Consider the following 57,025-nt stretch of genomic DNA (forward strand, 5'->3'; position numbering starts at 1 on the left):
GGGCGTTCGCCATGGCGCCGGTGGGACGGTAGTCACCAGCTAGCTGCTGCTCCGCAGGGTCCAAGCCTGGCCGCGGAAATGCATCACGGTGCGGCTCATCGGTGCGATATCAATGCGCCAGAAGGACTTTGGTGGAGCATCCAGGGCCACCAGGATGGCCGCCCGGACCACCGCCGGGTGTGTGACCGCGACCAGGCGCCCCCGCACCGGAGCCAGGCTGTCCAGCCAGCGGCGCACCCGATCGATGACATCGATCACGGATTCGCCGCCGTGCGGTGCCCGCCCCGGATCGGTCAGCCACATGGCCAGGTCCGCCGGTGACACCCCGCCCAGCACACCACCGCGCCACCTACCGAAATCGAGATCGGCCAGGAGAGGTTCGACCGCCGCGGGCACGCCCAAGAGCTCCGCGGTCTGGCGGGTCCGTTTCTCCGGCCCGCAATACGCCGCATCGATGACACCCAGTTCGACGGCGGCGTCGGCCTGACGGTGGCCCAACGCATTGAGCGGCTCGTCGGTGGGAAATCGTCCGGCCGCCGTCGCATCGGTCATCGCATGAGACACCAACGTCAGCCGGACGACCTCACTCACGCGGTCAGCTGCTCCTCACGCCTGCCTTCGAGGACCCTGGAGGCCAGGGCACCGAACACCAGCCCGATCGTCGCCCAGATCACCACCTGGGTGCCCAGCGAATAGAGCCTGAACTCGTAGAGGTCATCGGCGGGGAACGTCGACGGTGTCTCGTGGATGCCCGGCAGGATCAGGAACACCACGGCCATCGACACCACGTAGTCCGCGACGCCGGCCAGGCTGGCATTCCACACCCCCAGCTTCGGCGTCAGCCGCCGTGCCAGCAGGACCGAACCGACGAACAACCCCGCCGACAGCACCACCAGCAGCAGGTACAGCAGGGTGCGCTGCTGGATGGTCCCGTCGAGACTCACAGCCGGTGGATTGGGCGGGTACTTGAGCGCCGGGACGATCCACAGGGAGACCAGCATGCCGCCCGCGGTCAGCGCCGCCAATGCCCGCGCCGACAGGTTGGCCCGGCCGTACACCACACAGAACACGACGGCCAGCAGGGCGCCCATCGCCACACTGAAGATCAGGACACCGAGGCCCATGCCGATGTTGGATTGCACGCCGCGGCTGAACACCTCGGCACTCTCGCCGCCGCCGTGGGAATGCCCGCCGGCACCATGGCTGTGTTCCGCCGCCTCATGCGCCGCGCCGCCACTGTTCTCGAAGTCGATCGCCCGGCCGATGACCGGTTCGATCAGCACCTTCGCCCAGATGAAGGCGAGTACGCCGGCCAGGGCGCCGGCAAGCATGCCGCGCCCGATAATCTGCTTTTCCATTGTCTCGGTTGTCTGCCCGGTAGCTCAGTGGCAGGGGAAACCGAGCAGGTGCCGGGCGTCGTGCACGAACTCGTGCACGTAGGTGTTGTTCCCGAGAACCGATGTCGCGCCCTGGTCCATCCCGACGAAGTAAAGGGCCAGCAGCGCGACGAACGCCGTCAGCGTCAGCCACAGCACCGCCTTGGTGGCCGAGAGATCGATCGGCCGGGCGTGGATGGTCCGTGCGTCAGTGGAAGTCATCTACTGGTCCTTTCTGGGAATTCGCGTCCCAGTCCGTGTCGTGACAGGTCAGGGTCTGACTGTTAACAGTGGCGCGGCCGTTCTGGAGTCTCACCAGATTCCGTTGCCTGTCGATTACATCAGCATCCTAACTACAGCGCAGGAGATCTCCCCATCGGCGGGTATGAAAAACGCCCCCACCGAAATGGTGGGGGCGTTTTCTGGACGAACCTATTCGGCTTCGTCGCCGGAGGCGACTATTCCGCTTCGTCGCCGGAGGCGACTATTCCGCAGATGCTGCGGCCTTGGCCAGATCCGGACCATCGGGGGTGGCCGCCTTGGGCGCGCCCGAGAACGTGAACTTCGCGTCCTCACCGCTGCCTTCGCCGTCCCAGCCCTCGACGTCGACCGTCACGAGCTGACCCGGGCCGAGCTCCTCGAACAGGATCTTCTCGGACAGCTGATCCTCGATCTCGCGCTGGATGGTGCGCCGCAGCGGGCGGGCACCCAGCACCGGATCGAAGCCGCGCTTGGCCAGCAGGGACTTGGCCTTGTCGGTCAGCTCCATCGCCATGTCCTTGGCCTTGAGCTGGTTGCCGACCCGGCCGATCATCAGGTCGACCATCTGGATGATCTCGTCCTGCGTCAGCTGGTGGAACACGATGATGTCATCGATACGGTTGAGGAACTCAGGCCGGAAGTGCTTCTTGAGCTCGTCGTTGACCTTCTGCTTCATCCGCTCGTAGTTGTTCTCCCCGCCGCCCTGGCTGAAGCCCAATCCGACCGCCTTGCTGATGTCGGATGTGCCCAGGTTCGAGGTGAAGATCAACACCGTGTTCTTGAAGTCGACCGTGCGGCCCTGACCGTCGGTGAGACGGCCGTCTTCCAGGACCTGCAACAGGCTGTTGTAGATCTCCTGGTGTGCCTTCTCGATCTCGTCGAACAGCACCACCGAGAACGGCTTGCGCCGCACCTTCTCGGTGAGCTGGCCGCCCTCTTCGTAGCCGACGTAGCCCGGAGGGGCACCGAACAGCCGCGACGCGGTGAAGCGGTCGTGGAACTCGCCCATGTCGATCTGGATGAGCGCATCGTCGTCGCCGAACAGGAAGTTGGCCAGCGCCTTGGACAGCTCGGTCTTACCGACACCGGACGGGCCGGCGAAGATGAACGAACCGGACGGGCGCTTGGGGTCCTTCAACCCGGCGCGAGTACGACGGATCGCCTTCGAGACGGCCTTGACGGCGTCCTCCTGGCCGATGATCCGCTTGTGCAGCTCGTCCTCCATGCGCAGCAGGCGCGTGGTCTCGGCCTCGGTCAGCTTGAACACCGGGATACCGGTCCAATTGCCGAGCACCTCGGCGATCTGCTCGTCATCGACCTCGGCAACAACGTCGAGATCACCTGAGCGCCACTGCTTTTCGCGCTCACCGCGCTGGGCCACCAGCTGCTTCTCACGATCCCGCAGGCTCGCCGCCTTCTCGAAGTCCTGCGCGTCGATCGCGGACTCCTTCTCCCGGCGCGCGTCGGCGATCTTCTCGTCGAACTCGCGCAGGTCTGGCGGAGCAGTCATCCGGCGGATGCGCATGCGGGCGCCGGCCTCGTCGATCAGGTCGATCGCCTTGTCCGGCAGGAACCGGTCGTTGATGTAGCGGTCGGCCAGGGTGGCCGCGGCCACCAGGGCGCCGTCGGTGATCGAGACGCGGTGGTGCGCCTCGTAACGGTCGCGCAGACCCTTGAGGATCTCGATGGTGTGCTCGACCGTCGGCTCACCGACCTGGACCGGCTGGAACCGGCGCTCCAGGGCGGCGTCCTTCTCGATGTACTTGCGGTACTCGTCGAGAGTGGTGGCACCGATGGTCTGCAGCTCACCCCGGGCCAGCTTCGGCTTCAGGATGCTGGCGGCGTCGATCGCGCCCTCGGCGGCTCCAGCTCCGACGAGGGTGTGCAGCTCGTCGATGAACAGGATGATGTCGCCGCGGGTGTTGATCTCCTTGAGCACCTTCTTGAGGCGCTCCTCGAAATCACCGCGGTAGCGGCTGCCTGCGACCAGCGAACCCAGGTCCAGGGTGTAGAGCTGCTTGTCCTTCAGCGTCTCGGGAACCTCGCCGTGCACGATGGCCTGCGCCAGGCCCTCGACGACGGCGGTCTTGCCGACGCCGGGCTCGCCGATCAGCACCGGGTTGTTCTTGGTGCGCCGGCTCAGCACCTGCATGACCCGCTCGATCTCTTTTTCACGGCCGATGACCGGATCGAGCTTGCCCTCCATGGCGGCAGCGGTCAGGTTGCGGCCGAACTGGTCGAGGACCAGCGAGGTCGACGGGTTACCCGACTCACCTCCACGGCCACCGGTACCGGCCTCGGCGGCTTCCTTGCCCTGGTAGCCGCTCAGCAGCTGGATGACCTGCTGGCGCACGCGCGTCAGCTCGGCGCCCAGCTTGACCAGCACCTGCGCGGCGACGCCTTCGCCCTCACGGATCAGGCCGAGCAGAATGTGCTCGGTGCCGATGTAGTTGTGGCCGAGCTGCAGCGCCTCACGCAGGGACAGCTCGAGGACCTTCTTGGCACGCGGGGTGAAGGGGATGTGGCCGGACGGAGCCTGCTGGCCCTGGCCGATGATCTCCTCGACCTGGCTGCGCACGCCTTCCAGCGAAATGCCCAACGACTCCAGCGACTTGGCGGCTACGCCCTCGCCCTCGTGAATAAGACCCAACAGGATGTGCTCGGTCCCGATGTAGTTGTGGTTGAGCATCCGGGCTTCTTCTTGCGCCAGGACGACGACCCTGCGGGCACGGTCGGTGAATCTCTCAAACATCGGTGGTTACCTGCTCTCCATCGCTAGCGATACCCGCGTACGGCTGCGTCTATCGGTTTTCCAGTAGCCCGCACGTAGTATCTACCGTCCACTCTAATGGGCGGCTGTCTCGGGTGCGGAGGTTGGCGGTCGGTTCCCCGGGGGATGCACCCAGTACGAGCTGTCCACATCTAGTGCTGCAGATGACCAACGCCGCCGGTAGGCGAATCGTTTCCGAAATCCCCGGCTTTTCGGTTCGCCACTAGCGAAAAACTCCGGACCGGGAATTCTCACCGGTCCGGAGCTGGCAACTGTTGGTTAAGTTGCGGTTGTTTTTATGTTGCGGCGTGGAAAGCGTCGATCACGTCTGCGGGGATGCGGCCACGGGTGGACACGTTGTGCCCGTTGCGACGAGCCCATTCGCGGATGGCGGCACTCTGCTCACGATCGATGGCGCCGCGGCCACGGGCCGGGCCTGCCGCGCGTCCGCGTCGGCGCCCACCGACCCGGCGTCCGGCCTCCACCCACTGCTTCAGGTCGTTACGTAGCTTGGCGGCATTCTTGGAGGAAAGGTCGATCTCATAGGTGACACCGTCGAGGCCGAATTCGACCGTCTCGTCGGCGGTCGCCTCACCGTCGAAATCGTCGACCAGTGTGACGGTCACTTTTTTCGCCATTACCCCGCACCGAACCCTTCTGCACACGCATTGGTGACTACACCTGAGTATCCTGCATCCGCGCCCTAATGTGCCACAAAAACGCACACATTTCCAACGACCCGTCGATCCTGCGAGTTCCGTTGCGACGGCTCAGTTACTGTGACGGCGAACAATCGGGAACAAAACCGTCTCCCGAATAGACAAGCCCGTCAACGCCATCAACAAGCGATCGATACCCATTCCGGTGCCCGTGGTGGGCGGCATCGCATACTCCAATGCGGCCAGGAAATCGTCGTCGAGAACCATTGCCTCGTCATCTCCGGCAGCCGCCGCACGGGCCTGCGCTTCGAATCTCTCGCGCTGGATTACCGGGTCGACGAGTTCGGAATAGCCCGTGGCGAGTTCGAAACGCCGCACGTAGAGGTCCCATTTCTCGGTCACTCCGGGGATGCTGCGGTGCGCGCGGGTCAGGGGCGAGGTCTCGACCGGGAAGTCGCGGACGAACGTGGGTGCCCACAGCTTTTCTCCGACAGTGTGTTCCCAGAGTTCTTCGACCAATTTTCCGTGCCCGTAGCCACGGTCCCGGGGAATCTCGAGCTCGAGCCCCTCGGCAATGCGCCACAAGCGATCCACCGATGTCTCGGGAGTGATCTCCTCGCCGAGAGCTTCCGACAGGGAGGGATACATTTCCAATGTCTCCCATTGTCCGTCGAGGTCGTAGATCGTGCCATCAGGCAATGGGACCTGACGCGTGCCGATGGCCTCGTCGGCAACTTCTTGAATAAGTTCCCGCGTGACAAGCGCCGAATCGTTGTAGTCCCCGTAGGCCTGATATGTCTCCAACATCGAGAATTCCGGTGAGTGCGTGGAATCGACACCTTCGTTGCGAAAGTTCCGATTCAACTCGAAAACCCGGTCAAAACCACCGACGATGCAGCGTTTGAGGAACAGTTCCGGCGCAATCCTCAGGTACAGATCAACGTCGAGCGCATTGGAATGGGTGATGAACGGCCGCGCCGCCGCGCCGCCGGCCAGCGTCTGCAGCATCGGCGTCTCGACTTCGAGGAAGCCGCGCCGTTCCAGCGCGGCACGAACCGCCCGCACCACCGCGACCCGCTGCCGCGCGATACTGCGCGCCTCAGGGCGCACGATCAGATCGACGTAGCGCTGACGGACGCGGGCCTCTTCGCTCATCTCCTTGTGAGCAACGGGAAGCGGCCGTAACGCCTTGGCTGCCATCTGCCACGAATCGGCCAGCACCGACAATTCGCCGCGCTTCGAGCTGATCACCTCGCCGTGGACGAACACGATGTCGCCGAGATCGACATCGGCCTTCCACGCATCGAGGGACTCCTGGCCCACCTGGGCCAGGCTGATCATCGCCTGCAACTGGGTGCCGTCGCCCTCCTGCAGGGTCGCGAAGCACAACTTGCCGGAATTCCGCGCGAACACGACGCGGCCCGAGACACCCACCATCTGGCCGGTCTGGGTGTCGGCGGCAAGATCCGGATAGGCCTCGCGCAGTTCGGCCAGAGAGTGCGTGCGCGGAACGGTCACCGGATAGGGTTCGCGGCCCTCTGCCAGCAGCCGCTCCCGCTTGGCCTGACGAATCCGGAACTGTTCGGGAAGGTCGGCCTGGGACTGGGACGCGTCGTCGCGATCGGCTGGGCTCACAAAATGCCAGCTTAAATGAACACGTGACCGCGCAATTGCACGCCGACAAGGTGGCAGCACTCGACCACGAGCCGCTGGACTGGCGGTTCAAGGGCATCCCCACGTCCTGGTGGGGGCAGACTGCGGCCCAGGTCAGCTCGCTACATCCCGCATTCTTCGGCGACGGGCCGTCGGGCCCATCGGGGCCGGTATGCGTTCTGCGGGAATCCGCGCTTGTGCACAACCTCACAACAATGGCGAATTGGTGTACCGACCGCGGTGTCGAATTGGCGCCGCACGGCAAGACACATATGGCTCCGCGGCTCGTGGCCCGCCAGTTCGGCGCCGGTGCGTGCGCCGTCACCGCCGCGACCATCAGCCAGGTCCGGATCTTCCGGGCCTTCGGCGTGAGCGATGTCGTGCTGGCCAATGAGGTGGTCGACCTCCCTGGCCTGGCCTGGCTGGCGGCCGAACTCGACGCGGATGCGGACTTCCACGCCGTGTGCTGGGTCGATTCGGTGGCCGGGGTCGAGTTGATGACGGCGGCGCTGGCCGGTGCACAGCGGCCCCTCGACGTGTGCGTCGAGGTCGGGATGATCGGGGGACGGACCGGCTGCCGCACCGACGCCGAGATCGACGAGGTGGCGCGCGCCGCGGCGACGAGTCCACGGCTGCGCCTGGTCGGGGTGGCCGGCTACGAGGCGTCCACCGGACAGGACGTGAGCCCGGACGCCGTCGCCGCGGTACGCGCCTACCTGACGCACCTGCGTGCCGCGGCGGTGCGACTGGCCGGCCTGTTCGAATCCGACACCGTCATGGTCACAGCCGGCGGCAGCACCTATCCCGACGCGGTGGCCGATGTGCTGGCCGGAGACTGGCCCGCCCACATGTCGGTGCGCACGATCCTGCGCAGCGGGTGCTACCTCACCCACGACCACGGCCTCTATGCGCGGACCTCGCCGCTGCGGCTACGGCCTGCGCTGCAGGTGTGGGCGCAGGTGGTGTCCCGGCCCGAAGCCGAGCTGGCGCTGGTGACGATGGGCCGTCGTGACGTGTCCTTCGACGCGGGGCTACCGGTGCCGCTGAACCTGCCCGGCAGCTCGGTGGTCAAACTCAACGACCAGCACGCCTTCGTGCAGTTGGCGGATGACGATCAGGCGCCGGTCGGATCGTGGCTGCCGTTCGGAATCTCGCACCCGTGCACCACATTCGACAAGTGGCAGCTGATCCCGGTGCTCGACGACGAGGACCGGGTCAGTGCGCTGGTGCGAACGTTCTTCTGATCCGGCCGTCGTGATCACTTGGCGGGCTTGAGCCGGCCCCTCTGGCTGTCCCGGTTGCGCTCGAAGACCAGCCGCAGGCCGTCGAGAGTGAGGTGGCGGTCGTAGTGCTGGACGGTCCGCAGGTCCGGCAGCACCAAGGGCGCGGTGTAGCCGGTGGCCACCACTGCGACGTCGCTGCCGGAGAACCCGTCGACGTCCTCGCGGATCCGGTTGACCAGTCCGTCCACCAATGCGGCGAATCCGAAAACCGCTCCGGCCTGCATGCATTCCACGGTGTTCTTGCCGATCACCGAACGCGGTCGGGTCAACTCGACCCGGCGCAGCGCGGCCGAGCGGGCGGCCGCGGCATCGGAGGACACCTGCACACCCGGCGCGATCGCCCCACCCAGGAACTCACCCTTGGCCGACACCACGTCGACGCAGATCGACGAACCGAAATCGACGATTATCGCCGCGGTGCGGTATTTGTGGTAGGCCGCAAGGCAATTCACGATCCGGTCGGCGCCGACTTCCTTCGGGTTGTCGACCAACAACGGGATGCCGGTGCGCACACCCGGTTCGATCAGCACATGCGGCACGGACGGCCAGTACTGCTCCAGCATCAGACGCACCTCATGAAGCACCGAGGGCACGGTGGAAAGGGCAGTCGCACCTGTCAGTTCGTCCGTGGCATCACCGATCAGGCCGTCGATGGTGAGCGCCAATTCGTCGGCGGTCACCTCGGATTCGGTGCGGATCCGCCACTGCTGCACCACATTCGCGTGATCGCCCGTACCGGAGACCAGGCCGACGATGGTGTGGGTGTTGCGGACGTCGATGGCGAGCAGCATTATCGTGGCGACATCAGTTCGGAAGCGTCCTGGGGAACATACGCGGGATCGTGGCCATGTTCACCGAGGTCGATCTGCTCGTTGCCGGCGTCCACGAAGACGATCCGCGGCCGGTAGGCGCGGGCCTCGGCGTCCTCCATCACGCCGTAGGCGATCAGGATGACCAGATCGCCCGGATGGATGAGATGTGCTGCCGCACCGTTGATCCCGATCACCCCGGTGCCGCGTTCACCGGTGATGGCGTACGTCACCAGCCGGGCACCGTTGTCGATGTCGACGATCGTCACCTGCTCGCCTTCGAGCAGATCGGCCGCCTCCATCAAGTCGGCGTCGATGGTCACCGAGCCCACGTAATGCAGGTCGGCCTGCGTCACCGTGGCGCGGTGAATCTTGGATTTCAGCATGGTGCGCTGCATCAGTTCCTCCAGGGCAGTTCGTGATTGTCGCCGTCGCCGACGCGAGGGTGCCCGTCGATTCCCGCGGACGCCCCGATATCGACAGAGATGTTGTCCAGCAGCCGGGTTCGACCCAGGCGGGCCGCCACCAGCAACCGGGCCTGACCTTCACCGGGTGCGGGACCCAGCAGCGGGTCGCGCACTTCCAGATAGTCGACATCGATCGCGGGCACTTCGTCGAGCACGGCCCTGGCCGCATCGATGGCCGCCGATGCGCCGCCGGCCGCGGCGTATTTTCCGGCCAGCAGGGCCGCCGACAACGCCCCGGCCTGCTCGCGCTCGTCGGCGTCGAGGTAGCGATTGCGCGATGACATCGCCAGGCCATCGGATTCCCGGACGATCGGAACGCCGACGATCTGTACGTCGACGTTGAGATCGGCGACCATCTGGCGGATCAATGCCAGTTGCTGATAGTCCTTTTCGCCGAAGAAGGCGCGATCGGGCCGGACGATCTGGAGCAGTTTGAGCACGACCGTCAGCACGCCCGCGAAATGGCCTGGCCGCGTGGCACCTTCGAGCTCGCCGCCGACCGGGCCCGGTTGCACACTGGTACGCGGGCCCTCTGGATACATCGCCGAACCTGTTGGAGTGAAAGCAATCTCGACGCCTTCGGCACGCAGCGCGGCCAGATCCTCGTCGAGGGTGCGGGGGTAGGCGTCGAGATCCTCCCCCGCCCCGAACTGCAGCGGGTTGACGAAGATCGATACCACCACGACAGCACCGGGAACTCGTTTGGCCGCACGGATCAGCGTCAGATGGCCCTCGTGCAGCGCGCCCATCGTCGGCACGAGCGTGACCCGCCGCCCACTGGTGCGCAGGGCCCTGGTGACCGCTGCCACATCGGCGGGTGCCGAATAGACGTTCAGCTCACCGGCGACGAACTTCGGAGTCTTGCTGTGGGTCATCCTTGACTCGTTTCAGGGCTGGTTTCCGGGCCTGCTTCCAACACCGCGACCACATCCGCGGGCGCATGGGCACGCTGGGCGGTACGCAACGAATCCGCGCGATATGCCTGTGCCAGTTGAGAATCCAATGTGCGCAGAGCAGCCAGATGCGCTGCCACCGCCGCCGCGTCACCGCGCGCCACGGGCCCCGTCAACGCGGCCTGCCCGCGTTGCAGCGCGTTTTCCAGCGCGGCCCGGGCCAGCGGGCCCACCACCCGCTCGGCCAGGCCGCCGGGCGCATCGCCGACGAGTTCCTGGCCCAACAGCTCCTGCCCGCGCAGGGAGGCTCGCAGTGCGTCGACGGCATCGAGCAGCAAGGTGACCAGATGGTTGCTGGCATGCGCCAGTGCCGCGTGATACTGCGTCCGCGCGTGCTCGGGCACCCGGAACGGCTCGCCGCCGATCTCCAGCACCAGCGATTGTCCGATCGCGTAACCGACCTCGTCGGCCGCGGTGATACCGAAACACGCATCCGGCAGCCGCGCGATGTCCTCGTCGGAACCGGTGAACGTCATCGCCGGATGGATGGCCAGCGGAATGCACCCCAGCTCCGTCAGCGGGGCCAGTACCGCCACCCCGTTGGCACCGGAGGTGTGCACCACGATCGTGCCGGGCCGCACCACGCCGGTGGAGGCCAGACCGGACACCAGAGACGGCAACTCGGCGTCGGGGACCGTCAAGAGCAGCAGTTCAGCCCGTTGCGCCACATCGGGGACGGGCAGGATCGAGGTGTCGGGCAGTCGGCGCTGTGCCCGCGACCGCGACTCCCCGGAGATCGCGCTACAGGCCACCACCACGTGCTCGACACGCTCAAGGGCGTAGCCGAGCGCCGTGCCGACGCGGCCGGCCGAAATGATGCCGACGCTGAGTCTGGCGGGACGCAATCCCTCAGGAGGGGACCACCCGTTTGCAGGGGGCTGCTCCATCGCAGACGACCTCACAGGTTGAATAGGTTCTCGTTCCAGTCCCGCGTTGCGGGTACCGGACGGTCGTCACGAGACTAGCTCACTCCTCGCGACGCCTGCGACGCCCGCCTTCAGCAGGGGCGGAGCGAAACCGTGCGAGCAGCTCATTCACCGATTGCCCGTCGGCGTGGTGCCCATTCGGCGGCTCGGGCTCGTCGTCGCCGCGGTGCCGTGAAGCCCGCCGCGGCGGCTCCGGCGGTTGCGAGGATTCGGTGGCCAATGCCGGGGACGTGGGCGCCGGGAGTGGACCTGCGGCGGCAGCCTCGGCTGCGGCGGAGTGCCGACCACGGGGCGTCTCAGGGGGCTGGCCTGCAGACATCGCGGGGGCCGGTGCCGGAGCCTGCTCAGGCGCGGGTTCAGGCGCCGGTTCGGGCTGGGGTGCGGGCGTTGCCGCGGGAGTCGATTCGGGTGCACGGCGCCTGCCGACATACTCCGTCGCGGAGCCGTTCTGGGCCGGCGGGGCAGACCAGTTGCTGCCGGGGGCACCAGCGGGAATCCACTGCCCCTCGGCGGGCGCCGGTTGCCAACCGGTGGCCGCAGGTTCGGCCTCGTCTGCCTGCGTGCTCGCCGGCTCGGGTTCCGGGGCTTCGATCGTGGGCGACGGCTCCATCGGAGGCATCGCCGGCGGCGGCGGGGGTGGCGCCCACGTCGACGGCGGCTCTGGCTGCGGTTCGGTTTGCGGCTGCGGTTCCGCACGCGACACCGGTTGCGGTTCCGGCTCCGCGCGCGACACCGGTTGCGGTTCCGGTCGGGGCTGCGGTTCGGGGCGAGGTTGCGGTCCCGGTCGGAAGAGGGGTTGCGATTGAGGCTGCTGTTCCGGACGGAATACGGGTTGCGGTTCCGGCCGCGGCTGGGGCTCCTGCCGGCGCGGGGCCTCCGGCTGGCGGCCCGGCTCCTGTTGGCGGCCCGGCTCCTGCTGACGTGCCGATTCCTGTTGGCGCCGGCGGCGACGCGGCTGCTCACCGGCCGGCACGGGGCGCGACGGCAGCCGATGCGCACCACCCGAGTTGACCCAGTCGTTCTCCGGCGGCTGCGGCTCGGCCGGGACATCGATGATCGGGCTTTCCTCGGTACGCGACGATCGGATGTCGGTGACCTCGACCGGCGGCACATCCAGACGACTGGCGGTCACCCGTCCTGCCGTGCGCACGGCGCTCTTGTCTGTCTCCAGAGCCGGGCGGTGCACCAGGTCCGTGTCGAACAAGATCTCCAGATTCGCCCGCAGCGCGGCCAGTTCCGAGCGCAGCGCAGCAACCTCATCGGCGGCCTGGGCGCGCAGCTCGGAGGCGAGCTCCCGGCGCAGCTGGGTCTCGACGGTGAGCTCATACTCGCGCCGCGCCGAGATCTCCCGATCCAGCTGCAGGTCGTAGACGAACTTCAGATCCCGCGCCTTGGCCTGGTCCAGGTCGCTCTGGCGCCGGTAGATCACGGAGACGAACGCGGCCACCACAGCGGCCCACAGGGCCAGGATGACGGCGAGCTTCAGCAACTCGACGCGATCGGTGAACACCAATGCGGAGCTGGCCAGAATCGCGAGCACCAGCAATACCGTCAAAAGCAGCCAGCCCGGCCTTCGGCCGCCGCGCCGTGGCCGACCACCGCGGGGCAGAACGGTCATGCGCCGACTGTACCCGTCAGCACTCGTCTAACCAGGCGACCGCTGCGGCGATTCGGCCAACTACCGAGGGGGAATCGGTCACTCGGTCGCAGTGTCCCCGTTGTCCGGCGGTTCCTCGGGGGACTTGCAGCAGTGCTGCAGCCACACCGCCGCGACAGCCAGCGCCAGAGCGCTGACCGCAGCGACCGCCACGCCGGGGGTGTCCTCACCGGCCACCCGCAGTTCACCGCGCCGCGGCAGCAGGTACACCAGCACACCGATCCACCAGCCGGCGGTGACGGCGCCGACCCAGGCCGAGGCCTTGGCGATGACCACCGACCGCGCCACGGTGAGTGGGTGCAGTCGGCCGGCGCCGACCCCGATCTGCCCGTCTTTGATCTTGGCCCGCACATAGAACGCCCAGCCCGCCTCGGCGAACGCGACCGCCAGCAACGAAAGCCCGGTCCACACGGTCAACGGCGGGAACCACCGGTAGAGCACGCCGATGAGCACGTAGCCGACGATTGCGACGACGACGACCGTGCCGGCCAGGTCACGCTTGCGGGTCGGACCCATCAGTCCGTCACCGGTTCGGTGCGGACGTTCAGCGCCAGATCGGTGCGCCTGACGCCGGCCCGTTCGACGGGGTCGATGTCCTCCAGCAGGTGTGCCACCCGTCGGGACCGGCCGACCACCGTGAGGGTGGCGTCCGGATCCACCGCCAACCACGGGATCAGGACGAACGCACGCAGGTGGGCAAGCGGATGCGGCAACGTCAGTTCCTCGTCGCGGGACAACACCTCGACGTCACCGTCGTGGCAGGTGACCAGGTCGACATCGAGGGTGCGCGGGCCCCACTTCTGTTCGCGGACCCGGTCCGCCTCCTGCTCCAGTTGCCGGCCACGTCGCAGCCAGCCGTGGCAGTCGACGTCCGGGGCATCGGCGATCACCACCGCGTTCAGAAACGACCCCTGCTCAACTCCGCCCCACGCGTCGGTTTCGAACACCGGCGACACCGCGCGCACCGCGGTCCCGAGCCCGTCGACCACCGACTGCAACCGGGCCAACCTGTCGCCGATGTTCGACCCGATGGAGAGAACGGTTGACGTCATTTGGTGCTCCCGCTGGACCTGTCTTGCTCCTCACGCGCGCGGCGGGACCGGCGGGCCACCACTGCGACATCGTCGAACGTCAACGGAATCGGCGCGCTGGGCTTGTGCACGACGACCTCGACGGCATGCAGCCGCTCGTCGACCATGATGGCGTCGGCGATCTCGGCCGAGACCGTCTCGATCAAATTGCGCGGCGGGCCCGCGACGATATCTGCCGCCCGCTGCGCCAGTGCGCCGTAGTCGAGGGTGTCGGCGAGATCATCGGTGGCCGCCGCCCGGCGCAAGTCCACCCACGCCGTGATGTCGACGACGAACTCCTGACCGTCGCGCCGCTCATGGTCGAACACACCGTGATTGCCCCGAACCCGTAAGCCGCGCAACTCGATTCGATCAGCCAACCCGACCTCCAGATTCCCAGGCTTCCAGCACCGCGAGCGCGTCGACGGAGGCCACGACATCATGTACCCGCACACCCCACGCACCGTGCTGGGCCGCCAGCATCGAGATCGCGGCCGTCGCGGTCTCGCGCCCGTCCGGTGGCCGCGGTGTCCCGTCCGCACCGGCCAGCAGCGTACCGAGGAAACGCTTGCGCGACGCGCCGACCAACACTGGGATCCCGGTGGCGACGAATTCGGGCAGTGCGTTCAGCAGCGCCCAATTGTCCTGGCCGGTCTTGGCGAATCCCAGGCCGGGATCGATGATCAGTCGCTCGGGATCGACGCCTGCGGCGACCGCGGCGTCGACCGCGCCGAGCAGTTCCGCACGGACCTCGGCCACCACATCGGCATATCCGGGCGCGTGATGAGGCCGCTCGGCGCTGACCGAACGCCAGTGCATCAGGATCCACGGCACTTTCGCCTCGGCGAGCAGGGGCGCCATGTTCGGGTCGGCCAGGCCGCCGGACACGTCGTTGACGATCTGCGCGCCGTTTTCCAGGGCGACCTTCGCCACATCGGCGTGCATGGTGTCGATGCTCACGGTAATCCCTTGGGAGGCAAGGGCTTCGATGACGGGAGCCACCCGGGCCGCTTCCACTGCCGGGTCCACCCGGACAGCACCGGGACGCGTCGACTCCCCGCCCACGTCGATGATCGCGGCCCCCGCCGCGGCGAGCGCCAGCCCGTGTTCCACCGCGCGATCGCGGTCGATGAACTTGCCACCGTCGGAGAACGAATCGTCGGTCACATTCACCACGCCCATGACCTGCACACGCGTGCCGCGAGGGACAACCGGGGTGGGGGGATTCACTTTCGCAGGATGAGTTCCAGCGCCTCGGCCCGGGATGCCTTGTCGGTCTTGAACTGTCCGCGCACCGCCGACGTGGTGGTGACGGCGCCCGGTTTGCGCACGCCCCGCATGGCCATGCAGAGATGCTCGGCTTCGATCACCACGATGGCCCCACGCGGATCGAGCTTGCGCATGAGCGCATCGGCGATCTGCGCGGTCAGACGTTCCTGCACCTGCGGGCGCTTCGAGTACAGGTCGACCAGGCGCGCGATCTTCGACAGACCGGTCACCCGGCCGTCCACCCCGGGGATGTAGCCGACGTGGGCCACCCCGTGGAACGACACCAGATGGTGCTCGCACGTGGAGTACAGCGGGATCTGCTTGACCAGCACGAGCTCGTCGTGCTCTTCGTCAAAAGTGGTGTTGAGCACCGCGTCCGGATCCGTGTACAGACCGGCCATCAGCTCCTTGTACGCACGCGCCACCCGAGCCGGGGTGTCCAGCAGACCCTGACGATCGGGGTCCTCACCGATGGCGATCAGCAGCTCACGTACGGCCGCCTCGGCCCGCGGTTGGTCGAACACCCGCGTGGCCGGATCGGTGTTGTTGTGATGCTCGCGCAGCGACTGCGACATCGAAGCCTCCGTTCTCGGATCAGCCGTGGGCCGGCGGGTTGGACCGGTCGGCCCGCTCATGACCACCATCCTGGCCGGACTCGTCGTTCGGAGCGTGCTGGCCGGGATGCGGGTAGGGCTGATACGGATACGGCTGGGGCTGTTGCCATCCCGACGGATGCGGCGGCGGGTACCAGTAGCCCTGCTGTTGCTGGGGCGGCTGGTATCCCGGCTGCTGATGTTGCGGCGCGGGCGGCCAGCCCGGCGCATGCCATCCGGCCGGTGCGCCGTAATCCGGCTGGGTCGTACCGTTCTGGTTCGCCCCGTTCGGCGGCGCGCCGTTGGCTCCGGCGCCGTTGGTCTCGTTGGCCCGCTCGGCCTCCCGGCTCGCGGCGGCGATCGCGGCCTTGAACGCGGGTTCGGGAACCGGCGGCGGCCACGGCTCGCCGCGCTCGATGGCGATCTCGCCCGGGGTCTTGATCGGCGGCTTGTCCGACGGCACCCGGCCACCGAAGTCGTCGAACATGGTCAGCCGGGGACGCTTCTTCACGTCGCCGAAGATCGCCTCCAACTCGACGCGGTGCAGTGTCTCCTTCTCCAGGAGCTCACCCGCCAGCGTGTCGAGCACGTCGCGGTACTCGGTGAGGATCTCCCACGCCTCGGTGTGCGCGGCCTCGATCAACTTGCGCACCTCGTCGTCGATGTCGCGCGCCACCTCGTGGCCGAAGTCGGCCTGGGTGCCCATGGTGCGGCCGAGGAACGGGTCGCCGTGCTCGGTGCCGTAGCGCACCGCGCCCAGCTTTGAGCTCATGCCGTACTCGGTGACCATCGCGCGGGCGATCTTGGTGGCCTGCTCGATGTCGGACACCGCACCCGTGGTGGGCTCGCGGAACACCAGCTCCTCTGCGGCGCGGCCACCCATGGCGAACACCAGCCGGGCGATCATCTCCGAGCGGGTCATCAGACCCTTGTCGTCCTCGGGCACCGCGACGGCGTGGCCGCCGGTGCGGCCGCGGGCCAGGATGGTGACCTTGTAGATCGGCTCGATGTCGGGCATCGCCCACGCGGCCAGGGTGTGCCCACCTTCGTGGTAGGCCGTGATCTTCTTTTCCTGCTCGCTGATGATGCGGCCCTTGCGGCGCGGGCCGCCGACGACGCGGTCGACGGCTTCCTCCAGCGCGGCACCGGTGATGACGGTGCCGTTCTCGCGGGCGGTGAGCAGCGCGGCCTCGTTGATGACGTTGGCCAGGTCGGCACCGGACATGCCGACGGTCCGCTTGGCCAGACCGTCCAGATCGGCGTCGGGGGCGATCGGCTTGCCCGCCGAGTGCACCTTGAGCACGGCGCGACGGCCTGCCAGGTCAGGGTTGGAAACCGGGATCTGCCGGTCGAAGCGGCCGGGCCGCAGCAGCGCCGGGTCGAGGATGTCGGGCCGGTTGGTGGCCGCGATCAGGATGACGCCCTGGCGGTCGCCGAAGCCGTCCATCTCGACCAGCAACTGGTTCAGCGTCTGCTCACGCTCGTCGTGGCCGCCGCCCATGCCTGCGCCGCGCTGACGGCCGACGGCATCGATCTCGTCGACGAAGATGATGCACGGGCTGTTTGCCTTGGCCTGCTCGAACATGTCGCGCACGCGGGAGGCGCCGACGCCGACGAACATCTCGACGAAGTCCGACCCGGAGATCGTGAAGAACGGAACCCCGGCCTCACCGGCCACTGCGCGGGCCAGCAGGGTCTTACCGGTTCCGGGCGGGCCGTAAAGCAGAACGCCCTTCGGGATCTTGGCGCCCAGCGCCTGGTAGCGGCTGGGGTTCTGCAGGAAGTCCTTGATCTCGTAGAGCTCTTCGACCGCCTCGTCGACACCGGCGACGTCGGCGAACGTGGTCTTGGGCATGTCCTTGCCCAGCTGCTTGGCCTTCGACTTGCCGAAGCCGAAGCCCATCCGGCCGCCGCCCTGCATGCGGGAGAAGATCACGAAAAGGGCGACCAGCAGCAGCAGCGGCAGCATGTAGATCAGCATCGAGCCGAGGAAGCTGCCCTGGTTGACCGTGGTGCCGAACTTGACGTGCTTGGCGTCGAGCTGGTCGACGAGCTTCACCGCGTAGCCGGTCGGGTATTTGGTGATGACCTTGTCGGAGTTCTCGGTGTCGCCGTTGCCGCTCTTCAGGTCGAGCCGTAGCTGCTGTTCGCGGTCGTCGATCTGGGCGCTCTTGACGTTGTCGGCACCGATCTGCGCCACCGCCACCGAGGTGTCGACGGGTTTGTAGCCGCGGGTGTCGTCGCTGAAATAGAAAAACGACCAGCCCAGCAACAGCACGACCGCGATGACGGTCAGCGTACGGATCACATTTTTGCGGTTCATCGATCACTCGGCCGAGTTCGGCCCGGTCCTTCCAACGTGCGCAGTTGAGACATTCAAGGCTACCGCTAGACCAACGTCCGGCAGTTCCCGACGGTATCTAGCCGACGGCGGCCGGCTGTGTTTGGGTGAGATCGTGCTCACATCCGCCCTATTGCTCCTCACGTCCGCATGACCGAACGGTTAGTCGAGACCAACGGCGTGACGTTGAGGGTCACAGAGGCCGGCGAACGCGGAAATCCGCTGGTGGTGCTGGCCCACGGCTTCCCCGAACTGGCCTATTCGTGGCGCCATCAGATCCCGGTGCTGGCTGCGGCCGGCTACCACGTGCTGGCTCCTGACCAGCGCGGCTACGGCGGATCGTCGCGGCCCGAGGACATCGATGCCTACAACATCACCGAGCTGACCGCCGACATCGCCGGGTTGCTCGATGATGTCGGCGCCGAGCAGGCCGTGATCGTCGGCCACGACTGGGGCTCACCGGTGGCCACCAATTTCCCGTTGTTCTTCCCGGACCGGGTCCGCGCCGTGGTGGCCATGAGCGTGCCCCCGGTACCGCGGGCGCCCGCGCCGCCCACGCAGATCTGGCGCAAGATCGTCGGCGACAACTTCTTCTACATCCTGTACTTCCAGGAACCCGGCGTCGCCGACGCCGCGCTCGGCGCCGATCCGCTGCATTCCCTGCGCCGGTCGCTGGCGATGGAGGGCCTGGCCGAGCCGCCCGAGAACTTGACCGACCGACCGCTGCCACCTTTGCCGGACTGGATGAGCGCCGACGAGTTCGATCACTATGTGCGGGCCTACACCGAGACCGGATTCACCGGGCCGCTGAACTGGTACCGCAACTTCGATCGCAACTGGGAGCTCACCGATCCGGAGGCGGGAAGAATCGCTGCCTCCACCATCACCGTGCCGACGCTGTTCCTGGCCGGCAGCGCCGACCCGGTGCTGAGCTTCACGCCGCGCGACCGGGTGCAGGACGTGGTCACCGGCGACTATCGCGAAGTGCTGCTCGACGGCGCCGGGCACTGGTTACAGCAGGAACGGCCCGATGAGGTCAACAAGGTGTTGCTGGAGTTCCTGGAGGGTCTGCGATGAGCGCTCGCGCGAAGAGCCAACCGGATGCGATGAGTCCGTTGAACTTCGGCGTGTTCATCACACCGTTCCACCCGGTTGGCCAATCCCCCACCACCGCACTGCAATACGACATGGACCGGGTCGAGGCCCTCGACCGGCTCGGCTACGACGAGGCCTGGTTCGGCGAACACCATTCCGGCGGTTACGAACTCATCGCCTGTCCCGAGGTGTTCATCGCCGCCGCGGCCGAACGGACCAGACACATCAGGCTGGGCACCGGCGTGGTGTCGTTGCCGTATCACCATCCGCTCATGGTCGCCGACCGGTGGGTGTTGCTCGACCACATCACCCGCGGCCGGGTGATGTTCGGGACCGGGCCGGGGGCGCTGCCGTCCGATGCCTACATGATGGGCATCGACCCCGTGGACCAGCGGCCCATGATGCAGGAATCCCTCGAGGCGATCCTGGCGTTGTTCCGCGCCGCGCCCGGCGAACGGATCGACCGTAAGACCGACTGGTTCACCCTGCGCGACGCCGCCCTGCACATCCGCCCCTACACCTGGCCATACCCTGAAATTTCCACCGCCGCAATGGTTTCTCCATCAGGGCCACGACTGGCCGGCGCACTCGGCACGTCCCTGCTCTCCCTGTCCATGTCGGTGCCCGGAGGCTTTGCGGCGATCGAGACCACCTGGGACACGGTGCGCGAGCAGGCCGCCAAATCCGACCGGCCCGAGCCGGACCGCAAGAATTGGCGAGTGCTGGGCATCATCCACCTGGCCGACACCCGCGAGCAGGCCATCGAGGACTGCACCTACGGTCTGCAGGACTTCGCCAACTACTTCGGCGCAGTCGGTTTCGTGCCGCTGTCGGAGAAGACCGAGGACACGGGAACCGCGTACGAGTTCGTGGAAAACTATGCCGCCAAAGGCAATTGCTGCATCGGCACTCCAGCCGACGCGATCGGCTACATCCAGGATCTGCTGGACCGCTCAGGCGGATTCGGCACCTTCCTGCTGCTGGGCCACGATTGGGCACCACCGGCCGCCACATTCCATTCCTATGAACTGTTCGCGCGTGAGGTGATCCCGCATTTCAAGGGACAGCTCACCGCGGCGCAGGCGTCTCACGAGTGGGCCAAGGGCATGCGCGATCAACTGCTGGGCCGCGCCGGGCAGGCGATCGTCAACGCCATCACCGAACACACCACCGAGGGCAAGAGTTGATGCGCGCCGCGGTCCTGCGCGACGGCCGGATGGTGGTCCGCGACGACGTACCCGAACCGGTGCCCGGGCCGGGCCAGGTGCTCGTCGAGGTGAAGGCCTGCGGAATCTGTGGCTCGGACCTGCATTTCGCCGCCCATGGCGCTGACATGCTGGCGGCCGGCGCCGCCATGGAAGGCGTGCCCGACATGGACATCGATCTGGCCGGCGACGTCTTCATGGGCCACGAGTTCAGCGCCGAGATCCTCGACGCCGGCCCGGGAACCGAGGCGCCGGCGGCCGGCACCCTGGTCACCTCGGTGCCGGTACTGATCTCGGCCGGCGGGATCGCACCGATCGTGTACAGCAACACCACGCTGGGCGGATACGCCGAGAAGATGCTGCTGTCCGCTCCGCTGCTGCTGCCGGTGCCCAACGGCCTGAGCGCCGAACATGCCGCGCTCACCGAACCGATGGCCGTCGGCCTGCACGCGGTCACCGCGTCGCACATCGAACCCGGAGAGACGGCACTCGTCGTCGGCTGCGGCCCGGTCGGTATCGCGATCATCGCCGCACTGAAGCTGCGGAGCGTGGAAACCATTGTGGCATCGGACTTCTCCCCCGCACGGCGTGAACTCGCCGCCACGATGGGCGCGCACGTCACGCTGGATCCGGCCGAGGACTCACCGTTTCATCAGTGCAAGCCGATGGTGGTGTTCGAGGCGGTCGGCGCGCCGGGGATCATCGACGACGTACTGCGTCGGGCACCTGCGGGCATCCGGCTGGTGGTGGCCGGCGTCTGCATGCAGCCCGACACCGTGCACCCGTTCTACGCGATCACCAAACAGATCAACATCCAGTTCGTCTTCGGTTACGACCCTGGCGAGTTCGCCGGCTCACTGCACTCGATCGCCGAGGGCGACATCGACGTCGGCCCGATGATCACCGGCACTGTGGGACTCGACGGGGTGAGCGCCGCATTCGGCGAACTCACGTCCCCCGACCGGCACTGCAAAGTCCTGGTGACGCCGTGATGTCCCGGTAGGGTGCGGTCATGCTGATGGCTGGGAATGCGAAGTTGCGGGTACTCGGCGTTGCCATGGCGGGTTTGATCGCCGTCGGCGCCACCGCATGCGATACGACCGGCCCCGCCGCGGGCTCGCCGGAGGGTGCCCGGCAGGTGACCGTCGTGGGGTCCGGCCACGTCCAGGGCGTACCCGACACCCTGACCGCCGATGTGGCGATGGAGTTCACCGCCCCGGACGTGTCGGGCGCACTCAACCAGTCCAGCCAACGTCAGCAGGCCGTCATCGATGCGCTGGTCGCGTCGGGCATCGACCGCAAGGACATCAGCACCACCCAGGTCAGCGTGCAACCCCAGTTCAACGACAACACCATCTCGGGTTACCGGGCCAGCAATGCCATCAAGGTCAAGATCCGCGACACCGGCAAGGCCTCCCAGACCCTGGCGTTGATCGCGAGCACCGGAGGCGACGCCACCCGCATCAACTCCGTCGACTATTCGATCGAGGACGATTCGGATCTGGTGCGCGACGCACGCGCCCGGGCGTTCGACGACGCCAAGAATCGCGCGGAACAGTACGCCGGGTTGTCAGGACTGCACCTGGGCAAGGTGATCTCGATATCGGAGCAGTCCGGCGGTCCCACCCCGCCGACACCCACCCCGATGCCGCGCGCGGCGATGCAGGCAGTCCCGCTGGAACCCGGTCAGCAGACGGTCGACTTCTCCGTGACGGTCATCTGGGAGCTCACCTAGGCGGCGCGGTCGGCCCGGTCGGCAGCCGCCGCCCGAAGTGCCGCGACCCGTTCGCGGATCCGGTACTCCGTGGAACGTGGCATCTCGGCGGGACGGTAACGCCCGTGCCTGACCCGGCGCACCCGGCCGTGCGCCATCTCCCAACGCAGGGCATCGGAGATCACCTTCGACGAGCGTCCTGTGGTGGTGAATCCCTGATCCTCGAGAGCATCGACCAGATCGGCCACCGATTGCGCGCCGTACTGGAGCAGCTGCACGGTCAGTACGTAGCGAAGGTTGGTGCCCCGCAGCAGGAGTTTGTCCGTCGTCGCATCCGTTGCATCCATTGCGTCACAGTGCCAAGAGGGCCCGACAAATCACACCGGTCACCAGTTCCGGCGGGATGTCCGATGTGCCCGGCTGTTAGCGACTTTTCAGCGACAATCGCCACATCGGCAACACGGAAATCACCAAACCCATTGTCGCTGATCAGTTTTGCCACATTGGCACCACTGGCCTCCTGACGCTCATCCGTCCAATGTCCGCCTCCTAGCGACTCTGTCGCTCGTAGCCGGGCAACCCGAAAACTGTTACGCACGAGGCATATTGCGTCCGGAGTGACGCGAGTAGAGATCGTATTTGTGACCAGAGTGATCTCAGAGGACCACGAGGCGATTGTCGCTGGAAAGTCGCTCGTAGCCGGGCAGGTCGGACATCGATCTCGCGCGCCGACACGCCGAAGCACCGACACACCGAAACGACGCGAGGCGAGGCCCGACCCCAACGTCGAAACGCCCTATCCGCTCAACCGGCGGGTGCGATGTCGACGGGAATCCCGTTCAGCACGGCAGTACCCGACAGCGGGTCGAGATGAGTGCCGTCGTTGAGCTGATTGACGTTGACCCCGGGCCGGTCGGCCGCGAGTCGCTGACCGGTTCCACCGCGGTCATGCCCCCAACCGTGCGGCAGTGAGACCACGCCGCGCCGCAGACCGTCGTTCACCTCGATCGGGGCCAGCAGTTCACCGCCCGGCCCCTTGACCACGGCGATGTCGGTGAGTCCGAGATCAGCTGCGTCGTCGGGGTGAATCTGCAGCGTGCACCGGTTGGACCCGCCCGACAGCGCAGGCAGGTTGTGCATCCAGCTGTTGTTGGACCGCAGATGGCGGCGGCCGATCAGCAAGAACCCGCCCGCCGTCCGGCCGAGCGCATCACGCAGCCGCGCCACATCGGCCACGATCGGCTCCGGTGCGAGTTCGATTCGCCCACTTGGGGTTCGCAGTATCTCGGGGATCCGTGGCCGCAGCGGTCCGAGGTCGATGCCGTGCGGATTGGCCTTCAGCCGCTCCAACGTGAGCCCGTCGGGTTTGGTACCGAACGCGTCGCCGTAGGGCCCGAGCCGCAGCATCATGTCGAGGCGGCGTTCATAACCGGGCCCCGGATACAGCATCGCGGTGAGCTCCTCGACATTGCGCCCCGCCACCGGCGAATCGGGATCGGCAGTCTCCTTGCCCAGCGTCGTCGCGATCACCTGCGAGTCGACCAGGCCGGGATCGCCGCCGGCGCCGACGCCGTAGAGGATCAGGGCGAGCCGGGACAGGATCTCAGGCTCGTCGGGCCGTCCGTCCAGGGGCAGCGCCGGAGACGAATACCGCACGTTGTTGCGCACCGCCAGGTTGTTCAGCGCGACGTCGAAATGCGCGCTGCGGGCCGGTGGGGGCGGCGGCAGGATGACGTCGGCGTGCCGGGTGGTCTCGTTGAGGTACGGGTCGATGGCCAGCATGAATTCGATGCTGTCCAGCGCCCGGTCCAGGCGATCACCGTCTGGCGCGGAGAGCACCGGGTTTCCGGCAATGGTGATCATCGCCTTGATCTGGCCGTCGCCGTCGGTGTCGATCTCCTCGGCGAGTGCGGCGGCCGGAAGTTCGGAGAGCGCTTCGGGATAGCCCGAGACCCGGCTGGCCCACCGCCCGGTCCTGAATCCGCGCCCGGATTTCGGCGGGCGCGGTGCGGGCGCGGTGGCCCCGAGCGCGAACATCGCGCCGCCGGGGCGGTCGAGGTTGCCGGTGAGGATGTTGATCACGTCGACGAGCCAGCTGCCGATGGTGCCGAACTCGACCGTGGAGGTACCCATCCGGCCGTAGACGGCCGCAGTCGGGGCCGCCGCGAGCTCTCTGGCGAGGCAGCGGATATCGCCGGCCGGCACCCCGCAGGCCTGCTCGACGGCCTCGGGCGAGAACGCGTCGGCCAGTGCGCGAACCTCCTCCAAGCCGGTGGCGTGCTCGGCCAACCGTCCGAGATCGACGAGGTCCTCGTCGAACAGCACGTGCACGACGGCGAACAGCAGCGCCGCATCGGTGCCGGGCCGCGGCGCGATGTGACGGTCGGCCAGCTCCGCGGTGCGAGTGCGCGCCGGGTCGATGACGACGAGCGTGCCGCCACGTCTGCGCAAGGCGCGCAGCTTGCCCGGAAAATCAGCGGCGGTGGCCAGGCTGCCGTTGGACACCAGCGGATTCGCACCGATGATCACCAGATAGTCGGTGCGGTCGAGATCGGGCACGGTGAACGCGACGGGACTGCCGAACATCAGGCCCAGGGAGACGTGCTTGGGCATCTGGTCCAGGGTGCTGGCGCTGAACACCTGCCGGGTGCCCAGACCCTTGACGATCAGCGGCGCGTACAGGCTGCCTGCGATGGTGTGGGCGTTCGGATTGCCCAGATACACCCCGACCGAAGCGCCGCCGTGCGCGCCGATGACGGCACCGAGCCGTTCCGCGACGACGGCATACGCCTCGTCCCAGGTGCCCTCGGTCAGCACGCCGTCGCGCCGGATCAGCGGACGCGTCAGCCGGTCCGGGTCGTTGTCGAGCTCACCGAAGCTGGCGCCCTTCGGACAGATGAACCCCGCACTGAACACGTCATCACGATCGCCGCGGGCAGCGGTCACCCGGTCATCGGAGATGGTGAGTGTCAGGCCGCAGGTGGCCTCGCAGAAGGGGCAGATCCGAAGGGCCGTGCGGGTATCAGCCATGCCTGCGATTGTGCGCCGAGCGGTTCCGTTTCGTAAGCCTTCGGCTTAGCCCTGTTCATACACCTTCGGTTCGAGCGTGCCGATGTAGGGCAGGTCCCGGTAGCGCTCGGCGAAGTCCAGGCCGTAGCCGACGACGAACTCGTTGGGGATGTCGAAGCCGACATAGGCGACATCGAGTTCGGTCTTGACGGCCTCGGGCTTGCGCAGCAGCGTGCACACCTTCAGCGAGCGAGGGTGACGAGTGGCCAGGTTGCGCAGCAACCAGGACAGGGTGAGCCCCGAGTCGATGATGTCCTCGACGATCAGCACGTCGCGGTCATTGATGTCGCGGTCGAGGTCCTTGAGGATGCGCACCACGCCCGAGGACGAGGTGGACGAGCCGTAGGAGCTGACCGCCATGAACTCCAACTGCGTGGGCAGCGGGATGGTCCGGGCCAGATCGGTGACGAACATGACGGCGCCCTTGAGCACCGTCACCAGCAGCAGGTCGTCGTTACCAAGGTTGTCGCGGTACTGCTCTGCGATCATCTCGGCGAGTTCGACGGTGCGGGTCCGGATCTGCTCTTCGGACAACAGCACCGATTTGATGTCTCCCGCGTACAGCTCGGCAGAGTCGACAGCCACTGCAACAGCGTGCCATGCGAGGGGGCCGCTTTCCAACGCGGATCGCTAGACCGCTTCGGTGTGCATACTCAGCACGCCGCCGCGCCGCGCCGCGAACAACCGCTGTTTGCGCAGCCCGGACCCGACGGCCACACCCCCCTGCCCGCGCCAGGCCATCACCAGCCGGTCGACGGCGCGGATCTGGATGTCGGTCAGATCACACGCGCCGCCGTCCAGCAACCATGCCCGGATCGCCCGTCGCCGCAGGGCATCGGGCAAGGAAGCCAGCCGGGCGGTGACCAGACCACCGTCCTCGTCCCGAACCCCCGCCAGGGCCTCGGCGGCGAGAGCGTCGAGCGTCTCGGTGTCCTCGCGCAATGCGGTGGCGGTGCGGGCCAGGGCCTCGGCCACCCCGCCGCCGAGTACGTCCTCCAGCAGCGGCAGCACCTCGCGGCGCAGCCTGACCCGGGTGAACCGCGGCTCGGCATTGTGGGGGTCCTGCCACGGGGTGAGGGCCAGTTCGTCGCAGACCGCGTGGGTCAGGGTTCGCCGTACGCCGAGCAGGGGCCGGTGCCACGGCGGGTCATGCGGGCGCATCCCCGCGATCGAGCGGGCACCCGATCCGCGGCCCAGCCCGAGCAACACCGTCTCGGCCTGGTCGTCGAGAGTGTGGCCGAGCAGTACCGGTGCACCGTCACGGGCCTCGTCCAGCGCGGAGTAACGGGCCTGACGCGCCGCGGCCTCCGGGCCACCAGTGCGGCCGACATCGACCGAAATAACATGCGCGGCAACACAACCCAGATCCAGTGCCTGCCGGCGGGCAGAATCGGCGACGGTGTCCGATCCGGCCTGCAGCCGATGGTCGACGATCAGCGCGGTGGTGGGGCGCAGGGCGGCCGCGACGGCGGTCAGCGCCAGGGAATCCGGGCCGCCCGACAGTGCCACGCACCAGACCGAGCCGTCGACGCCCTGGGCGGCGGCCGCGACCGCTTGCCGCAGCGCGGCTACAGCACCCGTTCGATCCATCGTTGTGGTTCGTCGATCTCTTCGGGTTGCGGCAGGGTGTCGGCACTGGACCAGATGGTGTTGAACCGGGCCATGCCCACGGCTCCCACGACATGGTCGACGAAAGCCTTGCCCCGCGTGTACTGGCTCATCTTCGCGTCGAAACCGAGCAGGGCGCGCACCACCCGCTGCAGTGGCGGCTGCTTGCGTTGCCTGCGCTCGTCGAAGCGACGCCGGATGGTCGAGACCGTGGGCACCACCGCCGGGCCGACCGCATCCATCACGTGATCGGCGTGCCCTTCCAGCAGGGTGCCCAGTACCAGCAGCCGATCGAGCGCTCGGCGCTGCGGCTCGGCCTGCACGGCGCGCATCAGGCCGAGGACACCGCTCGAATTCGGGTCCGGCGCAACGCCTTCAGCGCCATTACGCTGCCGGCGGACGAACTGCGCGAGTCGGCCAACCACCTCGGCGACATCCTCACCGGCGTCCTGGGTGAGCACCGCCAGCGATTGCGACATGTGGTCGGCCAGCCACGGGTTGGCGCGGAACTGTACCCGGTGGGTGACCTCGTGCAGGCACACCCACAGGCGGAAATCAGCTGGGGCGACACGCAATTGGCGTTCGACCGCGATGATGTTCGGATACACCAGCAGCAGCTCGCCGCCGTCGGGACCGAACGGATCGTACTGACCGAGGATGCCCGAGGAGACGAACGCCAAAACCGCACCGGTCTGCGCGCCGGTCACCCGGCCGGTGATGAATCCCGGCTTCTCTTCGGCATTTTCGTCGCCAGGCTTGATGCCGGTGGTCATCACCCGCATCGACCGGGTGGCCGCCCGGATCCATTCGGGACGGTCGACCACGCGTGCCTCGGGCACCTCCGCACCCTCGATCAGACCCGTCACCTCACGCACCGGAAGTTCGGCGGCCTTCGAACTCTCCGAGAGCTGTTCGATCACCTGATTGCGGGTGTAGTCGGTGGCTGCGGGCGCCGGGCGGGCCAGCTTCGCCCCGACCGTCGCGGCGAAGTCCCAGTCGACGGCGCGGCCCGCAGTCATGGTGACCCGATCGTTCACGTGCCACACCCACACGACCGCAGCACAGCGGCCAGCTCGTCGATCGCGGTGCGCCCGGTGGGCCCCGCGTTGTTGGAGATCAGCGCGAACGTCAGCACCCGTCCGTTGTCGTCGGTCACGATCCCGGCCAACGCGTTGGTGCCCGTCAGCGACCCGGTCTTGGCTCGCAGCCAGCCTGCGGCGTCACGCCCGGCGTCGGTGTCCAGATACCGGTTGGACAGCGTGCCGCTGCCGCCGGCGATGGGCAGCAGATCCACCAACGGCCGCATGGCCGGTTCGGTGTTGCCCGCCGCGATGTTGACCACCTCGTCGAGAATCCGGGCCGTCAGCAGGTCCTCCGTCGACAGGCCGCTGGAATCGACGAGCTTGGCCGCCGACATGTCGATACCGACGCCCTCGAGCTGGCTCAGCACCGCGTCGACTCCGCCGTCGAAGCTCTGCGGCCGGTTCAGTTGCGCGGCGATCTCGCGCGCGACCGACTCGGCCATCACGTTGTCTGACTCGTTCATCATCTGGCGCAGCCGCTCTATCAGCGGTGCCGACTGCACCGCGGCGATCTGCCTGCCGCCGCCCGGGAGCCCGCCGTTCAGCACCGTCACCGTCGAGGGGTCCACCTTCAGCGCGGCGGCCAGGGCCCGGCCCGCGTCGAGCGCCGGTGTGACCGACCGCCTGGATTCCACCGTCACCGGCTGGGTGCGCCCACCGTCGAGCATCACCGGCTCCATCGGCGCGATGTCACCGCCCTCGATGTCGGCCGGATCCCAGCCCGGCGCCATCGTGGGCCCGCTGTACTCGCTGGTGTCCACCCGGACCGCGGTGACCGTGATGCCACTGCTGCGCACCTGATCGGCCAGGTCACTGATCCGGGCCGCGCCCTTGTACCAGGTGTCGGTGTCCTCGGGCGCCGCCGAGAGTGTGGTGTCCCCGCCGCCCTTGAGCACCACCAGACCGGGCTGCGAGTCGACGGCCAGCACCGTGGTGGCCAGCCGGGCATTGCGGTCGAGCGTGAGCAGCGCGGCCGCCGTGGTCAGCACCTTGTTGACCGACGCGGGCTGCATCTGTACCCCGGAATTCTGTTCCCACAGTTCGGCGCCGGTCTCCGCGTCGGTGATCCGGCCGGTCACCTGACCCAGATCGGGATTGGCCAGCGCCGGAGCGAGCGCCGCGGCCAGGCCGCCGATGGTCGGGCTCGGGGCCGACATGTCCACCGGGACGATCGCCGGGCTGGCGGTCGCCGGCGGAGGTGCGGGCGGGGCCGCCTCGGCATCACTGGAACGGTGCCCGGTGAACACGGCAGCAACCGCGACGACGCCGGCGACCAGCACCAGGACCACGACGCCAACCGCCACATGGGTGGACTGCCGCCACCGAGTGGGCCGCATATTTCTCCTGCTCTGCCGGTGGTGGGGACGAGCCACCCGTTTAGGCCAGACTATCGCTCTATTAGGGTTGACCCGCGTCGTCGCCCGACGACCCAAGCCTGACCGCAGATGCGAAGGAGCCGCGACGGTGAAGTTCGACGTCGTCATCGAGATCCCGAAGGGTTCGCGCAACAAGTACGAGGTTGACCACGAGACCGGCCGGGTCAAACTCGACCGCTACCTCTACACATCGTTCGGTTACCCCACCGACTACGGATTTTTCGAGGACACCCTCGGCGAGGACGGCGACCCGCTCGATGCGCTGGTGCTGCTGCCCGAGTCGGTGTTCCCCGGTTGCATCGTCGAGGCCCGCCCGGTCGCGATGTTCAAGATGACCGACGAGGCCGGTGGCGACGACAAGTTGCTGTGCGTGCCCGCAGGTGATCCGCGCTGGGACCACGTCCAGGACCTCGGCGACGTGCCGCAGTTCGAACTCGACGCGATCAAGCACTTCTTCGTGCACTACAAGGACCTGGAGCCGGGCAAGTTCGTCAAGTCGTCGGACTGGGTGGGCCGCGCCGAGGCCGAAGCCGAACTGCAGCGCTCGATCGAGCGGTTCAAGGGCTCAGCTCACTGATCGGCTCGCCGATCGAAGCGCACCGATCGGAGAATTAGCCTCGCTGTAACACGGGGTAACTCCGCCGTGTCCTGCGCCTCTCATGATTGCCAGGGTGTTGATGCATCAGGGCATGGGACTTGAGGCGTACAACGCACTGCCGATGCGACGCGCGGTGCACGCCGTGTACGAGTGCTGCTACAGCGTGGTGCTGGCCACCGATCTTGCCGGTGGCCGCCCGTTTGCCGACCACGACTCGCTGTTCCGGCAGGCCGACGACCTGATGTTCAGCCTGGGCGAGGATTCCATCGACCGCGTACTGCAGGCCTATCCGCATATCGGCAGGCGCCCGCGCAGCCTGAAGTCGGTGTGTGAACAGTGCTCGGTGTGGGACGACGATCCCGCGGTGATGGCACAGCTGAACACCGAGGTGCTGCACTACACCGAGCGGTTCGGATTCGGCTTCGTGATGTTCGTCGAAGACTGCTGCGCACAGAGGGCCTTGGCCGGGATCGTCGACCGGTTGCACAACGATCGCGAGACCGAACGCAAGGTCGTTCGCAACGAACTGGCGCGGATCAACCGGGCCCGCCTCGAACGCATGCTCGGCCCCGAGGGCGGCTACTACAACTGGTGAGTCAGCGGTTCGCCGCGATCGAGTCTGCCGATGTTGGCGGCGATCTCATCGGCGCGTCCGGCGAACGTGGCGGTGGTGACGCCCGAAGAATGCGGCGTCATCAACACATTGGCCAGTTCGCCGAACGGCAGCTCACTCGGCAGGCCCTTCCCGTCGGGTCCCGGATAGCGGTACCAGACGTCGATCGCGGCGGCCCGTATCCCACCCTCGTAGAGTGCGTCGTACAGCGCACGCTCCGCCACGAGCGGACCGCGCCCGACATTGACGAGCACCCCGTCGCGACCCAGCACCCGCAGCTGCTCGGCGCCGATCATGCCCTGGGTGTCGGTGGTCAGGGGCGCCGACACCACGACGACGTCGGACTCCTCCATGAGCAGGTTGAGCGCGGCGGTGTCGCCGGCCCAGGACAGACCATGTGCTTCCGCGTCCACTCGCCCGGATCCGGTGACCGCGACGCCCGACGAGCCGAGCCCGCGGAACAATTCCCAGACGCACCGGCCGATGTGGCCGAACCCCACGAGGCCGATGCGGGCCTCGCCGATCGCAGGCAATTGCGGCAGGTTGGCGTCGTACACCGAGGTGGCCCACGTGCCGCGGCGCAACGCACGGTCCTGCGCCAGGAAGTCGCGACGCAGCAACACCGCGGCGGCGAGCACGTACTCAGCGATCGACCGCTCGTGATGGAAGGTGTTGGCCACCAACACCTCCGGCCGCAGCGATGCGAAGGCTATCTTGTCGGTGCCCGCGCCCGCGACGTGCACAAGGCGCAGCTTCTCGGCCGCGGCCGCCATCTCGGCGGTGAAACGGCCGCCGACGAACACGTCGGCGTCGCGCAGAGCCTCGATGTCTTTGTTCCAGACCACCTCGGCACCGGGCGGTAAGGCAGCCTCGAAACGCTCACGGTGTGCCAGGAGGTTCGGTTCGGCGACGACGATCTTCATCTCACCTCAATCCCGTTGCAGCGCAGGGCGCTTGCTGTCGAACTTCCATCCGGGCATCAGGTACTGCATGGCCAGCGAATCGTCACGGGCGCCCAACCCGTTGGCCAGGTAAAGCTCATGAGCCGCGGCCACCCGCTCCTCGTCGAGCTCCACGCCCAACCCCGGTGCCGCCGGTACGTCGAGGTAGCCGTCGACGATTCGGAAGGGCTCTGTGGTGATGCGCTGGCCGTCCTGCCAGATCCAGTGTGTGTCGATCGCGGTGATGTCTCCCGGCGCGGCGGCGGCAACATGGGTGAACATCGCCAGCGATACGTCGAAATGGTTGTTGGAGTGCGAACCCCAGGTCAAACCCCAGGCGTCGCACAGCTGAGCGACCCGCACCGACCCGCTCATCGTCCAGAAGTGTGGGTCGGCCAGCGGGATGTCGACGGCGCCGGCCCGGATCGCATGTCCCATCTCACGCCAGTCGGTCGCGATCATGTTGGTCGCGGTCGGGAGCCCGGTGGCCCGTTTGAACTCGGCCATCACCTCCCGGCCCGAGAACGTGCCCTCCGGTCCGACCGGGTCCTCGGCGTAGGCCAGGACATCGGTGAGCTGACGGCAGGTCTCGATCGCGTCGGACAACAGCCAGCCGCCGTTGGGATCGAGGGTGATCCGCGCATCAGGGAACCGTTCGGCCAACGCGGTGACGGCCTTGGCCTCCTCCGGCGCGGGCAGCACGCCACCCTTGAGTTTGAAGTCGCGGAACCCGTAGCGGGCGCGCGCGGCCTCGGCCAGCCGGACGACAGCCTCGGGTGAGAGGGCCTCATCGTGGCGGATGCGTTGCCAGTCATCGGCGTCCGCGGGCTCGTCGTCCGCCGACTGGTACGCCAGGTCGGTGCGGTTGCGGTCACCCACGAAGAACAGGTAGCCGAGCGCCTGTACGCGGTTGCGCTGCTGACCGTCGCCGAGCAACGCCGCGACCGGTACGCCCAGATGCTTGCCGAGCAGATCCAGCAGCGCGGATTCCACCGCCGTCACCGCATGCACCATGACCCGCAGATCAAAGGTCTGCGCACCGCGACCCGCGCTGTCACGGTCGGCGAACTCGCGCCGGATGCTCGCCAGGATGGCGTGGTACGCGCCGAGCGAACGTCCCACCACCAGCTGTCTGGCGTCGTCGAGAGTTCGTCTGATGGGCTCGCCTCCGGGAACCTCCCCCACCCCCGTGTTGCCATCGGAGTCTTTGAGGATCAACAGATTTCTGGTGAAGAAGGGGCCATGCGCACCGCTGAGGTTGAGCAGCATGCTGTCGTGACCGGCGATCGGTATCACGGTCAACTCGGTCACGACGGGTGTCGCGTTCTGTGTACTCATCGGTACTCCAATCTCACTCGAAGCCTCATGCGAACCACTTGTCCCCATTGGCAACCGGGCGGACCACCCGGGATACCTTGTCGCACACCATGCGCAGCGCGTCGACGATGTCGCGTTCCCGTTCCGGCGTCAGCGCCGACCGCGGGACCGAGGCACTGATCGCGTCCTGCGCGGGATGCCGGTAACGCAGCGTGACCGCGAAACACTTGATTCCCGCGGTGTTTTCCTCGTCTTCGGTCGCGTAACCCCGAACTCTGACCTCGTCGAGAGCCGCGTCGAGCGCGGTCCGGTCGGTCAGCGTCCGCGGGGTCAGTGGCGACAGCGTGGCCGGCACGTGCGCATCGAGTTCCGTACCGAACCGCTCGGCGAGAAGCGCCTTGCCGAGCGCGGTCGCGTAGGCCGGCAACCGGCGACCCACCTTGTTGACGGTGCGCATGTACTTCCGGGATTCCCGGGTGGCCAGGTAGACCACGTCGTGCCCGTCGAGCCGGGCGAGGTGGAAGGTCTCGTCGAGATCAGCGCGCAGGTCATCGAGAAACGGGGCGATCATCGGGAGGTACGGGTCGGTGTCCAGATAGCTCGTGCCGACGAGCAGAGCCCGCATCCCGATGCTGTACTGCGCGCCGGCGGCGTCGGAGCGCACCCAGCCCTGCGCCACCAGGGTGCGCAACAGCGCGTGCGCGGAGCTGCGTGGCATTTCCAGCGCCGCGCAGATTTCCCGGATGCGGGTGGGTTGACCGGGCCGCGCCGCCAAGAACTCCAGCAGCTCCACGGTGCGCACCGCGGATTTCACCTTGCGCACCGAAACAGCGTCGTCGGTCGTCAATTCAGCCTCCGATCAATTGGCGGACGATCAGCACCACGGCGCCGATGGTGGATATCGCGATGGCCGCCCAGCGCTGGCGCCGCCGGTCCAGGTGGCGATTCACCCACCGGGACAACACATAACCGAAGACGCACGCCGGCACGAGCATGGCGAACACCACGACCGTGTGGTGACCGATGGAACCCGTGAGTGCGAGCAGCACGAGCGACAGCACGGATCCGACCAGGAAGAAACCGCTCATGGTTCCGCGTAACCGGGCACCGGTGCTGTTCTGCCACACCAGGGCCATCGGCGGTCCACCGATCGACGTGGCGGTGCCCAGCAGACCCGAGGTGGCACCGGCCAGCACGAGGTTGCGGCGGTGCGGGACGGGTACCCAGCCGAAGCTGGTCAGGGCCACACCGCCGAGAACCACCGCGGCCAGCGCGTAGGCCAGCAGTTGCTTGGGCATCACCACCAACAGCAGTGCCCCGGCTACGGTCCCGGGCACCCTCCCTGCCAGGGCCCAGCCGGTGCCTGCGAGGTCGATGTCCTCGCGTTCACGCACCACCACCATCAGCGTGACCATGGTCGCGAGCATGATGAGCGTTCCCGGGATGAGCCCGGGATCGACGATCGCGACTATCGGTGCTGCCAGCATGCCCATGCCGAAACCGATCGAGGCCTGCATGCACGCCGCCAGCACGATTGCGGTGGCGATGATTCCGTAGCCTGCGATGCTCACGCCGAGACCGGTACGGCCGGCTCCAACGGGTGGTGGCATTCGGACACATGGTCGGCCGCCGCCGGGTCCGCCGCGGCCTCCGGCGCCCGCGTCGCGCAGACCTCGGTGGCCTTCCAGCATCGCGTCCGGAAACGGCAGCCCGACGGCGGATTCAGCGGTGAGGGCACCTCGCCCTTCAGCAGGATGCGGTGGTTACGTTGGGCCGCGTCGAGTTTCGGCGCCGCCGACATCAGGGCCGCGGTATAGGGATGGCGCGGGTTCTCGTAGACGTCCTCGGTGCGGCCGCTTTCGATCATGTGGCCCAGGTACATCACCGTGACCCGATCGGCGACGTGGCGGACCACCGACAGATCGTGCGATATGAAGATGTAGGAGATCCCGAGTTCCTGCTGCAGGTCGTTGAGCAGGTTGAGCACCTGGGCCTGCACCGAAAGGTCCAGCGCCGACACCGGTTCGTCGCAGATGATGACGTCGGGGTTGAGCGCCAACGCCCTGGCGATACCGATGCGTTGCCGTTGTCCTCCGGAGAATTCCTGCGGGTACTTGTTGACGGCCTTGGCCCCCAGTCCCACCATGTCGAACAGGCCCCGCACTCTCATCTCCCGGTCCTTGCGGTTCGGGTGCAGGGTCTTGTGGGTGCGCCAGGGCTCGGCGACGATGTCGCCTGCGGTCATGCGCGAGTTCAACGACGCGAAGGGGTCCTGGAACACCATCTGTACCCGTCGGCGAAACTTCAGCAGCTCGGCGCCGCGGAGCGCGAACGGGTCGATGCCATCGAAGGTCACGGTGCCAGAGTCCGGGCGCTCCAGCATCATCAAAGTCCTTGCCAGGGTGGACTTTCCGCAACCGGATTCACCGACCAGACCCAGTGTCTCACCGCGGGCGAGATCCAGGCTGATGCCGTCGAGGGCAACGAGCTGGTTCTTGCCCACCCGGAACGACTTGCGCAGATCGCGGACTGTGAGCAGGTTGTCAGACATCTGTTGCTTCTCCTCCTCGCGTGCGGGTCTCGACCTCTTCGGGGAAGTGGCAGGCGCTGCGCTGTCCGTCACCCTCGAGCGGCGGCCTGGTGGTGACGCAGAGGTCGCGCACCAGTGGGCAGCGATCCTGGTAGACGCAGCCGGCCGGGATCGAGTGCAGGTCCGGCGGTGCCCCGCCGATCGACTTGAGTGTCTCGCCGCGTACCGCACCGACCGGCACGGAGTCGAGCAAGCCCTTGGTGTAGGGGTGTCGGGGTCGGGCGAAAACTTCTGCCACCGGACCGGTTTCGACAACCTGCCCGGCGTACATCACCGCGACCTGGTCGGCTTCTTCGGCCACCAGTGCCAGATCGTGGGTGATCAGCACAACCGCCATGTCGTATTCGCCGCGCAGGCTTTTCAGCAACGCCATGATCTGCGCCTGAACCGTGACGTCCAGTGCGGTGGTCGGTTCGTCCGCGATCAGCACCCGCGGGTTCAGCGCGACGGCCATCGCGATCAGCAGGCGCTGCCGCATGCCGCCGGAGAACTGGTGCGGATAGGAGTTCATCCGTTCCTCCGGCTGCGGGATGCCCACCCGCGCCATGAGTTCCACCGCCCTGCGTTTGGCCTCTTTGGCCTTCATCCCGTGGTGGATACGGAACGGCTCGGCCAGTTGCGTGCCGACGGTGTAGAGCGGATTGAGTGCGGTCAGCGCATCCTGGAACACGATGGCCAGTTCCGGGCCCGCCATCTTGCGCCGGGTCTTGCGGTCGGTGGCCAAGATGTCGACGTCGCCGATGCGCGCTGTTCCGGCTACCACGTCGGCCACTGGTTCCAGCAGGCCGACCAGCGCGGTGGCGGTCATGGACTTGCCGCAACCGGATTCGCCGAGCAGGGCCAGCGTCTGGCCCCGGTGCGCGGCGAAGCTGACGTGGTCGACGGCGCGGACGGTTCCGGTGATGGTGCGGATGTCGACGGTGAGCCCGTCCACCCGCAGGGCGGCGTCGGTGTCGGTGTCAGGGGACGTCGGCGGCTGTTCTACGACAGCACCGCTGCGCTGGGAGGTCATGACAGTGCCCTTCATGGGAGGCGCTTTCCGGTCTTCGTGAAGCGGGACAAGCGTTTCTGCGGGACGGTGAGCCGCCAGCGTTGGCCCGGGTCGGTGGCGATCCGGGCCCAGGCGGCCAGGATGGTGGCCGAGACCGTGGTGACGACGATGGCCACGCCGGGGAAGAAGGACAGCCACCATGCGGTGTGCAGGTAGGTGCGGCCCTGCGCGACCATCAGGCCCCAGCTGACGTCGGGCGGTTGGATGCCGATACCGAGAAAGCTGAGCGAGGATTCGGCCAGCATGACGTAGCAGAAGTCGAGCGTGGCCACGGTCAGCAAAGTGGGCAGCACGATCGGCACCACATGCCGCGTGATGATGGAACGTCCACTGGCCCCGAAGGTCCGGGCCGCGTCGACGAAGACCCGGCTGGACAGCTCGGCCGACTCGGCGCGGGCGGTGCGCAGATACACGGGAATACGGGTGATCGCCAGCACCGCAACGATATTGGCCGCACTCGGGGAGAACACATAGAGCACCACCACGGCCAGCAGCAGCGACGGGAAGCTCATGATGACATCGGCGACGCGCATGGCCAGTGTTTCGCGCCAGCCGCGGTAGAAGCCGGCCCACATGCCGATCAGCGAACCGACGACGGCCGAGATCACCACGGCGGGGATGGCCACCGACAGCGTGGTGCGGCACGCGACGACGAGCCGGGCCAGCATGCTGCGTCCCAGCGGGTCGGTGCCGAGCACGTTGGCCCAACCGTGGGCCAGGGTGAAGGGCGCCTGGTTCGAGTTGTCCAGGTCGATGTGGGTGGCGAGGTTGCCCATCAGCATGGGCCCGAACACCGCGGTGAGGATCACCAGGCCGAGTACCACGGCGGCGACGGCGGCCACCCGGTCGTTGACCAGCAGCCGGAACCAGACCGTGCGCCTGCGGGTCGGCTCGGTCTCCGGTTCGCCGACGATGGCGGTGGTGGGTTTGACTGGTACCAGGTCGATTTGCGTGCTCACGGTGCCTACCCCTAGACCTTTGCCGGTTCCCGTACGCGTGCGTCCAGCAGCGCATAGCAGGCGTCGATGATGATGTTCAGCAGGAAGATGCTCACGGCGGTGAGCAGGACGGCGGCCTGCAGGACGGCGAAGTCGCGCTGCAGGATCGCGTCGATCATGAGCTTGCCGATGCCGGGCCAGCCGAAGATGGCCTCGACCACGACCGCGCCGTTGATCAGTCCCACGGCGAGATCGCCTGCCACGGTCAGGGCCGGCGCGGCGGCATTGCGCAGCGCATGGTGGCTGACGACACGGAGGTCACCTGCGCCCTTGCTGCGCGCCAACCGGACGTACGGCGCCGAAAGAGCCGAGACCATTGCGCCGCGGACCACCTGGGTGAGCACCCCGAGCGGGCGGATCATCAGTGTGGCGATCGGAAGAATCCACGACAGCATGCCGTCGTCCACACCCGAGGTGGGCAACACACCCAACAGCACCGAGAACAGCCAAACCCCGGTGATGGCGAACCAGAAGTCGGGAATGCTGGCGGCGGTCATGGACAGCAGGCTGGAGAACCGGTCGGCCAGCGAGTTGGGGCGGTAGGCCGCCCAGCAGCCGACGATGACCGCACCGATGATCGCGAGCAACATGGTGGTGAGCGCGAGTTGCAGCGTGGCCGGGAAGGCTCGCAGTGCCATCGCGGAAGCGGATTCGCCTGTGCGCAACGATGTTCCGAAGTCGAGATGGACCACCCCTTTGAAGTAGTCCACCAGCTGGGTGAAGACCGGCTGGTCGAATCCGTGCTGGTGGGCGAACGCCTCGCGCTGGTCGGCGGTGGCGGACTCCGGTAGGTACAGGTTGGTCGGATCACCGGTGAGGCGGGCGAGCAGGAACACGCCGAGCAGCACGATGATCAACGGGATCAGGCTGGTGTACATCCGGCGCCGGACGAAGGGGAACATCGGGTTCAGCTCCTGTCGGTGCGGTCGGTCTGAGCGGGCGCCATCTCCGACAGCCGCATCTCGTCGCCGGTGGCGGAGTTGGGCGTGTAGTCCACCCGGGGCGACTTGCCGAGAATGCCCTTCATGTGTGCGATGTAGGCGAACTGCATGATCTGCTGCGGTTCCTCGGCGAACAGTTTCGCGAACGCATCCTGGCGGGCCTGACCGGTGAGGGCTTCGGCGGCTCGGATCAACTTGTCGAATTCCGGTGTGCCGTAGGCGCTCTGCGGCCCCTGGGACAGCATGTACTGGTCCATGGTGAAGGCGGCGTCGCCTGCCTGGTTCCCGTGCATGATCATCAGGAGGTAGGGACCGGTGTCGGCCGGGAACGGGCGCAGCTGGTATTGCAACTGGCCGGCGGTGTCCATCATCTCGATCTTGACGTTGAGCCCGATCTCGGCGAATTCGCTCTGCAGCACCTCGATGGTCTCGGAGATCTTCGGGAACTGGGCGGTGCGGCCGATCAGCCGGATCTGGCGGTCCACCGGCACCCCGTCCGCCTTCGCCTCGGCGATGAGCGCTTTGGCCTTGTCGAGATCGTGGGGCCATAACGCGAGTCGATCGTTGTACCCGACGACACCCGACGGGATGAGCTGGGAGGCCGGCTCTCCGAGCCCACGGAACAGGGCTTTGACGATGCCGGTCCGGTTGACCGAATAGTTGATGGCCTGCCGCACGCGGATGTCGTTGAGCGGCGCCTCACCCGCCTGCATTCGCAGCGCGGTGGTCTCGTTGTTCTGGAACGGAACGCCGCGGTCGCCGGCCCCGTCCTCGGGCCCCAGCGAGGTGGCGATGTCCGCCTCGTCATTGGTGATCATGGCCGCACGCACGCTGCCCTCACTACGCCACTGGTACTCGGCGCGAGCGAAGGCCGGCTTGTCGCCCCAGTAGCGGTCGTTGCGCTTGAGCAACAGCTTCTGGCCGTATTCCCAGTCGGAGATCGCATACGGCCCGGTTCCGATCGGCTCGCGCACCTTCTCGGTCGTGCTGGTGCTCGACGGCACGATCTCGACGAATGAGATGCGCAGCGGAAGAATCGGATCCGGCTTGGGCGTGCCGACGACAACGGTGTTCTCGTCAGGCGCCGTGACGTCGAGCTTGTCGTCGCCGAACACATAACCGTCGACGTTGCACTGCAGGTCGGAGTTCACCGCGCGATCGATCGAGAAGGCGGCGTCCCTGGCGGTGAACGGAGCGCCGTCGGAGAAGCTGACGCCTTTGCGAATGTCGAAAGTCCATTGGTCAGGCGCGGTTTGGCGCCACCCGGTAGATAGCAGCGGCTTCAGGTCGCCGGTGTCGGGATCGCGCTCGATGAGCGGTTCGGTGATGTTGGACCGCACCACGATGCCGGTCGAAGTCAGCGAGCTCTCGCAAGGTTCCAGGGTGGGCGGCTCCTGGGAGATGACGATGCGCAGCGTGCCGGGGTCGTAGCCACCGTGCGCGGTATTGGCGACCGTGCACCCCGCGGTGAGCGCGCAGGCGCCCAGGGCGACTGCCGGAGCGGCGAGAAATCGCCTCATGGATCCTCCAGGGTGTGACGTCCACGTATGTGGATGCTGTTTGTGATCGCAGACACACGCTATGAACGTCCGCCGACAGCCGTCAACCCACGGAAAACGGCCGAATCGGCCTGAATTCGCGCTGGCGAACCCCCGAACAGGGAGGCCTAATTAGGCGCCTGACCAGCGCATATCGCGCCATGACAGACCGACATATACGGCTACGGCAATGCCGTGGCGGCAATTATGCAGCTTGCGTATCAACCCATGCTATTTCCGTGTTGGACGGGTATTTGCAGGCAGGCTTACCGTAGCTGCATCCCGACCGAGGAGTACGTGTGCCCGAATCAGTTTCCACCCGTCGCGTCCTACAGGTGGGCCCGCTCAAGCCGTCGCTCGCCGAGACCCTTCGCACCGGGTACGACGCGTGGGTGCTACCCGAGGGTGCCGACCGCGCGACGTTCCTGGCCGAACACGGCGCCGCCGTGACCACGGCAGTGACATCGGGGCGCACGGGTGTGGACGCCGACCTGATGGCGTCGCTGCCCAATCTCGGCGCGGTGATCAACTTCGGCGTCGGATACGACACCACAGACGTTGCCGAGGCCGCCGCGCGAGACATCGTGGTCAGCAACACTCCCGATGTACTCAGTGACTGCGTGGCCGACACCGCAGTCGGATTGTTGATCGACACGATGCGGCAGTTCTCGGCCTCTGACCGCTATCTACGGCAGGGCCGTTGGGTGACCGACGGCAATTACCCACTGACCCACAAGGTTTCAGGATCCCGCATCGGCGTCATCGGGCTCGGCCGCATCGGTCAGGCGATCGCCGCCCGGCTGGTCGCATTCGGTTGCCCGATCAGCTACCACAACCGGCGCGAGGTTCCCGACAGCCCGTACACCTATGTCGCGTCCGCCGTCGAACTCGCCCGCCAGGTCGACGTCCTGATCATCGCTGCGGCGGGCGGCAGCGGAACCCGCCATCTGGTCGACCGCGAGGTCCTCGCCGCGCTCGGGCCCGACGGCTACCTCATCAACATCGCCCGGGGCAGCGTCGTCGATGAACAAGCCCTCGTCGACGCCCTGACCGACGGCAGGCTGGCCGGAGCCGGCCTCGATGTGTTCACCGACGAACCGCACGTGCCCGAGGCGTTGCTGTCTCTGGACAACGTGGTGCTGCTCCCCCACGTCGGCAGCGGGACGGTGGAGACGCGGGCCGCCATGGAGGCGCTGACCCTGGCCAATCTGGACAAGTTCCTGGAATCGGGCCAACTCGTCACGCCGGTGCCCATGCCCGCTCCGGCGGCCCAGTAGTCGGCCTTCTCATCCGCGAGGTCGACGCAAGGGTCGCAGATACCTGCGCCGAACAACCATTTCGTCGATCTCGTGACAGTTCAGACCAAGCTCAACCCACGAAGTCTTCGACGAGATCGTCAGTGGTCCACTCGCGCTGCGGCAACACGTCGCGCAGCAGCCTCAACAGGGCCGGGTTGGTGCTGTCGCCACGCCAGACCGCGTCGAGTTCGACCGGACGTTCCCGGAACGCGCCGATGGAGCGGAACACCACGCCCTCGGGATGCAATGTGGCCGCCGAGGCGGGCACCAGCGCGATGCCGATGCCCGAGCGCACCAATACCAGCATGGTGTGCACCTGGGTGACGTACTGGACGTAACGCGGGGTCGCACCGGCGATGGTGAAGGTGCTGATCAAGAGTTCGTTGAAATAGCGCGCCTGCACCGGCGAGTACATGATCATGTCCTCGCCGTCGAGATCGTTGAGAGTGAGCTGGCGGCTCATGTCCACCAGCGGGTGCGCGGCGGGCAACGCGGCGATGAGCTGCTCGTGCAGCAGCGGCCGGGATACCAGGCCCGGCCGTTTCAGGGGCGGTCTGGCCATTCCCAGGTCCAGTTCGCCCGTCATGAGCCCTTCGATCTGGGCGGCGGTGACCATCTCGCGCAGGTCGAGGTTCACGTCTGGTAGCCGCTCACGCGCAGCGTCGAGCAGTGGTGGCAGGATAGCGTGCGCCGACGCCGCAGTGAATCCGATCACGACGGTGCCGAGATCTCCTGCGGGAACCCGCTTTACATTGAGTGCAGCGCCTTCGGCCAACTGCAGGATTCGCCGCGCGTCGGGCAGGAATGCCACACCTGCCGGTGTCAGCGTGACCGAGCGGGTGGTGCGGTCGATCAGGTGCACGCCGAGTTCGCTCTCCAACTGCTGGATCTGGCGACTCAGTGGCGGCTGGGTCATGTGCAGCCGTTCGGCGGCCCGCCCGAAGTGGAGCTCTTCGGCCACCGCGATGAAGCACGAGAGCCTCGACAGTGAAAACACCGACGAAGCCTATCGCCGATGCGACCCGATAAATGCGCATATCGCATGGATGCACGCGATTGACGGCCGCAGCGCGAATATATCCCGCGATCGCGGCCACGCGAGGGCGCCGTGGCCGGCCACCCCACCTACCAGCGCGGGCTGACGGCCTCGAAAGACGGATCGACGCTGCGCATGTAGCCGGTGTCGTCGCGATCGGTGAGGCCGCAGCGAAGGTACTGCTCGTGGAGGGCGGCCAGCGCGTCGTCGTCGATCTGCACTCCCAGACCGGGACCGGTCGGCACCGGCACCGAGCCAGAGCGGAATTCGAGCACACCGGGCCGGACGACATCCTCGGTCTTCCACGGCCAGTGGGTGTCGCACGCGTAGGTGAGATCCGGCGTGGCCGCGGCCAGGTGCACCATTGCGGCCAGGCTGATCCCCAGGTGGGAGTTGGAGTGCATGGACAATCCCATGCCGAACGTGTCGCAGATGCCTGCCAGCAGCCTGGACCGCTGCAACCCGCCCCAGTAGTGGTGGTCGGAGAGCACCACCGACACCGAGTTCTTGGCGACCGCGGGTGCCAGTTGATCGAACGCCACCACACACATGTTGGTGGCCAACGGCATCGGCGCCTGGGCCGCGACCTCCGCCATGCCGTCCAAACCCGGTGTCGGATCCTCGAGATACTCCAGCACCCCGGCCAGCCGGGCCGCCACCTTCAGCGATGTCTCGGGAGTCCAGGCAGCGTTCGGGTCAAGCCGCAGCGGATGATCGCCGAATTCAGCCCGCAGCGCCTCGATCGCGGCCACCTCCTCTTCGGGAGGAAATACGCCGCCCTTGAGTTTGATTGCACTGAAACCATATTCGTCGACCATCCGACGCGCCTGGGCCACGATGCCGTCGGGGTCGAGCGCCTCGCCCCAACTGTCGGGTTCGGCGCCCGGGTGCGCGGCCCACTTGTAGAACAGATACGCGCTGAACGGCACCTCGTCACGCACCGCGCCGCCAAGCAGATCCGACACGGGCCGGCCGGTGGCCTGCCCTGCCACGTCGAGACACGCCACCTCGAACGGCGAGAACACCTGGTCGACCGCACTGGCCGAGGTGATCATGCCCGCGGTCCCGACCGCCGCCGTGTCCCCTCGCAGCCGCTCGGCGATGGATGCACGAACAGTGTTGAGGGCAAAGACATCCTGGCCGACGATCGCATCGGCGGCGGCCCGCAGCCGCTGTAGGTGCAGGGTATCGGCGTAGGTCTCGCCGAGCCCGGTCAGACCCGCGTCGGTGTCCAGCTGGATGATCGCCCGCAGCGCGAACGGCTCATGCACGCCGACGGTGTTGAGCAACGGCGCATCGGCGAAGGCAACAGGCGTGATGCGCGCGCCGGTGATCCGGATCCGCTCAGCGGACATCAGTGCACCAGGGCGTCGGCGAGCACCGCCCGCCCGGCCGCGAGGATCCGGCGCAGCTCGGCGACATCGTCCGGACCGGCATCGACCAGCGGGGGACGCACCGGGCCGGCAGGGATCCCCTCCAGGGTCACCCCTGCTTTCACCAGTGAGACCGCATACCCCGGCACACTGTCACGCAGCCGGACGAGCGGATGGTAGAACTCGCGCAACAGTGCGGCGGTCAACTGCTCGTTGCCGGTCTCCAGCGCCTGGTAGAAGGCCAGCGAGATATCGGGTGCGAACGCGAAGGCGGCGGACGAGTACAGGGTCACGCCGATGGCGCGGTACGCCTGCTGCGACACCTCCGCGGTGGGCAGGCCGTTGAAGAACTGGAAGGGCTTACCGCTCGGCTCCAACGCATCGGTGACCGAGCGCACGATGCGCGACACCTGATCGAGATCTCCTGTGCCGTCCTTGAATCCGACCACATTCGGCATGAGTGCGACCTCGATTGCGGAGGCCTCGGTGTAGCGCGCGTTGTTACGGTTGTAGACCACGACGGGCAGGTCGGTGACAGCGCAGACCTCCCGCGTGTACGCCACGAGGCCCGCCTGCGGCATCTCCACGAGATACGGCGGGAGCAGCAGGAGCCCGTCCGCCCCGGCTTCTGCGGCCACCTCGGCGAAGGCCTTGGCCGACGCGATGGAACCGCCCGCACCCGCGTACACCGGAACCCGGCCTGCGACCACCTCGACGGCGGTGCGCACCACGGTTCGCATCTCCTCGGGATCGAGCGCATGGAATTCTCCGGTGCCGCAACCGATGAACACGCCGCCCGGTCCGGCCTCGACCCCCTTGGCGACGTGCTGCGCGAGCAGTTCCACGTCGAGGGCACCGGCCGCGGTGAGTGGGGTTACCGGGAAGAACAGGACGCCGTCCAGCATGTGTCTACTCCTTGTTTCGTCGAGATCAGTCTTTGGTGAGTTGGCCGTCGATACGGCGCCACAGTCCGTCCGGATTTCCGTCGGCAACGGCAGTGGGCAGCAAGGACTTCGGCGCATCCTGGTAGCACACCGGCCGCAGGAACCGCTCAATGGCGCGGGCGCCGACCGATGTGGTGCGCGAATCGGAGGTCGACGGGAAGGGCCCGCCGTGAACCATGGCGTGGCCGACCTCGACGCCTGTCGGCCAGCCGTTGAACAGAATCCGGCCCGCCTTGAGCTCCAGGACGTCCAGCAGTTCGCCTGCTTGGGCGTGGTCGGACTCGTCGGCCTGGATCGTGGCCGTCAGCTGCCCTTCGAGGCCACCCGCCAACCGCAGCATCTCATCGGCGTCAGCACACCGCACGATCACGCCTGCCGCACCGAACACCTCGGCCTGCAACGTTTGGGAGTCCAGGAAGGTGGGCGCATCGGTGGCGAACAGCGCGGCTCGGCACGAGGCCGCCGGCGCCTGGTCTTCGGATCCCCGCGCGATGAGCGTGGCTTCGCCCTGCAGTGCCGCCACCCCGCGACCGAAGCTGTCGGCGATGGCGGGCGTCAGCATCGCGGTCGGCGCACTTGCCGCCACGGCTTCGCCGGCCGCCGCGATGAACGCGTCCAGCTCGGGACCGTCGGCCGCGATCACGAGGCCGGGATTGGTGCAGAACTGCCCCGAGCCCAGCGTGAGGGACCCGACGAAGGCCCGGCCCAGCTCGGCTCCGCGACTCGACAGCGCACCGCCAAGCAGGAATACCGGGTTGACGGCGCTCATCTCGGCGTACACCGGAATCGGTTCGGGACGGGCGGCCGCAGCGGCGACCAGCGCCATGCCGCCCGCCCGGGAGCCGGTGAATCCGACGGCCTTGATCCGCGGATCGGTGACCAGAGCGGTACCGAGATCGGGACCGTATCCGTAGAGCAGGGAGAACGTTCCGGCGGGTAGGCCGAGGGCCGCGACAGCCTCGGTGATCGCCCGGCCGACGAGCTCGGACGTGCCGGGGTGCGCGTCGTGTGCCTTGACCACGACCGGGCATCCGGCCGCCAGCGCGGAGGCCGTATCGCCGCCTGCCACCGAGAAGGCCAGCGGGAAGTTGCTGGCACCGAATACTGCGACGGGTCCCAGCGGCACGCTGCGCTGACGAATGTCGGGACGCGGCAGCGGGTGTCGATCGGGCTGTGCGGGATCGATGCGGGCCTGATTCCAGCTGCCCTCCCGAAGCACTCCGGCGAACAGCCGCAGTTGGCCTGCGGTGCGGCCGACCTCGCCGGTCAGCCGTGCCCGTGGCAGACCACTCTCGGCGTGAGCGCGCTCCACGAGTGCCTCACCGATCGACTCGAGGTTGGCGGCGATCGCCTCGAGGAATCGGGCCCTGGTCTCGATCGGCGCCGACCGGTACCCCGTGAAAGCCTCGGCCGCGGCAGCGCAAGCCCCTTCGACATGCGAGCGGTCACCGTACGGATACGGCGGCTCAAGGGGGTTTCCCGTCTGCGGATCGACGCCGCGGATCTCCTTGCCGGTACCCCGCACGGAAGTTCCCGCGATCAACATCTGCCCGGACAGGTCTGTCGTCTGCACCATCGATGTCATAAGGGCACGGTACGACCCCTATAAATACATGTCCAAGTCAAAATATCCACTCACTGATGCATCGATTGCATTAGTTCTCTGGCCTTAGCGCGGAAGAAGAGCCGGCAGCCCCCGCCAGGTGGGCCGTGGCGAGCGGCCGTTGTTTACACCGTTATTATTTGTCGACGCCTCCATAGGCGCCCCAATCACCCCGGAGGTGACGATGACTAGCCAGCCGGACCCGGCAAGCTGCTCGGTGGAAGAGAGCCGTGTCGGTGATGTGAGTGTGGTGGCAGTGGCCGGAACGGTCGACATGCTCACCTCACCGAAACTCGAAGAGGGGATCACCGCTGCCGCCAAGAGCTCGCCCTCGGCCATCGTTGTCGATCTGAGTGCCGTGGAATTTCTGGCCTCGGCCGGGATGGGTGTCCTGGTCGCCGCGCAGGAGCAACTGGACGACGCGGTGCGGTTCGCCGTCGTCGCTGATGGACCGGCCACCAGCCGCCCGCTGAAACTGGTGGGGATTGCCGACGTCGTCGACCTGTTCGCGACGCTCGACGAGGCATTGGCCGCACTGAAGACATAACAGCGGCGATAACGGGGTAGCCACAGGTCGACATGACAGACGCAGGCCAGTCAGCTCATTTCACGAAGCATGTCAGGGCCGCGCCGGAAGACGCGGCACAGATACGGCGTGAATTCTCCAGTTGGCTGCGTGCGCATTTCACCCTCGACCCCACCCGGGCCAGCGATGTGGTGCTGGCCGTGAACGAGGCATTGGCCAACGCTGCCGAGTTCGCGTACGTGAACTCGGCGGCGCCCGGGTTGATGCATCTGCGTGCCGATTACGACGGCGACGCGGAGGTTCTCACCGTCACCGTCAGCGATGAGGGCATGTGGCGCATCGCCGAAACCGACCACAAGAACCCGGCCCGCGGTCGCGGTATCCCGTTGATGCGTGCCCTCACCGATCGAGCCGTCATCGACTCGAACCACGCGGGCACAGCGGTGCGCCTGCAGTGGGACAACATCGATCAGAACTGTGGAAGCCGTACCACCTGAACGAAGAACTCGTCGATCTGACGGACCGCGCTCATGAACTGGTCGAGGTCAACGGGTTTGGTGACGTAGGCATTGGCGTGCAGTTTGTAACTGCGGATGATGTCCTCTTCGGCCGACGACGTGGTCAGCACGACGATCGGGATGTGGCACAGGTCGGCGTCGGACTTGATCTTCTCCAGAAGCTGCCTGCCGTCGTACTTCGGCAGGTTGAGATCCAGCAGGATCAGTTCGGGCCGCGGCGCGTCCTTGAAGGCGCCGCGCCGGTACAGAAAGTCCAAGCCTTCCTCACCGTCGCGCGCGACGTGCAAGTTGTTCTTGATCTTGTTGTGCTCGAACGCTTCCCGGGTGATCAGCTCGTCACCGGGGTCGTCTTCGACCAACAGGATGTCGATGGCTCGGCTTTCCGATGAGGTCATTGCGGCTTTCCTTCCAACTGGGCTTCTGAGACACCGTTGGGCACGGTGGTGGGCGTGGCGGGCAACGTGAACATGAACCTGGTACCGCCGGTGTAGGACGTGTCGATCCAGATGGAGCCGCCGTGGTGCTCGACGATCTTCTTACACAGCGCCAGCCCGATGCCCGTGCCGCTGAAGGCATCGCGGCCGTGGAGGCGCTGAAATATGACGAAGACTTTGTCCACGAACTCCTCAGCGATACCGATCCCGTTGTCCGTGACGCTGAATACCCAGTTCTCGTCGAATTCACCGGTGCCGGCGTGGCAGTCGATGACGATGCGGGGCGCCACCCCATCGCGACGGAACTTGACCGCGTTGCCGATCAGGTTCTGCCACACCATCGTCATCAGCGTGGGATCGCCGTCGATCGTCGGGAAAGGCTCGTCCGGACGCTGGATCTCGGTGCCGGACTCGCCGATGGCGGTGGTGAGGTTGCCCAGCGCGGCGTCCAGTGCGGCGTCGAGATCCACCTCGGTATAGGTGGCGCCCAGCCGCCCCACCCGCGAAAAGGTGAGCAGGTCGTTGATCAGCACCTGCATGCGTTTGGCACCGTCTACTGCGAAGCCGATGTACTCGACGCCCCGCTCGTCGAGCTTGTCGCCGTACCGCTTCTCCAGTAACTGGCAGAACGAGGCGACCTTTCGTAACGGCTCCTGAAGGTCGTGCGATGCGACGTAGGCGAACTGCTCGAGTTCGGCGTTGGAGCGGCGCAGTTCCTCGGCCTGCTGATCGAGAGCGGCCTGGACCGATCGTGATGCGTCGAGTTCGTCGACGACCCGTTGGCGCATGTCCTCGACATCGGCGGCGATGGCGCGAATGTCCTTGGGGCCCTTGGGAACGATGCGTTCGGCGAAGTGTCCTTCGGTGATCCTGCGACAGGAGGCCGCGAGCGCGCCCAGCGGCCGGGTGACGGCGCTGCGCACCAGCACAGTCATCAGTACTGCCATGGCGAAGAACGCCAGGATCATCGCGATCACCACGGCGTCGCGCCAGCCCCGGACGTGTCCCAACTCATCGACACTGGCCTGCCTGGCCTGGCTCAGATTGGCGTTCTGGACGTCGAACAACGCACGTAACCGGTCGAATTCAGCCTTTCCGCGATCCGAGGTGCCCGTGTCGACGATCGCCGGACTGCCCACCTCGACGCTGTCGATGAGCGGCTCGGCATAGGTGGACCGCCACGTCGCCGCCCCGTTCTCGATCGTGTCCAGATCGGCCAGCAGATCCGCGTGTCCGGCCAGATAGCCCCGGATCTGCTCGGCGGCAGCCACTTCCGCTCGTTGTCCGTCACCGTAGGGCGCGAGGAACCGTGGGTCTGCGGCGATGGCGTATCCGCGTACGGCCGTCTCCTGGTCCCGCAGCGCCCCCTGCAGCTGGTAGGCAGCCACCCGCGCGGGCTGAATGTCGTCGATCAATTCGCGGGACACCGCGTCGGTTCGGCCGACCAGGGCGATGCCGGCGATCGCGCCGGTGAGGACGATCACGCACATCACCGCCACCAGCAGGTTCTGCCAGCCCTGCACCGAGAGCTTCATGCCGGGGAACGCTCCACCCTGATCAGCGCGATGTCGTCGCTGAGACCGCCGTACGGATGCGCACGGGATTCGACTTCGCCGATCAGCGCACCCACGAATTCACGGCCGGGCAGGTCCGCGACCGACTTGGCCAGTTCGAGCAGGCCTTGTTCGCCGAGACGTTCACCACCCGGGCCGGCGTGCCCCTCGAACAATCCGTCGGTGAGCAAGACAAGACCGTGCCCTTCCGGCAGTTCCAGCGTGTCGACCGGCCACTGGGTGGCGCCCAAGCCGAGTGCCGAACCGGCCGTCGGCTCGACCCATCGCACGTCCTTGTCACCGTGGACGAGCAGGCCGGGATGTCCGGCGCGGACCACGTCGTACCGGCCGCGGTCCGGATCGAGCGCCACACTGAGCAGTGTCGCGAAGATTCCCGGTCCGTGGCGTTCGGTGGTGAGGATGCGGTCGAGTTGACGCATCCGCTCGTTTCCCCGCAGGCCGGCGAATGTCAGTGCACGCCAACCTATCCGTAGAGCCACTCCCAGCGCGGCCTCGTCGGGCCCATGGCCGGCGACGTCGCCCATCATCACGTGAACAGTGCGGTCGGGCGTCTGCACGATGTCGTAGAAATCGCCGCCCAACAACGCCTCCCGCCGGTTCGGCAGAGACTTGGTGACGATCTCGACGCCCGGATCGTCCAGGAGCAACGCGGACGGCAGCAGGCCGCGCTCGAGCCGAGCGTTCTCCCGTTCGCGCAGCCGGCTGGCGTGCAGGTCCACCGCGGTCAACTCGGCCCGCTTGCGCTCGATGGAGTACACCACCGCACGCCGCAGCATCTCCGGATCCACCCGTCCCTTGACGAGGTAGTCCTGGGCGCCCGAGGCCACCGCCGAGACGCCGAAATGCTCGTCGTTCAAACCGGTGAGCACGATGACCGGAACGGCCGGATCCAGCCTGCCCAGCCGGTGCAGCGCATCGATGCCTTGTGCGTCCGGCAGGTTCAGGTCGAGCAGCACGCAGTCGGGACGATCGTCGACCAGCGCCCGCTCGGCAGCCGCCATGGACTGCACCCAGACCAGGTCGATCTCGGCCGTGTCGGCGATGTCGGCGATCTGCTCTTCGACCAACAGGGCATCGCCGCGGTCATCCTCGACCAGCAACAAAGACATTCGTCGGCCCAAGCCCGGGCCGGCAAGGGTGGCAGAGGGATACGGTTGTTCCGCGCGCATGGGATCACGTCCTTCACTCAACTGAGGTCACCCCGGTCGCGCTGACCCTCTGCTTTAGTGACGACGTCGTCGAGAATACCTATGCGTAGGCGTCAATTCTCCGTCGGCCGAATGAACCGGCCTCCGGATCAGGAGGCTCGGGCCTGAGTGCGGAGTTCCAGCCGGCGCAGCACGTCGGCCCCCAACCCCCGCGGGTCCTGACCCGCTGCGGCGGGAATCAGGGTGACACCGTCGGCCACCCCGGCCGCCTCGATATCGGCGATCAGGCCGGTCAGGCCGTCGACGGTGCCGATGTAGCGGACCTCGGCCTGCGGGCCTGCCACCGTCAGGCTGCAGCGGGCCGAGCGGTAATCCCCGGCCACCGCGACGGTGACATCGAGGATCACCGAGACGGCATCGTCCTCGGATTTCAGACCGGAGCGGATCCGGCGGGCCTGGGCCAGGTCGGGCGCCGAGATCCGCGCCGTCGGCCGGTCACCGTCGGTCAGCTCGGTCCAATCCCCTGCTTCCACCACAAATAGGCGCACCCGGGCCACGCTACGCAGCCGGAACCGGACTGCCGATGGTTGCGCTCAGCCGGAATCCAAGGGATTACCGCGCGTCGCGCACCCGGGTTTTGTACAGGCTCGCGGCGGTGGTGATGGCCAGTGTCACCACGATCACGCCGAGACTCGCCAGGGTCGGGATCTCCGGGACGTGCACCGGCTCGCCGCCGTTGATGAACGGCAGCTCGTTCTCGTGCAGCGCATGGAACACCAGCTTCACGCCGATGAAAGCCAGGATGAACGCCAGCCCCTGCGACAGGTAGACGAGCCGCTTGAGCAGGTCACCCAGCAGGAAGTAGAGCTGGCGCAACCCCATCAGGGCGAACACGTTCGCGGTGAACACCAGGTAGGGCTCTTGCGTCAGCCCGTAAATCGCCGGGATCGAGTCCAGCGCGAACAACAGGTCCGTGGTGCCCAGCGCCACGATCACCAGGAACATGGGCGTCATCAGCCGCTGCCCGTTTTCGTGGATCCACAGCCGCAGGCCGTCCCACTTGTCGGTCGTGCGCAGGTGCTTGCGGGCGAACCGCACCACGCCGTTGTCGCCGTCGTCGTCGTGGTCGGTGTCGCGCACCAGGTTGATCGCGGTGTACACCAGGAACGCGCCGAAGATGTAGAACACCCAGGAGAACTGGTTGATGGCCACCGCGCCGAGCGCGATGAAGATGCCGCGGAAGATCAGCGCCAGGATGATGCCGACCAGCAGGGCCTGCTGCTGGTAGATCCTTGGCACCTTGAAGCTGGCCATGATGATCAAGAAGATGAACAGGTTGTCCACCGACAGGCTGTACTCGGTGAGCCACCCGGCGAAGAACTCCAGCCCGAACTGGCTGCCGTGGAAGAACCACACGAACACCCCGAACGCCACCGCCATGCCGATGTAGATCGACAACGCAGTCGCCGTCTCACGCGTGCTGGGTTCGTGGGGGCGTCGCCCGATCACGACGACGTCGAACAGCAGAACGGCGATCGTCACAGCGAGGGTGATGATCCATTCCAGCTGGGTTACCTGCATCGAGAATCCTCCGGTCGTCAAAACGCCGGAGGTCTCTTCCACCGGTCACAGACCGGCCCGCGACACCGATCGGTCATTGACGACCGACGTGATGACGACATCGCAGCGAAAGGAATACTCCCCTCCGTCGACCAGTGTGCCTGACAGACCCCACGAATCGAAATCGCAGCGGCACGCCGGACCGACCCGCCGTGCGCCACTGGGCCGCGACGTCCACGACTTAGTAGTTTGTATGCGTGACAGCCGCCGCCAGTGACTACGAGATTCCGCCTCAGTACGTGCTATCCCCACTGGCCCCCGAACCACGCACCCTCGTCGACATCCTGCACGACACGGCCCGGCGGTTCCCCGACGCGCCCGCCCTCGACGACGGCACCGTCCAGCTCACGTACTCCGAGCTGATCGCCGATGTGACCGACAGCGTGTCCTGGCTCGCGGCGCGCGGCATCGGCCGCGGGGACAAGCTGGGAATCCGGATGCCGTCGGGGAGCTACGCCCTTTACGTGGCGATCCTGTCGGTGCTGGCCTGCGGGGCGGCCTACGTACCGGTGGACGCCGACGATCCCGACGAACGGGCCGAGCTGGTGTTCGGCGAGGCCAACGTGGTCGGCATCATCACCGAGGCCGGCCTGGTCCGCGGGCCGGGGTCGTCGCGCGGCTGGCGGGCCGCGGCGCCACTGGGGCGGGACGACGCCTGGATCATCTTCACCTCGGGCTCGACGGGAACTCCGAAAGGTGTTGCCGTCACCCATCGCAGCGCCGCCGCATTCGTCGACGCCGAAGCCCGGATGTTCTTGCAGGACAGCCCCATCGGGCCCGGCGACCGGGTGCTGGCCGGACTGTCGGTCGCCTTCGACGCATCGTGCGAGGAGATGTGGCTGGCCTGGCGGCACGGCGCGTGCCTGGTGCCCGCCCCGCGGTCACTGGTGCGCAGCGGCATGGACCTGGGCCCATGGCTGGTGAGCCGGGACATCACCGTGGTGTCCACCGTGCCGACGCTGGCGGCGCTGTGGCCTGCCGAGGCGCTGGAAGCGGTGCGGCTGCTGATCTTCGGGGGCGAGGCCTGCCCGCCCGAACTCGCGGCGCGGCTGGCGGTGGACGGCCGCGAGGTGTGGAACACCTACGGCCCCACCGAGGCGACCGTCGTGGCCTGCGCCGCACAACTGGACGGGCAGGGCCCGGTCAGCATCGGTCTGCCGCTGGCCGGCTGGGACCTCGCGGTGGTGAACGGCGAGGGCCTGCCGGTGGCTGTGGGTGAGGTCGGCGAGCTGGTGATCGGCGGCGTGGGGCTGGCCCGCTACCTCGACCCGGAAAAAGACGCCGAGAAGTACGCCCCGATGCCGACGCTGGGCTGGAACCGGGCCTACCGCAGCGGCGACCTGGTGCGGCTGGAGGCCGACGGCCTGTACTTCCAGGGCCGCGCCGACGATCAGGTCAAGGTCGGCGGCCGCCGTATCGAGCTGGGCGAGGTGGACACCGCACTGGTCAACCTGCCCGGCGTCAGTGGCGGCGCGGCCGCCGTGCGCAAGACCGCCAGCGGCACCCCGCTGCTGGTCGGCTATATCGCGAGCACGGACCCCTCGTTCGACCTGGCCGCCGCCCGGACCGCGCTGTCCGAGTCGCTGCCTGCCGCGCTGGTTCCCCGGCTGGTGCTGCTCGACGAACTGCCGACCCGCACCTCGGGCAAGGTGGACCGCAACGCACTGCCGTGGCCGCCGCCGGGAAACCCCGAACAGGATGTCCCCGAACTCGACGGCACCATGGGCTGGCTGGCCGGCTTGTGGCACGACGTGCTCGGCACGCCCGTCGACGGGCCCGAGGCCGACTTCATCGCGCTGGGCGGCGGTTCGCTGTCCGCCGCCCAATTGGTGGCCGCGCTGCGCCGGCGCTATCCGTTGGTGACCGTCGCCGATCTCTACGACCACCCTCGGCTCGGCTCACTGGCCGGTTATCTCGACGAGCTCAAACCGCCGCCGCAGATCCACATCCGCGAGGTCAAACCGACGCCCCTGCTCACCCAGGCCGCACAGGTCGCATTGTCGCTGCCGTTGGCCACCCTCACCGGCATGCAATGGGTGGTCTGGCTGGCGCTGCTGAACAACGTCGCGGCCGTGACGGGCATCGTGCCGTGGGCGCATCCGCTCAGTTGGTGGTGGGTGCTCGCCGGCTTCCTGTTGTTCGTCAGCCCGCTGGGCCGCATGGGCATCGCGGTGCTGTTCGCGCGCATGCTGCTGACCGGCCTGCAGCCCGGCACCTACCGCCGCGGCGGCCTGGTCCACCTGCGGGTATGGATCGCCGAGCGGCTCGCGGACGCCAGCGGCGCCGAGAACCTGGCCGGTGCGCCGTGGATGGTCTACTACGCCCGCGCCCTGGGAAACAGTGTCGGCAAGGGCGTCGACATGCATTCGCCTCCGCCGGTGACCGGCATGCTCAAGATCGGCCATCGCGCCTCGGTAGAACCCGAGGTGGACCTCACCGGGCACTGGATCGACGGAGACCTGTTCCACGTCGGGCCGGTGTCGATCGGCAACGACGCCACGATCGGCGCCCGCACCACACTGCTGCCCGGGGCGACCGTGGGCAAGAACGCCGACGTCGCACCCGGATCGGCCGTGATCGGCAAGGTCAAGAACGGCCAGTTCTGGAAGGGCTCCCCCGCCGTGAAATCCGGCAAGGCCCGCCACCCGTGGCCCGATCACCGGCCGGGCCGCGCTCCGGTGTGGGTCGCGGTGTACGGGGTGTCCTCACTGCTGCTGGCCGGCCTACCGCTGCTGGCACTGGCCGCAGGCCTGGCGGTGATCGTCTGGGCCGTGCACGACACCGCCTCGCCGGCTGACGCCGTGGTGCCCGCGTTGGCCTGGACCCCGGCCGCGGCCGGGGTCGCGATGCTGACCTACGCCGTGCTGACCGTGATCGGCGTGCGCATCCTGTCCGTGCGACTCTCAGAGGGGTATCACCCCGTGCGCAGCCGCGTGGGCTGGCAGCTGTGGACCACCGAGCGCCTGATGGACGCGGCCCGCAACTACCTGTTCCCGATCTACGCCAGCCTGCTCACGCCGTGGTGGCTGCGGCTGCTCGGTGCGAAAGTGGGCAAGGACACCGAGATCTCGACGGCCCTGTTCACCCCGAAGTTCACCGAGGTGCAGGACGGCGCGTTCCTGGCCGACGACACCATGGTGGCCTCCTATGAACTGGGCGGCGGCTGGATCCACGTCGCCAAGGCCACCATCGGTAAGCGCGCCTTCCTCGGCAACTCGGGCATCACCCAACCGGGCCGTAAGGTGCCCGACGACGGCCTGGTGGCGGTGCTGTCGGCGACGCCACACAAGGCCAAGGCCGGCTCCTCGTGGCTGGGCAGCCCACCGGTTCGGTTGCGCCGCAACGCCACTGCGGCAGATGCACTGCGCACGTTCCATCCTTCGACGCGGCTCAAGATCATGCGCGCGGCAGTGGAGACCTGCCGCCTGATCCCGGTGATCGTCACTTTCGCGATCGGCATCGCCGTGTTGGGTGCGCTGCAGGCCGTGACCATGCGGTTCGGTTTCCTCTGGGCGGCACTGACCGGAGGGGTGGTGCTGCTGGTCGCCGGCGTGGTGGCCGGGGCCATCGCGGTGATCGCGAAGTGGTTGGTGGTCGGCCGGATTCGCGCAGTCGAGCATCCGCTGTGGTCGTCGTTCGTGTGGCGCAACGAGGTGTCGGACACCTTCGTCGAGACTGTCGCCGCACCGTGGTTCGCGCGGGCCGCCAGCGGCACCCCGGTGATGAACCTGTGGCTGCGCGGGCTGGGCGCGAGGATCGGCCGCGGTGTGTGGTGTGAAACCTACTGGCTGCCCGAAGCCGATCTGGTGGCACTGGAGACCGCCGCCACCGTGAACCGCGGCTGCGTCGTGCAGACACACCTGTTCCACGACCGCATCATGCGGTTGGACAGCGTCGTCCTCGAAGAAGGTTCGACGCTGGGACCGCACTGCGTGGCGCTGCCGGCGGCTCGGCTGGGTGCCGGCGCCACGGTCGGGCCGGGCTCGCTGGTGATGCGGGGCGACGAGGTACCGCCGTCGACCCGCTGGCAGGGCAACCCGATCGCGCCGTGGAACATGTTCGGCAAGAAGCGTTCCGCCGAGAAGTCCGCCAAGAAGACAGAGACTCCCGCCGCGTGACCCGATCCAAGAAGGCCGCGAAGAAAGCGACGCCCGCACCGGTGATCGATCCGTACCTGCCGCGCAACGGCAATTTCGGGTACCGGGTGTCGCGCTACGAACTCGAGCTCGAGTACAAGGTGGCCATCAACCGATTGGCGGGGACAGCCACCATCACCGCGGTCACCCTGGCCGCGCTGCGCAGCTTCACCCTCGACCTGTCCGACGCCCTTGCGGTGTCGCGTGTTTCGGTGAACGGGCGACGCCCGGCTCAGTACCGATGTTCGGGCGGGAAGTTGTCGATCACCCTGGCCTCGGCGTTGCCGTCCGGGGCCGCGATGACCGTCGTCGTCCGCTACAACGGAACCCCGCGCCCCATCGAAACCTATTGGGGTGAAGTAGGTTTCGAGGAGCTCTCGGACGGCGCACTGGTGGCCGGCCAGCCCAACGGCGCGGCCTCGTGGTTCCCGTGCGACGACCATCCCAGCTCCAAGGCCAGCTACCGGATCCAGATCAGCACCGACAATCCCTACTACGCCCTGGCCAACGGTGAGCTGATCTCGCGCAAGGCGCGCGCCGGGCACACGGTGTGGACCTACGAGCAGGCCGAGCCGACATCGAGTTACCTGATCACCCTGCAGATCGGCCAGTACGAGCGCCAGCGGCTGACGAAGGCGCCGGTACCGATGCACGCCGTCCTGCCCGCCCGGTTACGCCGCGAGTTCGACCACGACTTCGAGCACCAACAGCAGATGATGAAGTTGTTCATCAAGCTGTTCGGCCCGTACCCGTTGGCCAGCGGCTACACCGTGGTGGTCACCGACGACGATCTCGAGATTCCCCTGGAAGCCCAAGGCATCTCGATCTTCGGGGCCAACCACTGCGACGGGCACCGGGGTGCCGAGCGCCTGATCGCCCACGAGCTGGCCCACCAGTGGTTCGGCAACTCGGTGACGGCGCGGCGCTGGCGCGACATCTGGCTGCACGAGGGCTTCGCCTGCTACGCGGAGTGGCTGTGGTCCGAACACAGC

The 57,025-nt window shown here is 67.3% G+C and carries 54 protein-coding genes (2 of these 54 only partly in view); 13 read left to right on the top strand and 41 right to left on the bottom strand.

The annotated features are described in order from the left end of the window. Positions 1 to 32, top strand: partial view of a serine hydrolase gene (locus tag H977_RS0113235; protein WP_196808234.1) — the 3' end only. Its footprint begins 1,336 nt before the window's first position; the window shows 32 of its 1,368 coding nt (coding positions 1,337–1,368); its start codon lies off the left edge, out of view; the stop codon is at positions 30 to 32. A gap of 7 nt (positions 33 to 39) precedes the next feature. On the opposite strand, the gene H977_RS0113240 is transcribed toward H977_RS0113235, so the two are convergent. From H977_RS0113240 to lysS, 6 genes are all read right to left on the bottom strand, one after another. Next, positions 40 to 591: a histidine phosphatase family protein gene (locus H977_RS0113240; protein WP_029108327.1), complete on the bottom strand. Its 552-nt coding sequence runs from the start codon at positions 589 to 591 to the stop codon at positions 40 to 42. Beyond that, entirely contained in the window at positions 588 to 1,358 is a 771-nt protein-coding gene (locus H977_RS0113245) for a CbtA family protein (RefSeq protein WP_029108328.1), read from the bottom strand. The genes H977_RS0113240 and H977_RS0113245 overlap by 4 nt, the downstream gene beginning before the upstream one ends. Before the next feature lie 24 nt (positions 1,359 to 1,382). Beyond that, positions 1,383 to 1,598: a CbtB domain-containing protein gene (locus H977_RS0113250; RefSeq protein ID WP_029108329.1), complete on the bottom strand. Its 216-nt coding sequence runs from the start codon at positions 1,596 to 1,598 to the stop codon at positions 1,383 to 1,385. A 262-nt stretch (positions 1,599 to 1,860) separates the two neighbouring features. Beyond that, positions 1,861 to 4,389, bottom strand: coding sequence for an ATP-dependent protease ATP-binding subunit ClpC (gene clpC1 / locus H977_RS0113255; RefSeq protein WP_029108330.1), 2,529 nt, complete (start codon positions 4,387 to 4,389; stop codon positions 1,861 to 1,863). Between the two features lie 314 nt (positions 4,390 to 4,703). Then, positions 4,704 to 5,045 (bottom strand): histone-like nucleoid-structuring protein Lsr2, encoded by a 342-nt coding sequence (gene lsr2 / locus H977_RS0113260; RefSeq protein ID WP_003882525.1) that lies wholly within the window; start codon positions 5,043 to 5,045, stop codon positions 4,704 to 4,706. Positions 5,046 to 5,177: 132 nt separating this feature from the next. Continuing rightward, positions 5,178 to 6,701, bottom strand: a complete 1,524-nt coding sequence (gene lysS / locus H977_RS0113265) for a lysine--tRNA ligase (RefSeq protein WP_029108331.1) — start codon at positions 6,699 to 6,701, stop codon at positions 5,178 to 5,180. Positions 6,702 to 6,724: 23 nt separating this feature from the next. Here lysS and H977_RS0113270 point away from each other — a divergent pair, with 23 nt between their 5' ends. After that, entirely contained in the window at positions 6,725 to 7,963 is a 1,239-nt protein-coding gene (locus tag H977_RS0113270; RefSeq protein ID WP_029108332.1) for an alanine racemase, read from the top strand. A gap of 14 nt (positions 7,964 to 7,977) precedes the next feature. Here H977_RS0113270 and H977_RS0113275 read toward each other — a convergent pair whose 3' ends face one another. The 11 genes from H977_RS0113275 to ftsH form a co-directional block, all read right to left on the bottom strand. Continuing rightward, positions 7,978 to 8,793: a type III pantothenate kinase gene (locus H977_RS0113275; RefSeq protein WP_029108333.1), complete on the bottom strand. Its 816-nt coding sequence runs from the start codon at positions 8,791 to 8,793 to the stop codon at positions 7,978 to 7,980. Next, entirely contained in the window at positions 8,793 to 9,209 is a 417-nt protein-coding gene (panD, locus tag H977_RS0113280) for an aspartate 1-decarboxylase (RefSeq protein ID WP_029108334.1), read from the bottom strand. Before panD ends, H977_RS0113275 begins: the two co-directional genes overlap by 1 nt. Further along, on the bottom strand, positions 9,209 to 10,153 hold the full coding sequence (gene panC / locus H977_RS0113285; RefSeq protein WP_029108335.1) for a pantoate--beta-alanine ligase: 945 nt from the start codon (positions 10,151 to 10,153) through the stop codon (positions 9,209 to 9,211). The genes panD and panC overlap by 1 nt, the downstream gene beginning before the upstream one ends. Further along, entirely contained in the window at positions 10,150 to 11,118 is a 969-nt protein-coding gene (locus tag H977_RS0113290) for a Rossmann-like and DUF2520 domain-containing protein (protein ID WP_051288830.1), read from the bottom strand. Before H977_RS0113290 ends, panC begins: the two co-directional genes overlap by 4 nt. A gap of 79 nt (positions 11,119 to 11,197) precedes the next feature. Continuing rightward, on the bottom strand, positions 11,198 to 12,775 hold the full coding sequence (locus H977_RS35610; RefSeq protein WP_029108337.1) for a DUF6779 domain-containing protein: 1,578 nt from the start codon (positions 12,773 to 12,775) through the stop codon (positions 11,198 to 11,200). A gap of 78 nt (positions 12,776 to 12,853) precedes the next feature. Continuing rightward, complete coding sequence (locus H977_RS0113300; RefSeq protein ID WP_029108338.1) at positions 12,854 to 13,330, bottom strand: DUF3180 domain-containing protein; 477 nt, start codon at positions 13,328 to 13,330, stop codon at positions 12,854 to 12,856. Continuing rightward, a complete protein-coding gene (folK, locus tag H977_RS0113305; RefSeq protein ID WP_029108339.1) occupies positions 13,330 to 13,866 on the bottom strand; it encodes a 2-amino-4-hydroxy-6-hydroxymethyldihydropteridine diphosphokinase in 537 nt (178 codons plus the stop codon). Before folK ends, H977_RS0113300 begins: the two co-directional genes overlap by 1 nt. Next, on the bottom strand, positions 13,863 to 14,264 hold the full coding sequence (gene folB / locus H977_RS0113310; RefSeq protein ID WP_029108340.1) for a dihydroneopterin aldolase: 402 nt from the start codon (positions 14,262 to 14,264) through the stop codon (positions 13,863 to 13,865). The genes folK and folB overlap by 4 nt, the downstream gene beginning before the upstream one ends. Next, complete coding sequence (folP, locus tag H977_RS0113315) at positions 14,257 to 15,066, bottom strand: dihydropteroate synthase (protein WP_196808245.1); 810 nt, start codon at positions 15,064 to 15,066, stop codon at positions 14,257 to 14,259. The genes folB and folP overlap by 8 nt, the downstream gene beginning before the upstream one ends. Positions 15,067 to 15,110: 44 nt before the next feature. Then, positions 15,111 to 15,728, bottom strand: coding sequence for a GTP cyclohydrolase I FolE (folE, locus tag H977_RS0113320; RefSeq protein WP_036476008.1), 618 nt, complete (start codon positions 15,726 to 15,728; stop codon positions 15,111 to 15,113). Between the two features lie 19 nt (positions 15,729 to 15,747). Continuing rightward, entirely contained in the window at positions 15,748 to 18,069 is a 2,322-nt protein-coding gene (gene ftsH, locus H977_RS0113325) for an ATP-dependent zinc metalloprotease FtsH (protein WP_029108343.1), read from the bottom strand. 168 nt (positions 18,070 to 18,237) lie between these two features. Here ftsH and H977_RS0113330 point away from each other — a divergent pair, with 168 nt between their 5' ends. The 4 genes from H977_RS0113330 to H977_RS0113345 are packed head-to-tail and all read left to right on the top strand — an operon-like array spanning position 18,238 to position 22,122. Then, entirely contained in the window at positions 18,238 to 19,164 is a 927-nt protein-coding gene (locus H977_RS0113330; RefSeq protein ID WP_036475893.1) for an alpha/beta fold hydrolase, read from the top strand. Between the two features lie 29 nt (positions 19,165 to 19,193). Next, positions 19,194 to 20,369, top strand: a complete 1,176-nt coding sequence (locus tag H977_RS0113335) for an LLM class flavin-dependent oxidoreductase (RefSeq protein ID WP_029108345.1) — start codon at positions 19,194 to 19,196, stop codon at positions 20,367 to 20,369. Further along, positions 20,369 to 21,379 (top strand): zinc-binding dehydrogenase, encoded by a 1,011-nt coding sequence (locus H977_RS0113340; RefSeq protein ID WP_029108346.1) that lies wholly within the window; start codon positions 20,369 to 20,371, stop codon positions 21,377 to 21,379. Before H977_RS0113335 ends, H977_RS0113340 begins: the two co-directional genes overlap by 1 nt. A 20-nt stretch (positions 21,380 to 21,399) precedes the next feature. Further along, entirely contained in the window at positions 21,400 to 22,122 is a 723-nt protein-coding gene (locus tag H977_RS0113345) for an SIMPL domain-containing protein (RefSeq protein WP_029108347.1), read from the top strand. On the opposite strand, the gene H977_RS0113350 is transcribed toward H977_RS0113345, so the two are convergent. The 6 genes from H977_RS0113350 to dacB form a co-directional block, all read right to left on the bottom strand. Then, positions 22,119 to 22,448, bottom strand: a complete 330-nt coding sequence (locus H977_RS0113350; RefSeq protein WP_036475896.1) for a hypothetical protein — start codon at positions 22,446 to 22,448, stop codon at positions 22,119 to 22,121. The genes H977_RS0113345 and H977_RS0113350 overlap by 4 nt on opposite strands. 457 nt (positions 22,449 to 22,905) lie before the next feature. After that, the gene (locus H977_RS0113355; protein ID WP_029108349.1) at positions 22,906 to 25,131 is read right to left on the bottom strand and encodes a molybdopterin-dependent oxidoreductase; all 2,226 of its coding nucleotides are present in this window, start codon (positions 25,129 to 25,131) and stop codon (positions 22,906 to 22,908) included. Between the two features lie 45 nt (positions 25,132 to 25,176). Next, complete coding sequence (hpt, locus tag H977_RS0113360) at positions 25,177 to 25,755, bottom strand: hypoxanthine phosphoribosyltransferase (protein ID WP_029108350.1); 579 nt, start codon at positions 25,753 to 25,755, stop codon at positions 25,177 to 25,179. Between the two features lie 45 nt (positions 25,756 to 25,800). After that, positions 25,801 to 26,760, bottom strand: a complete 960-nt coding sequence (gene tilS / locus H977_RS0113365) for a tRNA lysidine(34) synthetase TilS (RefSeq protein WP_029108351.1) — start codon at positions 26,758 to 26,760, stop codon at positions 25,801 to 25,803. Beyond that, positions 26,739 to 27,797 (bottom strand): Rv3626c family coenzyme F420 biosynthesis-associated protein, encoded by a 1,059-nt coding sequence (locus tag H977_RS0113370; RefSeq protein ID WP_051288867.1) that lies wholly within the window; start codon positions 27,795 to 27,797, stop codon positions 26,739 to 26,741. Before H977_RS0113370 ends, tilS begins: the two co-directional genes overlap by 22 nt. Before the next feature lie 14 nt (positions 27,798 to 27,811). Next, the gene (gene dacB, locus H977_RS0113375) at positions 27,812 to 29,197 is read right to left on the bottom strand and encodes a D-alanyl-D-alanine carboxypeptidase/D-alanyl-D-alanine endopeptidase (protein ID WP_029108353.1); all 1,386 of its coding nucleotides are present in this window, start codon (positions 29,195 to 29,197) and stop codon (positions 27,812 to 27,814) included. Positions 29,198 to 29,324: 127 nt separating this feature from the next. On the opposite strand from dacB, the gene H977_RS0113380 reads away from it, so the two are divergent. Further along, complete coding sequence (locus H977_RS0113380; RefSeq protein WP_029108354.1) at positions 29,325 to 29,813, top strand: inorganic diphosphatase; 489 nt, start codon at positions 29,325 to 29,327, stop codon at positions 29,811 to 29,813. A 100-nt stretch (positions 29,814 to 29,913) separates the two neighbouring features. Then, positions 29,914 to 30,429, top strand: coding sequence for a 2-oxo-4-hydroxy-4-carboxy-5-ureidoimidazoline decarboxylase (locus H977_RS0113385; protein WP_036476010.1), 516 nt, complete (start codon positions 29,914 to 29,916; stop codon positions 30,427 to 30,429). On the opposite strand, the gene H977_RS0113390 is transcribed toward H977_RS0113385, so the two are convergent. Genes H977_RS0113390 through H977_RS0113430 form a run of 9 tightly spaced genes read right to left on the bottom strand, consistent with a single transcriptional unit; the run spans position 30,417 to position 39,805 of the window. Next, positions 30,417 to 31,370 carry a 2-hydroxyacid dehydrogenase gene (locus H977_RS0113390; RefSeq protein ID WP_029108356.1) on the bottom strand — a complete coding sequence of 318 codons (954 nt, stop codon included), beginning with the start codon at positions 31,368 to 31,370 and terminating at the stop codon, positions 30,417 to 30,419. The two genes, H977_RS0113385 and H977_RS0113390, sit on opposite strands and share 13 nt — an antisense overlap. A gap of 6 nt (positions 31,371 to 31,376) precedes the next feature. Further along, on the bottom strand, positions 31,377 to 32,726 hold the full coding sequence (locus H977_RS0113395; protein WP_029108357.1) for an enolase C-terminal domain-like protein: 1,350 nt from the start codon (positions 32,724 to 32,726) through the stop codon (positions 31,377 to 31,379). A gap of 25 nt (positions 32,727 to 32,751) precedes the next feature. Continuing rightward, a complete protein-coding gene (locus H977_RS0113400) occupies positions 32,752 to 33,552 on the bottom strand; it encodes an IclR family transcriptional regulator (protein WP_029108358.1) in 801 nt (266 codons plus the stop codon). 1 nt (position 33,553) lies between these two features. Beyond that, a complete protein-coding gene (locus H977_RS0113405) occupies positions 33,554 to 34,276 on the bottom strand; it encodes a sulfite exporter TauE/SafE family protein (RefSeq protein ID WP_029108359.1) in 723 nt (240 codons plus the stop codon). After that, on the bottom strand, positions 34,273 to 35,256 hold the full coding sequence (locus H977_RS0113410; protein WP_029108360.1) for an ABC transporter ATP-binding protein: 984 nt from the start codon (positions 35,254 to 35,256) through the stop codon (positions 34,273 to 34,275). Before H977_RS0113410 ends, H977_RS0113405 begins: the two co-directional genes overlap by 4 nt. After that, positions 35,249 to 36,307 carry an ABC transporter ATP-binding protein gene (locus tag H977_RS33035; protein ID WP_051288868.1) on the bottom strand — a complete coding sequence of 353 codons (1,059 nt, stop codon included), beginning with the start codon at positions 36,305 to 36,307 and terminating at the stop codon, positions 35,249 to 35,251. Before H977_RS33035 ends, H977_RS0113410 begins: the two co-directional genes overlap by 8 nt. Before the next feature lie 11 nt (positions 36,308 to 36,318). Next, entirely contained in the window at positions 36,319 to 37,260 is a 942-nt protein-coding gene (locus H977_RS0113420; RefSeq protein ID WP_231395956.1) for an ABC transporter permease, read from the bottom strand. A gap of 56 nt (positions 37,261 to 37,316) precedes the next feature. After that, positions 37,317 to 38,246, bottom strand: coding sequence for an ABC transporter permease (locus H977_RS0113425; protein ID WP_029108362.1), 930 nt, complete (start codon positions 38,244 to 38,246; stop codon positions 37,317 to 37,319). Between the two features lie 5 nt (positions 38,247 to 38,251). Beyond that, a complete protein-coding gene (locus H977_RS0113430; protein ID WP_029108363.1) occupies positions 38,252 to 39,805 on the bottom strand; it encodes an ABC transporter substrate-binding protein in 1,554 nt (517 codons plus the stop codon). Between the two features lie 317 nt (positions 39,806 to 40,122). Here H977_RS0113430 and H977_RS0113435 point away from each other — a divergent pair, with 317 nt between their 5' ends. Beyond that, positions 40,123 to 41,100, top strand: coding sequence for a 2-hydroxyacid dehydrogenase (locus H977_RS0113435; protein WP_029108364.1), 978 nt, complete (start codon positions 40,123 to 40,125; stop codon positions 41,098 to 41,100). A 91-nt stretch (positions 41,101 to 41,191) separates the two neighbouring features. Here the strand turns inward: H977_RS0113435 and H977_RS0113440 are convergent, their stop codons facing one another. The 4 genes from H977_RS0113440 to H977_RS0113455 form a co-directional block, all read right to left on the bottom strand. Continuing rightward, the gene (locus H977_RS0113440) at positions 41,192 to 42,118 is read right to left on the bottom strand and encodes a LysR family transcriptional regulator (protein ID WP_029108365.1); all 927 of its coding nucleotides are present in this window, start codon (positions 42,116 to 42,118) and stop codon (positions 41,192 to 41,194) included. Between the two features lie 128 nt (positions 42,119 to 42,246). Then, the gene (locus H977_RS0113445; protein WP_029108366.1) at positions 42,247 to 43,512 is read right to left on the bottom strand and encodes a glucarate dehydratase family protein; all 1,266 of its coding nucleotides are present in this window, start codon (positions 43,510 to 43,512) and stop codon (positions 42,247 to 42,249) included. After that, positions 43,512 to 44,435, bottom strand: coding sequence for a 5-dehydro-4-deoxyglucarate dehydratase (locus tag H977_RS0113450; protein WP_029108367.1), 924 nt, complete (start codon positions 44,433 to 44,435; stop codon positions 43,512 to 43,514). Before H977_RS0113450 ends, H977_RS0113445 begins: the two co-directional genes overlap by 1 nt. 25 nt (positions 44,436 to 44,460) lie before the next feature. Then, on the bottom strand, positions 44,461 to 46,059 hold the full coding sequence (locus tag H977_RS0113455; RefSeq protein WP_029108368.1) for an aldehyde dehydrogenase (NADP(+)): 1,599 nt from the start codon (positions 46,057 to 46,059) through the stop codon (positions 44,461 to 44,463). A gap of 202 nt (positions 46,060 to 46,261) precedes the next feature. Between H977_RS0113455 and H977_RS0113460 the strand changes: the two genes are divergently transcribed. Both H977_RS0113460 and H977_RS0113465 read left to right on the top strand, forming a co-directional pair. Then, complete coding sequence (locus H977_RS0113460; RefSeq protein ID WP_029108369.1) at positions 46,262 to 46,624, top strand: STAS domain-containing protein; 363 nt, start codon at positions 46,262 to 46,264, stop codon at positions 46,622 to 46,624. A gap of 32 nt (positions 46,625 to 46,656) precedes the next feature. Then, positions 46,657 to 47,100: an ATP-binding protein gene (locus H977_RS0113465; RefSeq protein WP_029108370.1), complete on the top strand. Its 444-nt coding sequence runs from the start codon at positions 46,657 to 46,659 to the stop codon at positions 47,098 to 47,100. Here the strand turns inward: H977_RS0113465 and H977_RS0113470 are convergent. The 5 genes from H977_RS0113470 to H977_RS0113490 all read right to left on the bottom strand — a co-directional run bounded on the left by H977_RS0113470 (position 47,073) and on the right by H977_RS0113490 (position 51,858). Beyond that, on the bottom strand, positions 47,073 to 47,516 hold the full coding sequence (locus H977_RS0113470; RefSeq protein WP_029108371.1) for a response regulator: 444 nt from the start codon (positions 47,514 to 47,516) through the stop codon (positions 47,073 to 47,075). The genes H977_RS0113465 and H977_RS0113470 overlap by 28 nt on opposite strands. Further along, complete coding sequence (locus H977_RS0113475) at positions 47,513 to 49,090, bottom strand: sensor histidine kinase (RefSeq protein WP_029108372.1); 1,578 nt, start codon at positions 49,088 to 49,090, stop codon at positions 47,513 to 47,515. The genes H977_RS0113470 and H977_RS0113475 overlap by 4 nt, the downstream gene beginning before the upstream one ends. Continuing rightward, entirely contained in the window at positions 49,087 to 50,298 is a 1,212-nt protein-coding gene (locus H977_RS0113480; RefSeq protein WP_029108373.1) for a PP2C family protein-serine/threonine phosphatase, read from the bottom strand. The genes H977_RS0113475 and H977_RS0113480 overlap by 4 nt, the downstream gene beginning before the upstream one ends. 128 nt (positions 50,299 to 50,426) lie before the next feature. Then, positions 50,427 to 50,834, bottom strand: coding sequence for a hypothetical protein (locus tag H977_RS0113485; protein WP_029108374.1), 408 nt, complete (start codon positions 50,832 to 50,834; stop codon positions 50,427 to 50,429). A gap of 55 nt (positions 50,835 to 50,889) precedes the next feature. Next, entirely contained in the window at positions 50,890 to 51,858 is a 969-nt protein-coding gene (locus H977_RS0113490; RefSeq protein WP_029108375.1) for a TerC family protein, read from the bottom strand. A gap of 236 nt (positions 51,859 to 52,094) precedes the next feature. Between H977_RS0113490 and H977_RS0113495 the strand changes: the two genes are divergently transcribed. Together H977_RS0113495 and H977_RS0113500 are read left to right on the top strand one after the other, a co-directional pair. Continuing rightward, positions 52,095 to 56,015: a Pls/PosA family non-ribosomal peptide synthetase gene (locus H977_RS0113495; protein ID WP_029108376.1), complete on the top strand. Its 3,921-nt coding sequence runs from the start codon at positions 52,095 to 52,097 to the stop codon at positions 56,013 to 56,015. Next, positions 56,012 to 57,025 carry the 5' portion of a M1 family metallopeptidase gene (locus tag H977_RS0113500; RefSeq protein ID WP_029108377.1) on the top strand. Its footprint extends 324 nt past the window's final position, so 1,014 of the gene's 1,338 nt are visible here — the first part of the coding sequence; the start codon lies at positions 56,012 to 56,014; its stop codon lies off the right edge, out of view. The genes H977_RS0113495 and H977_RS0113500 overlap by 4 nt, the downstream gene beginning before the upstream one ends.

The sequence above is a fragment of the Mycobacterium sp. URHD0025 genome, from assembly GCF_000426065.1.
Taxonomy (GTDB): Bacteria; Actinomycetota; Actinomycetes; order Mycobacteriales; family Mycobacteriaceae; genus Mycobacterium.

What these genes read in the sequence shown, in the direction of transcription:
- H977_RS0113245 (WP_029108328.1), bottom strand. Translation starts at nt 1,358, where the DNA reads ATGGAAAAGCAGATTATCGGGCGCGGCATGCTTGCCGGCGCCCTGGCC.
- H977_RS0113250 (WP_029108329.1), bottom strand. Translation starts at nt 1,598, where the DNA reads ATGACTTCCACTGACGCACGGACCATCCACGCCCGGCCGATCGATCTC.
- clpC1 (WP_029108330.1), bottom strand. Translation starts at nt 4,389, where the DNA reads ATGTTTGAGAGATTCACCGACCGTGCCCGCAGGGTCGTCGTCCTGGCG.
- lsr2 (WP_003882525.1), bottom strand. Translation starts at nt 5,045, where the DNA reads ATGGCGAAAAAAGTGACCGTCACACTGGTCGACGATTTCGACGGTGAG.
- H977_RS0113275 (WP_029108333.1), bottom strand. Translation starts at nt 8,793, where the DNA reads ATGCTGCTCGCCATCGACGTCCGCAACACCCACACCATCGTCGGCCTG.
- panD (WP_029108334.1), bottom strand. Translation starts at nt 9,209, where the DNA reads ATGCAGCGCACCATGCTGAAATCCAAGATTCACCGCGCCACGGTGACG.
- panC (WP_029108335.1), bottom strand. Translation starts at nt 10,153, where the DNA reads ATGACCCACAGCAAGACTCCGAAGTTCGTCGCCGGTGAGCTGAACGTC.
- H977_RS0113290 (WP_051288830.1), bottom strand. Translation starts at nt 11,118, where the DNA reads ATGGAGCAGCCCCCTGCAAACGGGTGGTCCCCTCCTGAGGGATTGCGT.
- H977_RS35610 (WP_029108337.1), bottom strand. Translation starts at nt 12,775, where the DNA reads ATGACCGTTCTGCCCCGCGGTGGTCGGCCACGGCGCGGCGGCCGAAGG.
- H977_RS0113300 (WP_029108338.1), bottom strand. Translation starts at nt 13,330, where the DNA reads ATGGGTCCGACCCGCAAGCGTGACCTGGCCGGCACGGTCGTCGTCGTC.
- folK (WP_029108339.1), bottom strand. Translation starts at nt 13,866, where the DNA reads ATGACGTCAACCGTTCTCTCCATCGGGTCGAACATCGGCGACAGGTTG.
- folP (WP_196808245.1), bottom strand. Translation starts at nt 15,066, where the DNA reads ATGGGCGTGGTGAATGTGACCGACGATTCGTTCTCCGACGGTGGCAAG.
- folE (WP_036476008.1), bottom strand. Translation starts at nt 15,728, where the DNA reads ATGTCGCAGTCGCTGCGCGAGCATCACAACAACACCGATCCGGCCACG.
- ftsH (WP_029108343.1), bottom strand. Translation starts at nt 18,069, where the DNA reads ATGAACCGCAAAAATGTGATCCGTACGCTGACCGTCATCGCGGTCGTG.
- H977_RS0113330 (WP_036475893.1), top strand. Translation starts at nt 18,238, where the DNA reads ATGACCGAACGGTTAGTCGAGACCAACGGCGTGACGTTGAGGGTCACA.
- H977_RS0113335 (WP_029108345.1), top strand. Translation starts at nt 19,194, where the DNA reads ATGAGTCCGTTGAACTTCGGCGTGTTCATCACACCGTTCCACCCGGTT.
- H977_RS0113340 (WP_029108346.1), top strand. Translation starts at nt 20,369, where the DNA reads ATGCGCGCCGCGGTCCTGCGCGACGGCCGGATGGTGGTCCGCGACGAC.
- H977_RS0113345 (WP_029108347.1), top strand. Translation starts at nt 21,400, where the DNA reads ATGCTGATGGCTGGGAATGCGAAGTTGCGGGTACTCGGCGTTGCCATG.
- H977_RS0113350 (WP_036475896.1), bottom strand. Translation starts at nt 22,448, where the DNA reads ATGGATGCAACGGATGCGACGACGGACAAACTCCTGCTGCGGGGCACC.
- H977_RS0113355 (WP_029108349.1), bottom strand. Translation starts at nt 25,131, where the DNA reads ATGGCTGATACCCGCACGGCCCTTCGGATCTGCCCCTTCTGCGAGGCC.
- tilS (WP_029108351.1), bottom strand. Translation starts at nt 26,760, where the DNA reads ATGGATCGAACGGGTGCTGTAGCCGCGCTGCGGCAAGCGGTCGCGGCC.
- H977_RS0113370 (WP_051288867.1), bottom strand. Translation starts at nt 27,797, where the DNA reads ATGACTGCGGGCCGCGCCGTCGACTGGGACTTCGCCGCGACGGTCGGG.
- dacB (WP_029108353.1), bottom strand. Translation starts at nt 29,197, where the DNA reads ATGCGGCCCACTCGGTGGCGGCAGTCCACCCATGTGGCGGTTGGCGTC.
- H977_RS0113385 (WP_036476010.1), top strand. Translation starts at nt 29,914, where the DNA reads ATGCATCAGGGCATGGGACTTGAGGCGTACAACGCACTGCCGATGCGA.
- H977_RS0113390 (WP_029108356.1), bottom strand. Translation starts at nt 31,370, where the DNA reads ATGAAGATCGTCGTCGCCGAACCGAACCTCCTGGCACACCGTGAGCGT.
- H977_RS0113395 (WP_029108357.1), bottom strand. Translation starts at nt 32,726, where the DNA reads ATGAGTACACAGAACGCGACACCCGTCGTGACCGAGTTGACCGTGATA.
- H977_RS0113410 (WP_029108360.1), bottom strand. Translation starts at nt 35,256, where the DNA reads ATGTCTGACAACCTGCTCACAGTCCGCGATCTGCGCAAGTCGTTCCGG.
- H977_RS33035 (WP_051288868.1), bottom strand. Translation starts at nt 36,307, where the DNA reads ATGACCTCCCAGCGCAGCGGTGCTGTCGTAGAACAGCCGCCGACGTCC.
- H977_RS0113425 (WP_029108362.1), bottom strand. Translation starts at nt 38,246, where the DNA reads ATGTTCCCCTTCGTCCGGCGCCGGATGTACACCAGCCTGATCCCGTTG.
- H977_RS0113430 (WP_029108363.1), bottom strand. Translation starts at nt 39,805, where the DNA reads ATGAGGCGATTTCTCGCCGCTCCGGCAGTCGCCCTGGGCGCCTGCGCG.
- H977_RS0113445 (WP_029108366.1), bottom strand. Translation starts at nt 43,512, where the DNA reads ATGTCCGCTGAGCGGATCCGGATCACCGGCGCGCGCATCACGCCTGTT.
- H977_RS0113450 (WP_029108367.1), bottom strand. Translation starts at nt 44,435, where the DNA reads ATGCTGGACGGCGTCCTGTTCTTCCCGGTAACCCCACTCACCGCGGCC.
- H977_RS0113455 (WP_029108368.1), bottom strand. Translation starts at nt 46,059, where the DNA reads ATGACATCGATGGTGCAGACGACAGACCTGTCCGGGCAGATGTTGATC.
- H977_RS0113460 (WP_029108369.1), top strand. Translation starts at nt 46,262, where the DNA reads ATGACTAGCCAGCCGGACCCGGCAAGCTGCTCGGTGGAAGAGAGCCGT.
- H977_RS0113465 (WP_029108370.1), top strand. Translation starts at nt 46,657, where the DNA reads ATGACAGACGCAGGCCAGTCAGCTCATTTCACGAAGCATGTCAGGGCC.
- H977_RS0113470 (WP_029108371.1), bottom strand. Translation starts at nt 47,516, where the DNA reads ATGACCTCATCGGAAAGCCGAGCCATCGACATCCTGTTGGTCGAAGAC.
- H977_RS0113475 (WP_029108372.1), bottom strand. Translation starts at nt 49,090, where the DNA reads ATGAAGCTCTCGGTGCAGGGCTGGCAGAACCTGCTGGTGGCGGTGATG.
- H977_RS0113480 (WP_029108373.1), bottom strand. Translation starts at nt 50,298, where the DNA reads ATGCGCGCGGAACAACCGTATCCCTCTGCCACCCTTGCCGGCCCGGGC.
- H977_RS0113490 (WP_029108375.1), bottom strand. Translation starts at nt 51,858, where the DNA reads ATGCAGGTAACCCAGCTGGAATGGATCATCACCCTCGCTGTGACGATC.